61 protein-coding genes and 1 riboswitch (2 of these 62 cut by a window edge) are annotated in these 57,671 nt (G+C 39.7%); of the genes, 41 read left to right on the plus strand and 20 right to left on the minus strand.

All coding sequences use genetic code 11. From position 1 onward, the window contains the following. The 3 genes from ribD to AC1DSK_RS07945 form a co-directional block, all read left to right on the plus strand. Positions 1–379, plus strand: partial view of a bifunctional diaminohydroxyphosphoribosylaminopyrimidine deaminase/5-amino-6-(5-phosphoribosylamino)uracil reductase RibD gene (gene ribD, locus AC1DSK_RS07935; protein ID WP_477548249.1) — the 3' portion only. The gene continues 716 nt to the left of window position 1, outside the view; only the last 379 of its 1,095 coding nucleotides appear in the window; its start codon lies off the left edge, out of view; it ends in the stop codon at positions 377–379. A gap of 24 nt (positions 380–403) precedes the next feature. Beyond that, the gene (locus AC1DSK_RS07940; RefSeq protein ID WP_477548248.1) at positions 404–985 is read left to right on the plus strand and encodes a 5' nucleotidase, NT5C type; all 582 of its coding nucleotides are present in this window, start codon (positions 404–406) and stop codon (positions 983–985) included. Positions 986–1,204: 219 nt separating this feature from the next. Further along, positions 1,205–1,645 (plus strand): HEAT repeat domain-containing protein, encoded by a 441-nt coding sequence (locus AC1DSK_RS07945; protein ID WP_477548247.1) that lies wholly within the window; start codon positions 1,205–1,207, stop codon positions 1,643–1,645. 406 nt (positions 1,646–2,051) lie between these two features. On the opposite strand, the gene AC1DSK_RS07950 is transcribed toward AC1DSK_RS07945, so the two are convergent. Beyond that, positions 2,052–2,975: a S66 peptidase family protein gene (locus AC1DSK_RS07950; RefSeq protein WP_477548246.1), complete on the minus strand. Its 924-nt coding sequence runs from the start codon at positions 2,973–2,975 to the stop codon at positions 2,052–2,054. Positions 2,976–3,140: 165 nt separating this feature from the next. On the opposite strand from AC1DSK_RS07950, the gene AC1DSK_RS07955 reads away from it, so the two are divergent. Both AC1DSK_RS07955 and AC1DSK_RS07960 read left to right on the plus strand, forming a co-directional pair. Continuing rightward, the gene (locus tag AC1DSK_RS07955; protein WP_477548245.1) at positions 3,141–4,334 is read left to right on the plus strand and encodes a class I SAM-dependent rRNA methyltransferase; all 1,194 of its coding nucleotides are present in this window, start codon (positions 3,141–3,143) and stop codon (positions 4,332–4,334) included. A 507-nt stretch (positions 4,335–4,841) separates the two neighbouring features. Continuing rightward, complete coding sequence (locus AC1DSK_RS07960; RefSeq protein WP_477598158.1) at positions 4,842–6,137, plus strand: ATP-binding protein; 1,296 nt, start codon at positions 4,842–4,844, stop codon at positions 6,135–6,137. Positions 6,138–6,325: 188 nt separating this feature from the next. On the opposite strand, the gene AC1DSK_RS07965 is transcribed toward AC1DSK_RS07960, so the two are convergent. Continuing rightward, positions 6,326–7,456 (minus strand): CAP domain-containing protein, encoded by a 1,131-nt coding sequence (locus tag AC1DSK_RS07965; protein WP_477548243.1) that lies wholly within the window; start codon positions 7,454–7,456, stop codon positions 6,326–6,328. 304 nt (positions 7,457–7,760) lie between these two features. Here AC1DSK_RS07965 and AC1DSK_RS07970 point away from each other — a divergent pair, with 304 nt between their 5' ends. The 8 genes from AC1DSK_RS07970 (at position 7,761) to AC1DSK_RS08005 (ending at position 14,490) form a co-directional block, all read left to right on the plus strand. After that, a complete protein-coding gene (locus AC1DSK_RS07970; protein ID WP_477548242.1) occupies positions 7,761–8,333 on the plus strand; it encodes a VanZ family protein in 573 nt (190 codons plus the stop codon). Positions 8,334–8,382: 49 nt separating this feature from the next. Next, positions 8,383–8,535 (plus strand): Fur-regulated basic protein FbpA, encoded by a 153-nt coding sequence (locus tag AC1DSK_RS07975; RefSeq protein WP_477531997.1) that lies wholly within the window; start codon positions 8,383–8,385, stop codon positions 8,533–8,535. A 191-nt stretch (positions 8,536–8,726) separates the two neighbouring features. Next, positions 8,727–8,861 carry a hypothetical protein gene (locus tag AC1DSK_RS07980; RefSeq protein WP_477548241.1) on the plus strand — a complete coding sequence of 45 codons (135 nt, stop codon included), beginning with the start codon at positions 8,727–8,729 and terminating at the stop codon, positions 8,859–8,861. A 281-nt stretch (positions 8,862–9,142) separates the two neighbouring features. Beyond that, entirely contained in the window at positions 9,143–10,363 is a 1,221-nt protein-coding gene (locus AC1DSK_RS07985) for a carboxylate--amine ligase (RefSeq protein WP_477548239.1), read from the plus strand. Positions 10,364–10,366: 3 nt separating this feature from the next. Then, a complete protein-coding gene (gene cuyB, locus AC1DSK_RS07990) occupies positions 10,367–11,068 on the plus strand; it encodes a cysteate racemase (protein WP_477548238.1) in 702 nt (233 codons plus the stop codon). 129 nt (positions 11,069–11,197) lie between these two features. Further along, positions 11,198–12,349 (plus strand): DEAD/DEAH box helicase, encoded by a 1,152-nt coding sequence (locus tag AC1DSK_RS07995; RefSeq protein ID WP_477548237.1) that lies wholly within the window; start codon positions 11,198–11,200, stop codon positions 12,347–12,349. Next, entirely contained in the window at positions 12,346–13,575 is a 1,230-nt protein-coding gene (locus AC1DSK_RS08000) for an aminopeptidase (RefSeq protein ID WP_477548236.1), read from the plus strand. Before AC1DSK_RS07995 ends, AC1DSK_RS08000 begins: the two co-directional genes overlap by 4 nt. 9 nt (positions 13,576–13,584) lie before the next feature. Beyond that, on the plus strand, positions 13,585–14,490 hold the full coding sequence (locus AC1DSK_RS08005) for an SGNH/GDSL hydrolase family protein (RefSeq protein WP_477548235.1): 906 nt from the start codon (positions 13,585–13,587) through the stop codon (positions 14,488–14,490). Between the two features lie 217 nt (positions 14,491–14,707). Here the strand turns inward: AC1DSK_RS08005 and AC1DSK_RS08010 are convergent, their stop codons facing one another. Together AC1DSK_RS08010 and AC1DSK_RS08015 are read right to left on the minus strand one after the other, a co-directional pair. Beyond that, positions 14,708–15,061: a magnetosome magnetite crystal formation protein family gene (locus AC1DSK_RS08010; protein ID WP_016429268.1), complete on the minus strand. Its 354-nt coding sequence runs from the start codon at positions 15,059–15,061 to the stop codon at positions 14,708–14,710. Positions 15,062–15,119: 58 nt separating this feature from the next. After that, positions 15,120–16,190, minus strand: coding sequence for a M20 family metallopeptidase (locus AC1DSK_RS08015; protein WP_477548234.1), 1,071 nt, complete (start codon positions 16,188–16,190; stop codon positions 15,120–15,122). A 135-nt stretch (positions 16,191–16,325) separates the two neighbouring features. Further along, a riboswitch (TPP riboswitch) is annotated at positions 16,326–16,430 on the plus strand. A 96-nt stretch (positions 16,431–16,526) separates the two neighbouring features. On the opposite strand from AC1DSK_RS08015, the gene thiT reads away from it, so the two are divergent. Together thiT and map are read left to right on the plus strand one after the other, a co-directional pair. Next, entirely contained in the window at positions 16,527–17,096 is a 570-nt protein-coding gene (gene thiT / locus AC1DSK_RS08020) for an energy-coupled thiamine transporter ThiT (RefSeq protein WP_477548233.1), read from the plus strand. Positions 17,097–17,353: 257 nt separating this feature from the next. Further along, positions 17,354–18,103, plus strand: coding sequence for a type I methionyl aminopeptidase (gene map, locus AC1DSK_RS08025; protein WP_477548232.1), 750 nt, complete (start codon positions 17,354–17,356; stop codon positions 18,101–18,103). 20 nt (positions 18,104–18,123) lie between these two features. On the opposite strand, the gene AC1DSK_RS08030 is transcribed toward map, so the two are convergent. Continuing rightward, positions 18,124–18,855, minus strand: a complete 732-nt coding sequence (locus AC1DSK_RS08030; RefSeq protein WP_477548231.1) for a TspO/MBR family protein — start codon at positions 18,853–18,855, stop codon at positions 18,124–18,126. 109 nt (positions 18,856–18,964) lie between these two features. Here AC1DSK_RS08030 and AC1DSK_RS08035 point away from each other — a divergent pair, with 109 nt between their 5' ends. The 5 genes from AC1DSK_RS08035 (at position 18,965) to AC1DSK_RS08055 (ending at position 22,302) form a co-directional block, all read left to right on the plus strand. After that, positions 18,965–19,159, plus strand: coding sequence for a hypothetical protein (locus tag AC1DSK_RS08035; RefSeq protein WP_477548230.1), 195 nt, complete (start codon positions 18,965–18,967; stop codon positions 19,157–19,159). Beyond that, the gene (locus tag AC1DSK_RS08040) at positions 19,131–19,292 is read left to right on the plus strand and encodes a hypothetical protein (RefSeq protein WP_477548229.1); all 162 of its coding nucleotides are present in this window, start codon (positions 19,131–19,133) and stop codon (positions 19,290–19,292) included. The genes AC1DSK_RS08035 and AC1DSK_RS08040 overlap by 29 nt, the downstream gene beginning before the upstream one ends. A gap of 51 nt (positions 19,293–19,343) precedes the next feature. Beyond that, complete coding sequence (locus AC1DSK_RS08045) at positions 19,344–21,146, plus strand: M3 family oligoendopeptidase (protein ID WP_477548228.1); 1,803 nt, start codon at positions 19,344–19,346, stop codon at positions 21,144–21,146. A 6-nt stretch (positions 21,147–21,152) separates the two neighbouring features. Next, a complete protein-coding gene (locus AC1DSK_RS08050; RefSeq protein ID WP_477548227.1) occupies positions 21,153–21,698 on the plus strand; it encodes a GNAT family N-acetyltransferase in 546 nt (181 codons plus the stop codon). Positions 21,699–21,879: 181 nt separating this feature from the next. Then, positions 21,880–22,302 carry a DUF4395 domain-containing protein gene (locus AC1DSK_RS08055; protein WP_477548226.1) on the plus strand — a complete coding sequence of 141 codons (423 nt, stop codon included), beginning with the start codon at positions 21,880–21,882 and terminating at the stop codon, positions 22,300–22,302. Between the two features lie 73 nt (positions 22,303–22,375). On the opposite strand, the gene AC1DSK_RS08060 is transcribed toward AC1DSK_RS08055, so the two are convergent. Further along, positions 22,376–22,924 carry a beta-class carbonic anhydrase gene (locus AC1DSK_RS08060; RefSeq protein WP_477548225.1) on the minus strand — a complete coding sequence of 183 codons (549 nt, stop codon included), beginning with the start codon at positions 22,922–22,924 and terminating at the stop codon, positions 22,376–22,378. A 172-nt stretch (positions 22,925–23,096) separates the two neighbouring features. Between AC1DSK_RS08060 and AC1DSK_RS08065 the strand changes: the two genes are divergently transcribed. Further along, positions 23,097–24,245 (plus strand): nitric oxide synthase oxygenase, encoded by a 1,149-nt coding sequence (locus AC1DSK_RS08065; RefSeq protein ID WP_477548224.1) that lies wholly within the window; start codon positions 23,097–23,099, stop codon positions 24,243–24,245. Here the strand turns inward: AC1DSK_RS08065 and mreBH are convergent, their stop codons facing one another. From mreBH to AC1DSK_RS08080, 3 genes are all read right to left on the minus strand, one after another. Further along, a complete protein-coding gene (mreBH, locus tag AC1DSK_RS08070) occupies positions 24,246–25,253 on the minus strand; it encodes a rod-share determining protein MreBH (RefSeq protein ID WP_016429258.1) in 1,008 nt (335 codons plus the stop codon). Between the two features lie 247 nt (positions 25,254–25,500). Continuing rightward, positions 25,501–25,641 (minus strand): hypothetical protein, encoded by a 141-nt coding sequence (locus AC1DSK_RS08075; RefSeq protein WP_016429257.1) that lies wholly within the window; start codon positions 25,639–25,641, stop codon positions 25,501–25,503. 101 nt (positions 25,642–25,742) lie between these two features. Further along, positions 25,743–26,975 (minus strand): aminopeptidase, encoded by a 1,233-nt coding sequence (locus tag AC1DSK_RS08080; protein WP_477548223.1) that lies wholly within the window; start codon positions 26,973–26,975, stop codon positions 25,743–25,745. Positions 26,976–27,147: 172 nt separating this feature from the next. Between AC1DSK_RS08080 and AC1DSK_RS08085 the strand changes: the two genes are divergently transcribed. The 4 genes from AC1DSK_RS08085 (at position 27,148) to AC1DSK_RS08100 (ending at position 30,276) form a co-directional block, all read left to right on the plus strand. Next, positions 27,148–28,242, plus strand: coding sequence for a carbohydrate kinase (locus AC1DSK_RS08085; RefSeq protein ID WP_477548222.1), 1,095 nt, complete (start codon positions 27,148–27,150; stop codon positions 28,240–28,242). Beyond that, the gene (locus AC1DSK_RS08090; RefSeq protein ID WP_477548221.1) at positions 28,243–29,163 is read left to right on the plus strand and encodes a pseudouridine-5'-phosphate glycosidase; all 921 of its coding nucleotides are present in this window, start codon (positions 28,243–28,245) and stop codon (positions 29,161–29,163) included. It abuts the gene before it with no gap. A 246-nt stretch (positions 29,164–29,409) separates the two neighbouring features. Then, a complete protein-coding gene (locus tag AC1DSK_RS08095; RefSeq protein WP_477548220.1) occupies positions 29,410–29,994 on the plus strand; it encodes an acetylglutamate kinase in 585 nt (194 codons plus the stop codon). A gap of 108 nt (positions 29,995–30,102) precedes the next feature. Next, positions 30,103–30,276 carry a hypothetical protein gene (locus AC1DSK_RS08100; RefSeq protein WP_477548219.1) on the plus strand — a complete coding sequence of 58 codons (174 nt, stop codon included), beginning with the start codon at positions 30,103–30,105 and terminating at the stop codon, positions 30,274–30,276. 100 nt (positions 30,277–30,376) lie between these two features. Here AC1DSK_RS08100 and AC1DSK_RS08105 read toward each other — a convergent pair whose 3' ends face one another. Continuing rightward, entirely contained in the window at positions 30,377–30,598 is a 222-nt protein-coding gene (locus AC1DSK_RS08105; protein ID WP_477548218.1) for a DUF1128 domain-containing protein, read from the minus strand. A gap of 143 nt (positions 30,599–30,741) precedes the next feature. Between AC1DSK_RS08105 and AC1DSK_RS08110 the strand changes: the two genes are divergently transcribed. Beyond that, on the plus strand, positions 30,742–31,152 hold the full coding sequence (locus tag AC1DSK_RS08110) for a YtxH domain-containing protein (RefSeq protein ID WP_477548217.1): 411 nt from the start codon (positions 30,742–30,744) through the stop codon (positions 31,150–31,152). A 16-nt stretch (positions 31,153–31,168) separates the two neighbouring features. Next, the gene (locus AC1DSK_RS08115; protein WP_477548216.1) at positions 31,169–32,146 is read left to right on the plus strand and encodes a YihY/virulence factor BrkB family protein; all 978 of its coding nucleotides are present in this window, start codon (positions 31,169–31,171) and stop codon (positions 32,144–32,146) included. A gap of 13 nt (positions 32,147–32,159) precedes the next feature. Here AC1DSK_RS08115 and AC1DSK_RS08120 read toward each other — a convergent pair whose 3' ends face one another. The 4 genes from AC1DSK_RS08120 to AC1DSK_RS08135 form a co-directional block, all read right to left on the minus strand. Next, on the minus strand, positions 32,160–34,067 hold the full coding sequence (locus AC1DSK_RS08120; RefSeq protein WP_477548215.1) for a heavy metal translocating P-type ATPase: 1,908 nt from the start codon (positions 34,065–34,067) through the stop codon (positions 32,160–32,162). Positions 34,068–34,218: 151 nt separating this feature from the next. Next, positions 34,219–35,760, minus strand: coding sequence for a fumarate hydratase (locus AC1DSK_RS08125; RefSeq protein WP_477548214.1), 1,542 nt, complete (start codon positions 35,758–35,760; stop codon positions 34,219–34,221). Positions 35,761–36,641: 881 nt separating this feature from the next. Beyond that, the gene (locus AC1DSK_RS08130; RefSeq protein ID WP_016429246.1) at positions 36,642–36,827 is read right to left on the minus strand and encodes an SE1561 family protein; all 186 of its coding nucleotides are present in this window, start codon (positions 36,825–36,827) and stop codon (positions 36,642–36,644) included. Positions 36,828–37,156: 329 nt separating this feature from the next. Beyond that, complete coding sequence (locus AC1DSK_RS08135; RefSeq protein ID WP_477548213.1) at positions 37,157–37,537, minus strand: OsmC family protein; 381 nt, start codon at positions 37,535–37,537, stop codon at positions 37,157–37,159. An 83-nt stretch (positions 37,538–37,620) separates the two neighbouring features. Here AC1DSK_RS08135 and AC1DSK_RS08140 point away from each other — a divergent pair, with 83 nt between their 5' ends. Continuing rightward, positions 37,621–38,799 (plus strand): MFS transporter, encoded by a 1,179-nt coding sequence (locus tag AC1DSK_RS08140; RefSeq protein WP_477598161.1) that lies wholly within the window; start codon positions 37,621–37,623, stop codon positions 38,797–38,799. 39 nt (positions 38,800–38,838) lie between these two features. On the opposite strand, the gene ypfJ is transcribed toward AC1DSK_RS08140, so the two are convergent. The 4 genes from ypfJ to AC1DSK_RS08160 form a co-directional block, all read right to left on the minus strand. Then, entirely contained in the window at positions 38,839–39,687 is an 849-nt protein-coding gene (ypfJ, locus tag AC1DSK_RS08145) for a KPN_02809 family neutral zinc metallopeptidase (RefSeq protein WP_477548211.1), read from the minus strand. Positions 39,688–40,475: 788 nt separating this feature from the next. Beyond that, a complete protein-coding gene (rlmD, locus tag AC1DSK_RS08150; RefSeq protein ID WP_477548210.1) occupies positions 40,476–41,849 on the minus strand; it encodes a 23S rRNA (uracil(1939)-C(5))-methyltransferase RlmD in 1,374 nt (457 codons plus the stop codon). Between the two features lie 51 nt (positions 41,850–41,900). Next, positions 41,901–42,704: a delta-lactam-biosynthetic de-N-acetylase gene (gene pdaA, locus AC1DSK_RS08155; RefSeq protein ID WP_477548209.1), complete on the minus strand. Its 804-nt coding sequence runs from the start codon at positions 42,702–42,704 to the stop codon at positions 41,901–41,903. A gap of 48 nt (positions 42,705–42,752) precedes the next feature. After that, on the minus strand, positions 42,753–43,652 hold the full coding sequence (locus AC1DSK_RS08160; protein ID WP_477548208.1) for a TIGR01777 family oxidoreductase: 900 nt from the start codon (positions 43,650–43,652) through the stop codon (positions 42,753–42,755). A gap of 115 nt (positions 43,653–43,767) precedes the next feature. Between AC1DSK_RS08160 and recX the strand changes: the two genes are divergently transcribed. The 3 genes from recX to AC1DSK_RS08175 are packed head-to-tail and all read left to right on the plus strand — an operon-like array spanning position 43,768 to position 45,173. Then, positions 43,768–44,580 (plus strand): recombination regulator RecX, encoded by an 813-nt coding sequence (recX, locus tag AC1DSK_RS08165; RefSeq protein WP_477548207.1) that lies wholly within the window; start codon positions 43,768–43,770, stop codon positions 44,578–44,580. Continuing rightward, complete coding sequence (locus tag AC1DSK_RS08170) at positions 44,570–44,902, plus strand: YfhH family protein (RefSeq protein WP_424473306.1); 333 nt, start codon at positions 44,570–44,572, stop codon at positions 44,900–44,902. The genes recX and AC1DSK_RS08170 overlap by 11 nt, the downstream gene beginning before the upstream one ends. A 1-nt stretch (position 44,903) precedes the next feature. Continuing rightward, positions 44,904–45,173: a YfhJ family protein gene (locus AC1DSK_RS08175; protein WP_477548206.1), complete on the plus strand. Its 270-nt coding sequence runs from the start codon at positions 44,904–44,906 to the stop codon at positions 45,171–45,173. A 68-nt stretch (positions 45,174–45,241) separates the two neighbouring features. On the opposite strand, the gene AC1DSK_RS08180 is transcribed toward AC1DSK_RS08175, so the two are convergent. Then, positions 45,242–46,222 (minus strand): metal-dependent hydrolase, encoded by a 981-nt coding sequence (locus AC1DSK_RS08180; protein ID WP_477548205.1) that lies wholly within the window; start codon positions 46,220–46,222, stop codon positions 45,242–45,244. Positions 46,223–46,384: 162 nt separating this feature from the next. Between AC1DSK_RS08180 and mutY the strand changes: the two genes are divergently transcribed. From mutY to AC1DSK_RS08230, 10 genes are all read left to right on the plus strand, one after another. Next, entirely contained in the window at positions 46,385–47,452 is a 1,068-nt protein-coding gene (gene mutY / locus AC1DSK_RS08185; RefSeq protein ID WP_477548204.1) for an A/G-specific adenine glycosylase, read from the plus strand. Next, a complete protein-coding gene (gene fabL, locus AC1DSK_RS08190) occupies positions 47,449–48,195 on the plus strand; it encodes an enoyl-[acyl-carrier-protein] reductase FabL (protein ID WP_342543030.1) in 747 nt (248 codons plus the stop codon). The genes mutY and fabL overlap by 4 nt, the downstream gene beginning before the upstream one ends. A 65-nt stretch (positions 48,196–48,260) precedes the next feature. Beyond that, positions 48,261–48,473: a gamma-type small acid-soluble spore protein gene (locus tag AC1DSK_RS08195; RefSeq protein ID WP_477548203.1), complete on the plus strand. Its 213-nt coding sequence runs from the start codon at positions 48,261–48,263 to the stop codon at positions 48,471–48,473. A 136-nt stretch (positions 48,474–48,609) separates the two neighbouring features. Then, positions 48,610–49,155 (plus strand): nucleoside tri-diphosphate phosphatase, encoded by a 546-nt coding sequence (gene ntdP, locus AC1DSK_RS08200; RefSeq protein WP_477548202.1) that lies wholly within the window; start codon positions 48,610–48,612, stop codon positions 49,153–49,155. A gap of 53 nt (positions 49,156–49,208) precedes the next feature. Next, entirely contained in the window at positions 49,209–50,960 is a 1,752-nt protein-coding gene (locus AC1DSK_RS08205) for an ABC transporter ATP-binding protein (RefSeq protein WP_477548201.1), read from the plus strand. 176 nt (positions 50,961–51,136) lie between these two features. Beyond that, on the plus strand, positions 51,137–52,156 hold the full coding sequence (locus tag AC1DSK_RS08210; protein WP_477548200.1) for an ABC transporter ATP-binding protein: 1,020 nt from the start codon (positions 51,137–51,139) through the stop codon (positions 52,154–52,156). Further along, complete coding sequence (locus AC1DSK_RS08215; RefSeq protein WP_477548199.1) at positions 52,131–53,114, plus strand: ABC transporter ATP-binding protein; 984 nt, start codon at positions 52,131–52,133, stop codon at positions 53,112–53,114. Before AC1DSK_RS08210 ends, AC1DSK_RS08215 begins: the two co-directional genes overlap by 26 nt. A 30-nt stretch (positions 53,115–53,144) precedes the next feature. Then, positions 53,145–54,749 (plus strand): ABC transporter substrate-binding protein, encoded by a 1,605-nt coding sequence (locus tag AC1DSK_RS08220; protein WP_477548198.1) that lies wholly within the window; start codon positions 53,145–53,147, stop codon positions 54,747–54,749. Between the two features lie 109 nt (positions 54,750–54,858). Further along, positions 54,859–55,863 carry an ABC transporter permease gene (locus AC1DSK_RS08225; protein ID WP_477548197.1) on the plus strand — a complete coding sequence of 335 codons (1,005 nt, stop codon included), beginning with the start codon at positions 54,859–54,861 and terminating at the stop codon, positions 55,861–55,863. A gap of 17 nt (positions 55,864–55,880) precedes the next feature. Beyond that, positions 55,881–56,774: an ABC transporter permease gene (locus AC1DSK_RS08230; protein WP_477548196.1), complete on the plus strand. Its 894-nt coding sequence runs from the start codon at positions 55,881–55,883 to the stop codon at positions 56,772–56,774. Between the two features lie 163 nt (positions 56,775–56,937). Here the strand turns inward: AC1DSK_RS08230 and AC1DSK_RS08235 are convergent, their stop codons facing one another. Further along, positions 56,938–57,671, minus strand: partial view of an FUSC family protein gene (locus tag AC1DSK_RS08235; RefSeq protein ID WP_477548195.1) — the 3' portion only. The gene runs 346 nt beyond the window's last position; the window shows 734 of its 1,080 coding nt (coding positions 347–1,080); its start codon lies off the right edge, out of view; its stop codon occupies positions 56,938–56,940.

Raw genomic sequence — 57,671 nt, forward strand, 5'->3', positions numbered from 1 at the left:
TACCTGGATTTTTACCAGTGTTAACTATGATAGGGACAAGAAAAAAGCCTTGGAGAATTTGGGGATATCTGTTTTTTCCACGTCTGGTTCAAAACATGTAAACCCAGTTGAAGTGATGAAAGTGTTAGGTGAAAAAGGAATTTCATCTATATTGATTGAAGGTGGAGGAACCATCAACGCTGCTTTTTTAGAAAACAAATTGATTGATAAAGCCATTATTTATATTGCACCGAAATTAATCGGAGGACATCAAGCCCCTACTTTCATGGAAGGTACCGGAATTGACAAAATGGGCGATGCTGTTGAATTATTTGATACTGAGATTATAAAAATCGGGAAAGATTTTAAATTTACCGGTTATCCAGTATATAAAAAATGAAAGAAAAAATTGAGGGATTCCATTATGAAGTTTGGTTTTGATATAGACGACACTCTCATTAAGCTGAGAGAACATGCTTTTCATATCTACAATAAAAATTTGAAACAAAATGTTCCCATCGACGTTTTTCATGAAATAAAAAGAGTTGAAATACATGAAGCATTCGGACTGGATGCACAACAAGGTGCTGATATGTGGAATCGTTCGCTGGAAGAAATTTATTACACGGCTTGTCCACCTTATCCAGGTGCGGTCGAGGCATTGGTGGAACTAAGTAACCAAGGTCATGAAATATATTATATAACTGCTCGACCTAGTGAACATGGCGAACGGACGAAAAAATGGATGATTGAACAAGGGTTTCCTGTACAAGATGATCGCTTCTTTTGCGGCATGAAGGATCAGGAAAAAGTTGAAATCATTCAATCTTTACAACTCGATTATTATTTTGATGACAAGCCGGATGTGTTAAATACACTTACATCAGCGCATCTCAAACCTTTTGTTATGAATCAATCCTACAACCAGCATCTGACCATTTCAAGAATAGTGGACTGGTCTGAATTGCAAAAAGTTATCGAAAAAATTGATCACCATCAACTGTGAATAAAAGTATAATTCATCTCTATTTGTGAAACAGCGTATGTGAGTCTTCAGAAAATGGTACAATACTTAGTATAGGAAATTCTTTAGAATGCTTGAATGTTTTTTATCCGCTATGGCTTGTATATACTGATAAGCAAATATGAATTTTTCGATAATAAAAAAATGAAAAAACATCAGCTGCGAATAGCTGGGTTTTTTTATTAAAGGAGATAGATTTACATGACTAACAAAGTACAAAACGATCTACCAGAAAATTACGAAGAACTGAAAAAAGAAGCGAACCGTACATCCAGTTGGAGAGCGCGTTTTGATGCTGTTGAGGAATTGGGCCAGTTCAAACACAGTAAAGTGATCGATGTACTTACAAACCGTATGAACAACGATCCTGTATTTAAAGTGCAAGAGGCAGCTTACCGACAACTTAAAAATTTCGGTGAAGATGTAGAGAAGCCTAAACAAACAAAATTCGATATCATTAAAGGAACGTCTAAAATTTTGTTGCGCATTAAAAAGAGTTTGCCTGCCGATCATTCATATGACGAGTTCAAAGAGAAACTGAAAAAAATGAGACTTGATGTATATGATGCATACGAAGGTGAAAAGGGTGGCGAATTCGATAAGTGGCTTGAAAATGAATGGGCTTCCTTATTGAAAAAATAGGCTTTGTTAACTTTCACGGGTGATTTTATAAAAAATGGAATCGGTGCCCTTTCCGCGGACGAACTAGCAAGCCTCCTCGCTCGTACCTCACTGCGGGGTCTTGCCAGCCCGTTTTTCCGCAGGAGTGGCGCAGATTCCTTTACTATTAACAATATGATCAACTGACTATAGAACACCAATATTAAATAATGTTGTTGATATAAAAATACTACGAAGAGTGCATTTGCGCCTAGCAAGCCGCAGGAGCGTGAAGAATGAGACCGCAAGTATGTGGTTTTCATACTTGTTGGCTCATGCGGAACGTGCGGCAAGCGCAAATGTACGATAAACAACCATACCATTTAACAGAGCCAAAAAATAAATAAAACTAACCGATTGCACATAATTGCAATCGGTTTTTTTCATTCTATGGACTTACTACAGGTTCGAGTACAGTTAACGTAAGATTAATTGTATTCATCCTCACACTTGCGCCAAGCGGAATGGCGGCCTTAAAACGGCCATGTGCCGTGGCTACATTACTTAACAAAGGTTTTCCTAAAGGTACAAGAAAATCATCGATTAGTTGATCGTACGAGACCCCATAGGCAGGTTCGCAATTTGTACACTCGCCCATCATAATTCCGATGCAATCCTCAAATTTACCAGCTAGTTTCAAGTGATTTAAATAGCGGTAAATAGTGTTGATAGGTTCATGTGTATCTTCGAGACAGAGAATCTTTCCTTCCGTATTAATTTCAAAGGGAGTGCCCAATGTGTCCACAAATGACGTCAGATTTCCACCTACAATCGGACCTGTTACATCCCCGGAGACTTTGTTCACGAACGGCATGCCTGGCGGGTTTACAATTTCCCATGGTGCAGGTCTGGCTGACGTGGCAGCGAAATATTGATTGAAATTATAAGCCGGGGTTCGAGTGTTGAAATCAAGTAACAGTAAACTTTGAAAAGTAATCAAATCTGAATACTCATAAAGAGCGTTCAGTAAAATGGTTACATCGCTGTATCCAGAAATGATTTTTGGATTTTGCCTGATGACATTAAAGTCCAGGAAGGGAAGAATGCCAGCAACTCCGACTCCTCCTCTGGTTGGTAAAATACAGGTAACGGTTTTATCTTCAAACATCTTCATTAAATCCGATGCCCGTTCTTCAGGAGTTCCTGCTAGGAAACCGTCGGTATCATATACATGATCACCAACAATGACGTTGAAGCCCATATTCTTTAAAGTAGCAATGCCTTCATCAATTCTCTGAGCACTTAATGGACTCCCTAAAGTTACAATCCCTATCGTGTCACCTGCTTGCAGTTGCGGAGGCTTTATGGCCATTTTTATTCAACTCCTTCCAATACACAAATATTCCTCTATTATATGGTTGTGACAAAAAGGAAAGTACTAAAAGTAAAGCAAATTCGTAGGGTTCCACAGACTGACATATGATTTTCGGCTAAAACAGATGTAGAATAAAAGAAAAACAAATGATTGGGTGATTTTATGAAACAAAACATAAAGCTTAAAGTGAAATCTTCTTTTGCAAAAAATATGAAAGCGGGATACCCGCTCATAACGGAAGATGCAATCATCAATATGAAAGATGTAAAAGATGAAGGGACAATCATCGAACTAGTGGATGATCAGCACCGTTTCATTGGAAAAGGTTATTATGGCAAACAGAACAAGGGTCGAGGGTGGATTTTGAGCCATAATCAACATGAAAAATTCGATGCCTCGTTTTTTGAAGAAAAGTTAAAACTGGCCATCGAACATCGGGATTCATTATTCCAGGATACCAAGACGACTGCATTCCGTGTATTTAATGGAGAAGGCGACGGTGTGGGCGGTTTTACAATCGATTATTTCGATGGATACTATGTCATCAGTTGGTACAGTGAAGGAATTTACCAGTTTAAAAATGAAGTGATTCAAGCGTTGTCCAATGTGGTTGACGTGAAAGGTTTGTATGAAAAAAAACGTTTTGCCGTCAAAGGTACTTATATGGAAGATGATGATTTTATTTCGGGAGAAAAGGCTCCTGAACCATTGCTTGTAAAAGAGAATGACATGAATTTTGCAGTATATTTAAACGACGGGGCAATGGTAGGCATCTTTTTGGACCAACGTGACGTAAGAAGAACCATTCGTGATTCCTATTCAAAAGGGAAAAATGTCTTGAATACGTTTTCTTATACAGGTGCCTTTTCAGTTGCAGCGGCACTTGGTGGTGCAATAAAAACGACGAGTGTCGATCTGGCTAATCGCAGTAAAAGCAAAACAATCGAGCAGTTCAGTGTTAATGGTATTGATTTCGAGTCCCAGGACATTATTGTGGAAGATGTTTTTCATTATTTTAAATATGCGGTTCGAAAAGAATTGAAATTTGATTTGGTGATATTAGATCCTCCAAGCTTTGCCCGATCTAAAAAGCATACGTTCAGCGCTGGAAAGGACTATCCAGATTTGCTTATGCAAGCAATTGCCATTACTGAAAAAAACGGTATGATTGTTGCTTCTTCAAACTGCAGTACGTTTGGCATGACCAAGTTTAAAGGATTTATTGATAAAGCGTTTAAACAATCCGGTGAAAAGTATACTATCCGGGAAGAGTTCTCTCTCCCTGAAGACTTTAAAACAATCGAAGAATTTAAAGAAGGAAATTATTTAAAAGTAGTGTTCATTGAAAAACGCTAATCCTCTCAGGATATTTGACTTGAATATTGTTGACTAGATAATGTTTAAATTTTATTGATTAGTGATAAATAAGTCTTGTAAAAAGGAAGTTTATGCTCTCTTCGATTTACGGGATTGATTTGCTTGTAAATCGTAAATGGTAAGGGGGGATAGACATCCCCAGCTATAGATGCAAAAATGTGCTTGAAAAAGCGGATTCCTCTCTTTATGTCGCGAAAGAAAACGGACGTAATCAAGTTGAACTCGCAAAGATGGATGAAATCGGTCCTGCGATGCTCGCAAGGACATAAAGTTTTATAAAATAATAACTGCCCAGGAAGGCTTGTCCTTTCTGGGCAATTTTAATTATGAAAATATCTATTGAGTAGGAAAGGAAAGCCACTAAAACGTTTAAAGAACAAAAAAGTGAATAATCAGATTAAGCCAAATAGTCTAAAAATGTATTGTATATACTTTATACTACAGATAGTATTTAGGTATAAACATCATGAGACGAGGTACACCTTTATGGAATTACTAACAGTGAATTTCCTATTTAATCTATCATTATTAATTGTATTACTTTTTTTCTGTTTGATGTGGGCAGAGAAATCAGATGTAAAGAATAATTTCCGAGAAACAGCTAAGTTATATTTTATCGTTTCTTTGGTGCTCTGTTATGTATTTTCATACCGCTTGACGGAAGATATAGTATTAGACCTGCGAATAGTCCCTTTTATAATAGGGGGACTCTATTTGGGGATAAGTCCGATATTGGGTCTACTGATTATCGTTATTCGTGGATTTTTTGGAATCGATAACGGATTCTATATAGCCGCATTGTTTTACGGAGTAGCCAGTTGGTTTATATGGTATATTTCCCCTTGGTTTTTAAAAAGGTCATCTAAATTCAGAATAATGTTTGCTGTAGGGGTAACTTTTCTGGTCAGTTTGTTTATATTAGTAGGTTTAGAAATTCTGTCCCCGCCAGAACGTTCTTTAGATTTCTGGTTTGCTTATCTTTTTGTACCGCCACTCGGAGTTGCCATGATTTCTTATCTTATAGAAGGTATTAGAAGAAATATTCTTTTGCGACAGCGTTTGGTCAAGGCTGAAAAATTAGAGGCAGTTGAACAGATGGGTGCGGCCATTTCTCATGAGATTCGTAATCCCTTGACGTCTGCCATGGGGTTTGTTCAGCTTTTGGAAGACGATTTACTTGATTTGGATAAACGAAAGCAATATCTCAACATTTTAAAAGAAGAATTGCAATCAGCTGAAAAGGTAATACAGGATTATTTAACATTTTCCAAACCGACCATTGAATCCGTAGAAGTGTTTCAAGTGGAAGAAGAGCTTAATCAAATACTAAAATTGTTGCAGCCTTCTGCTAATTGGTATTCCGTAAGAGTGGAAAGTGATTATAGCTCGTTAAATTACATACAAGGTGATCGTCAAAAATTTCATCAATGTTTTGTCAATGTCATAAAAAATGCGATTGAGTCCATGCCAAACGGTGGTATTTTATCGGTTTCCTCGCGCGCAGATTCTACCCACGTGACGATCAAGATTCAAGATACAGGAATAGGCATGACGAAAGATCAAATAGAGCGTCTAGGTGAACCTTATTATTCAACGAAAGGAGATAAAGGGACTGGCCTCGGTGTGATGGTTGTAAATAGTATTGTCAAAGCTATGAAAGGAACCATACATGTTAAAAGTAAAGTTGGGGAAGGAACTGTATTTACATTTACGTTTCATTTGTATAAGAAAAGTAATCAGAATTCTTCAAGACAAGTCAAGCACCAAAATCTTTATATGTAATGTGTGATAATTTCCATGCCAATCAACGGAAAACTTTTGGTTTACACGATGTAACGAGCCGGGCACCATTCGCGGTCATATTATTCCGAATTCAAGCCCAGTTAACAGCACAATAAAAATCAAGGCCGTTCCCAATTACACGGGAACGGCCTTGATTTTGGATAAGGGCATAACCGGAATATCCAAATTTATGGTTTATAAAAGTTCTCTGTGTAATAGGGTTGATTTTCATCATTAAATGCTACACCCACACCAAGCAATTCAAAGTCGCTTTTTAAAAGATTCTTGCGATGCCCCATCGAATTCATCAATCCTTCATGTGCAAAAATACTGCTGGACTGACCATAAGCTAAATTTTCTCCAGCTACGGAATAATTGATGTTGTCCATCGTCATGCGATCAAAAGGAGATTGTCCTGATAAATTGGTATGACTGAAATAATTATGTTCTGCCATGTCTACACTGTGTTTATAAGCTGTTACTCTGATTTTGGATTCCCATTTTACTGGCGAGACATTGTGGTGAACGCGGGCAGCATTTGTTAAATCGAATAATTGGAATTCAAATCCCTTTTGTAAATCCGCACTTGTGTCACCATATAAAGCACCTTTTTGGTTTTCCATATGCTTTGAAATAATCTGGATTGCTGTGACAGTATTTTTTTCATGGACGTCATAAAAAACAGTCACATAGACATTTTCGATTAAGTAAGTATCCATCTCTCCATCACTATTCAACAAGTATCGGACATTGCCTTTTTGAATGTATTTGATAGGCTTTCCTAATGCATTATGAACAATAGATTTTGGACTGCTCAGTTTGAATCCGTATGAAGTGGAAATCAAGTCATTATTGGTAAATAGCCCATTCACTTGTTGAGACTCATCGAACGAAACCATTAAAAAGTTTTGATAGTCTGTGTGATAGGTATGCCAATCTGAGCCATATTCATTTTTAGTGATGCGCTTCGCCTTGCCCAGCTCGGCATTGACCGATTCCATGCTGTCCCCAATTTGTATGTTATGAACGGCAAATAATCCCTCTGTAGGTGTTGATAATGCAGGCTTTTCGACTTGATTAATGGATGCATACTTCGATTCTCCTGCTTCCAATGTCAGTTTTGCGGGTATGGTAGCCACTTTTTGGGATAAATCAGCAATAATGGGCTGTTCTTTTAAATATTCGTATCCTTTAATTACTTGTGCATCAATCGTATTTAAAAAAGATACATCAACGTATTTGCTGGCTGGTTCTTCCCACAGCGGACTTGTTAAATAAGCTGCAAAAAGTAATGTGAGGATTAATTTTATGTAACCCAAATTTTGTTCCACCCTTATCATCAAATTGTATTCTCGTATTGGAAAATACTTGTTATTTGACAGTATATCCAGCGCGACCTGGATGAATACGTGATAAGTGGGGGTTTCTTTTAAAATAGTCTTTGTTAAACGAGATTGCTCGTTTAATGGAGCAGATTTCCACTTTTATTATCTCTGATGTTGATGGTAATTCCCTCATTTCAATAATAATCAATAATAAACGCTAACTGTCTTAAAATACATTTTGAATAGTAACCTTAAAGGCTTAGAATAAGAGTATTACAGCGAAGAAATTGGGTGTGTGATGGAGTCGATTCTAAAGTATATAGAAGATATGGGCTTTTATATGGTATTAATTTTACCGGTCATTCTAGTGGTTCGTTTCATTCAAAATAAACGCAATAATAAACAATTGAATATCTTACGAGAATGCGGGATTATCTTTTTTTTCATGTTCCTGGCGGGGCTGTTGTCACAGACGATTTTGCCATCAGTGAGCAATCAAGGCGGGAAAGTGCAATTAATTAACGGAGATCATCAAGCAATTAATTTAGAACTTTTTCGCGTCTTGTTTGAAACATATAACGCTATTAAATATTTGAACTTATGGCAACCTTTTTTCATTAATTTCGTTGGTAATATTGCGATGTTTCTTCCGATTGGCTTTTTTCTTCCGTTGTTATGGCAGAAATTCAATCGTGCTTGGAAAGTGATTGGGACTGGACTGCTCCTATCATTGGCCATAGAAATATTACAGTTACCTCAAATGCGCAGCAGTGACGTGGACGATTTGTGGCTGAATACATTGGGAACGGCAATTGGCTATGTCTTGTATAGAAGATTTCCTAAATCGTTCAAAAAATGGTTTAAAAACTAGAGCCATGGGTAAATAACCTATGAATCTAGAAATTAAGGGGTTTGACAGCATGATACCACCAGTAGAAACAAAAATGGATGGAAAGAAAATGACCGTTATCGATGATTTGGTTAAACAAGGTGTATTTAAAGTTGAAGGAAAACAATTATATGAACTATCCCTATATGAATTAATTAAAGAGCATATGGAAAAAGCAGATTAATTAGGTGTCAGAGTAACAGGAGCGGTCCTGTTACTCTGGCTCTTTTTTGTGGGTCTGTTGATATAGGTGCATAAAACAGATAAAAAGTGACATTTAAATTAACTGTGGAAAAATGATATAATTTCACATTGAAGTGAATAATAAATGATTGAATGTGATGTTGGGAAACGAAATGTTTGGGAGGAATTCTCATGAGTCAAACAAAGCGTAAAAAACTTATCAACGATTGGCTGGATGAGGCAACGATTGCTAATATGCAGGAAAAGATGTCTAGCAATGAAATAACTTCTGAGGATTTGGTTTTCATGTATAATTGCGATAAGTAAGTCGATGGATGATTTCCAACTTGATGCCTTGGTCTTTCCTCAAGATCCTGGGTGCTGTAACGGTGTTGCCGCAGATACACCATCCATCACTGTTCCTGCGGATTTTTCGCAGGCAGGAGAACCCTTTGGACTTACCTTATCAGGCAGAGCGTGGAGTGAGGCTTTGCTCATTTCAATGGCATATGCATCCGAACAAAAAGTAATTGCTCGGAGAAAACCGTAATTCACGGTACAATATAAACACAAACTATGTTTTTTGGGAAAAGAGAGTTGATATTACGATGACAACAAATTCATTTTTACCTATATTGCTTGGATCAGATATGAATGCTTATGGAATGGCACGTGCTTTTCACGAAGCCTATGGCTTAAAGCCGCTAGTCCTTGGACGTATGAATTTATCCGCAACACAAGACAGCAAAATCCTGGATTTTCAGGTTATCCCGCGTTTAAATGAACAGGACGTATTCGTTCCGGCACTTATTAAAGTGGCGGGTGAACATACAGACAAAAAGCTTTTGCTCCTTGCATGTGGCGATGATTATGCAAAATTAATCATTAAAAATAAGGAGCAATTGCTACCTTATTTCGCGGTTCCATATATTGATGAAAAATTAATGGATCGCATCGTTCTTAAAGAGAACTTCTATAATATTTGTGAGCAATACGGCTTTGCCTATCCTAAAACGTCATTATGCACATATGACACGAAGGATACGTTTGCAATTGACTTTATGTATCCAATCATCATTAAAGCATCAAACTCTGTAGCGTACTGGAATTGCTCGTTCCCTGGAAAGAAAAAAGTGTTTGTCGCACACGATGAAGCAGAAAAAAACGCCATTATCGAAGCGATCTATAGCTCATCTTACAAAGATAATTTAACGATTCAAGAATTTGTTCCTGGAGACGATTCCTACATGCGCGTGTTAAACGCATACGTTGGGAAAGATGGAAAAGTGAAGCTCATGTCACTTGGAAATCCAATTCTCGAAGAACATTCTCCAGAAGGAATCGGGAGCTATGCGGCAATCATTAATACATTTGATGAGGCATTGCTTGACCGAGTTCGTGTATTCCTGGAAGATATTGGATACACAGGCTTCGCGAATTTTGATATGAAGCTGGATTTGCGTGATGGTGAATATAAACTGTTTGAAATCAACTTGCGAAATGGCCGCAGCAGTTACTATGTAACGGCAAGTGGACATAATTTGATGAAATACGTAGCAGACGATCATATGCTCAATATTCCACAAACATTGACGTATGCGAAGGACAAGCACTTATGGATGATCATCCCTAAAGGTGTATTATTCAAATACGCACAAAACGAGCTGTTGAAAGAAGAAGCCAGGGAGTTAATTGCAGAAGGAAAAGTGACAAATCACTTATTCTACAAAGAAGATTTCAATCCGAAACGTTGGGCGAAATTGACGCTCAATAATTTGAATTACTATCGTAAATACAAAAAATACTTTAATAACAAAGGTTTGTCATAAGTTATGAAGACGAAAATATTAGGCATCATTGGGGGAGTAGGTCCCCTGGCTACGATGTTGCTTGGTGAAATGATTGTCAAACGCACGAAAGCGAAAACCGATCAACAGCATGTCAACATGGTGATTACCAATAATACGGCCATTCCAGACCGTACAACATATATTTTAGATCGATCGAAAGCCAACCCAGTACCTGTGATGATTTCCGATGCTACAAAACTGAAATCTATTGGTGCGGAAGTATTGGCGGTTCCGTGCAATACGGCTCACTCTTTTTATAAAGAGATTCAACAAGGAGCAGAAATTCCTGTATTGCACATGATTAACGAAACGGCAAAACATGCAGCTCAAATTGGTGCCAAAAAAGTAGGAATTCTGGCAACAACAGGTACATTGACGGCTTCTGTTTATCAACTGGCTTGTAAAGAGAGTGGCATTCAACCGGTTGTACCCGATGAGGAAACTCAGAAACTGGTCATGTCAGTTATTTATGATGACGTCAAAGCTGGGCAACCTGTCGATTTTCTAAAATGGCAGCAAATCATCAATCGAATGAACGAATTGGGTTGCGATCATTTGATATTGGGCTGTACAGAATTATCGATTGTCAAAAAAGAACTGAATCTTGATGAAACTTATATTGATTCTCTGATGGTATTAGCTGAAAGTGCCATACTTGCATGCGGCTACGAATTGAATGATTAAACATGCTCTGTCTCCTTCATGGGGACAGGGTTTTTATTATGGGGAAAACGACTGAATATATCAGTAAAAGGTTGAAGATAGTGATTTGTGGTACACTAGGAGCATGTATTTATAAAGGTGGAATAACCCATGACATTTATCGAAAACTTAAAACCAGAACTTCAAAATAAATGGAAATTTGAATATGAAATGCCTGTTCAGTCACAATTAATCCCTAGCATGCTGGAAGGAAAAGATGTGGTGGCACAATCGCCGACAGGATCAGGGAAAACTTTGGCTTATGTATTGCCGATATTGAATCAAGTGAATGGTGCCATTCAAAAAACACAAGCACTTATCGTTGCCCCTTCACAGGAACTATCCATGCAAATCGTTGAAGTATTGCGAGAGTGGACTGCAGATACCGATATTACGGTTGCTCAACTAATCGGAGGAGCCAATATGGCTCGTCAATTGGAGAAATTAAAGAAAAAGCCCACAATTGTTGTAGGAACACCGGGGCGTTTGAATGAATTAATGAAATCAAAGAAACTTAAATTGCACGATATACGACATATTGTTTTAGATGAGGGAGATCAACTATTGGCCCGTGAGCATCGTGGTGTCATTAAAGCGCTTATCGATGGGTCTAATCATGACAGACAGATTGTGGTCGTTTCTGCAACAATCACAGAAGAAATTGAGCTTGTTGCAAGTCGCATGATGAAAGAGCCGATTAGAATTCAAGTTAGTCATGAAGAATTGCCAGCACAAGGAAAAGTGGTCCATTCATTCGTCAAAGTAGAAGAACGAGATAAAACCGATTTATTGCGACGGTTGGCGCACGTAGAAGGCTTACGGGGTCTAGCGTTTGTCAATAATTTAGATCAATTGTTGATGAAAGAAACGAAACTGAAATTCCGTGAAGCAAAAATAGTTGCATTGCACTCAGATATGAAAAAAGAAGAACGTAAGCAGGCATTGGCTTCTTTCCGTAAAGGCGAAGTAAGCATACTGATTGCTACAGATATTGCAGCACGAGGTCTTGACATTGAAGGATTGACTCATGTCATTCACGTCGATGTACCGCACTCAATTGAACCTTATCTGCACCGTTCAGGTCGAACAGGTCGTGCTGGTGCTGACGGGGAAGTATTGTCTTTATTAACCTACAAAGACGAAAAGAATTTTAAAAAATGGACGAAAGAATTGCCTTCAAAACCCGTTCAAAAGGTATGGGATCAAGGTAAATTGATTGAAGGGTCCTCAAAAACGGTGCAACAAAGGGGGAAAAAGAAATGACATTTGAAGAGAAACTAGCCGAATATGCAGATTTGGCAGTTCGCGTTGGAATCAATGTCCAGCCTGGTCAATATGTATTGATTAATACAACGACTGATACCCTAGATTTTACGCGTTTGGTTGTGAAGAAAGCATATGAAGCTGGAGCAAAGCGTGTCCATGTGAATTTCTCAGATGGACCGACAAATCGTGCTTTTTATGAGTTGGCACCAGATTCCGCTATGCACGAATTTCCTGCATGGATGGTTACACAGCGTGAAGAATTGATCGATCAGCAGGGTTCTTTGTTGTGGATTGATGCAGAAGATCCTGATTTATTGGCTGGAATTCCTGCCAAACGCATTTCCGATCAACAAAAAGTGGCGGGCCGTGCATTGGAAAAATATCGCGCTTCCGTCATGTCAGATAAAATTGCTTGGTCGATTGTAGCTATACCTTCAGAGATGTGGGCAGCCAAAGTATTCCCGGATTTGCCAAAAGAAGAGCAGTTATCCATGCTATGGGAAACGATTTTCAAAACCGTACGCATCGGAGATGGAACTGCAGTTGATCAATGGAAAACACATATTCGCGATTTGGAAGCCCGTGCAACAGCTTTAAATGATAAACGTTTCAAAAAAATCATTTATAAAGCACCAGGCACGGATTTGATAATCGAACTGCCGGATAAACATATTTGGATGTCCGGTGCCAGCAGAACACCTAACAGAACAGCGTTTATAGCGAATATGCCGACTGAAGAAGTGTACACTGCTCCATTAAAATTTGGTGTGAATGGCTATGTCCGTAATACTAAACCATTTGTATATCAAGGTAATATCATAGACAAATTTACGTTAACATTTGAACAAGGAAAGATCGTGAAGGCTGAGGCTGAAGTAGGGAATGACTTATTGCAGCAACTCATTCAACATGATGAAGGCTCTGCTTATTTAGGGGAGTTGGCATTGGTACCTCATGAATCACCGATTTCATCTTCTGGAATTTTGTTCTATAACACATTATTTGATGAAAATGCCTCTAACCATTTAGCAATTGGCGAAGCGTATCCAACATGCGTTGAAGGTGCACGGGACTTAGAAGAAGCACAGCTTCGTGCTTTAGGATTAAATACATCAATCACTCATGAAGATTTCATGATAGGCAGTGCTGAAATGGACATTGATGGCGAATACGAAGATGGTACAAGAGAATCGATTTTCCGCAAAGGCAATTGGGCATTTTAAGGTGATGTCATGATTATCAAAAAACTAACTGTCGTGTTGTTCAGTCTGGGCCTGTTTTTAGTGCCATTACAGACAAGCGCTCAAGTAATTGGACCAGTTTCTTATGTGGCTCTCGGTGACTCACTTGCGGCTGGTCAAACCCCGACACGTGGAATTGATACTGGTTACAGTGATTTAATTGCCCAAGAAATTGCGAGAAATCAACCACTGGCCTTCTACTCAAAAGATTTGGCGTTCCCAGGATTTACGAGCACTGATGTGTTGAAGCGAGTCCAATCGAAAGAAGCAAAATCTTTGCTACAAAATGCAAATCTCATCACGATATCTGCTGGAGCAAACGATCTTCTGAGATTAATAAAATCAGATCCAAAATCAGGCTCACTGTCATTTCAGCAAATCCCAGCAGACTATTCTTTGAACAATGTACGAAAGAATATGAAGACCATGCTTACAGAGCTGAAAAAGATTGCACCAAAAGCGGAAGTGTATGTAATGGGGTATTATTTTGCCTATCCGCATGCCCGTGACTCACAAAAAGTCGGTACTGCGAAACAACTGAATCGATTGAATCAAATTTTGGCAAACGTGGCAAAAGAAGCGGGTGTGAAATTTGTATCTGTGGAAACTGCATTTGGAGATCAAGCCACTGGCAAAGTACCGAACCCTGCTGATGTGCATCCGAATGCTGAAGGATATAGAGCCATGGCTAACAGCTTTTTCAATGTCTATGCTAAAGGTGGTATGCAGGTATTGGCAGGGGAGATTCCTCCTGCAAATCCACTGAGCTTCGAACAGATTATGAAAGACCGTCAAGGAGCAAAGGCAACGGTAGCTGGTGATGAATCTGCCGCACTGCCATCATCATTTTTGGATAAAGATTATATTGCCGTATCTGAAATGAAAACGATGATATAAAAAAAGTTGGAACTCAGATTAATGAGTTCCAACTTTTTATTTGCGTGGATATGTTGTTGTTGTGGAGCGGTTTCTTGAATCCAATACTTTTTTTACGATTGGAATAATAATTGGCGCAAACTTTACAGCTGTCTTAACTAAGTTACCGATTCTCATGTGTATCGCTCCTGTCAGTATTGAATATTAATTTAATTCCCGTAAAGAGCCTAAGGTAAACCTATTGCAGTACTTTAATTCCTTGGATGATATTCCAGATCAGTACAATAAGATAAAGAATACCGTACACTGCAATAAACAAGAAAGGAAGTCCTGCAGTCAGGAAGTTAAATGATGTGCTAGGCTCTACAGTGCCATCAACTGTCGTGCTGAATACTGCGATTGAACCAATCACTAATACAATGAACCCGACAATTCCGAGCACCACGGGAATCAAGTGTGACAGAAGAGAGCGTTTCGCATGATACTTAACCTCAGCTGTCGGTGAAACGAAATATACGATTAATGGCAATAAGAATGGAGCGAATAAAATACTGAAATAACACAAAGCGGATAATATACGTTGATTATCCATTAATACTCCTCCTTTAATGCTTACTGCCATTTAATACGTTACAACATTAATAGAGGTTTCAAATCAATGCATATTTCGTTAAAATGTCTGCATATTGCTCAACGGATGATATCAATACATACTCTCCTGGTCCGTGCCAGTCGTCTCCGCTTGGTCCGAACTCAATTGCTCCAGCACCAGTTTTTGCATAGTAACGTGTATCCGCAGCTCCATGCTGCCCGAATAACACAGCCTCTTTTTGTGTTACTTGTGCTATAACACCAGCAAGAGATTGAACAAAAGCATTATCTTCGGTAGTTGTAATGGCGGGTGTTTTACCGCCAGGTTTGACAATGTTTTTGGGGTTAATAGATTGAGCAAGTTCAGTCATTTCTTCAATAATATCTTCCCATTTTTGTCCTGGCACAAAGCGAATATCGTAGTTAACTAGGCATTCATCAGGTACGACATTATATCGATCGCCCGCCTGGATTTTAGCCAAGTTAATGGAAGGATATTCGTAATATGGATTGCTTGCTTTCGTAAATGGTAGTGTCTTTAATTGTTCATTAAATTTAAAGGCTGCTTCAATGGCATTCGTTCCTTCCCATGGACGGGATCCGTGGGCAGCTTTTCCGAATAAAGTGACATCCGCATGCAGAATTCCTTTCGATTGAACACTAAGTTTCAGGTGAGTTGGTTCTCCGCAAATGACAAAGTCACCTGAGCGACCAATTTCTACAAGATGACCGGATGTTTTACTTCCACCCGTTTCTTCATCCGTTACAATATGTAAAACAATGCGTTGCTTAAGTTCTTCCCTTGCAGAATAAGTACGTCGGAACGCTTCCATCATGGCTGCCACTCCAGCTTTCATATCTGCGGATCCACGACCATACAAGCGGTCGCCTTCGATAACGGGATTGAATTGCTCGATTTTTCCAGGTACTACATCCACATGGCCATTCCATACGATGGTTGTGAGACCTTGTCCGATTTCAGCGTGAATCATCAATCGGCCTTCATTTTCAAGAACTTCATGTGTTATTTCATGACTATCGAGCCATTTTGAACAAAATCGAAGTGCTTCGTTGGCACCTTCTTCTGTATCACTTTTAATTGCTACCAAATTTTTCAATAACTCGATCATATAACTTCACATCCTCATTAAATTTTTATATTCAGTATACATACAGCTGTTCCAAAAGTCACAGAACAAACGAAACCCTCTTGCTTCTCTTTCCCTCTTTAGTTACAATTAACCCGTAATATCAAAATTAGATGTATTTACCACAAGGGGAGCCTGTAATGGCTGAGAGTGAGCGAGGAACGTTCTAACCCTTTGAACCTGTAAGTTAATGCTTGCGCAGGGATGTGGATAGAAACCGACTCCAACGACGTCAGGCTCTGTCCCTGAGGTCGTTTTTTTATGGTTTTTTTCACCCTGACATGCGATTTGCAGTACATCGCAAAAGGAGGAAGAAAGATGAATCGAAGTAAGTTGTTATTATTAATTGAAGTGGCTATTTTTGCAGGAATCGGATTGGTATTGGATATGCTTTCTATTAACTTATGGTTCCAGGGCGGATCTATTAGTCTTGTCATGGTACCAATCGTATTGATGGCTATTCGATGGGGGCTTGCGGGAGGTTTGAGCACGGGTCTGATTATTGGGGTCCTTCAAATTTTAGCGGGAAGAGCTTATATTTTATATCCTGCCCAAGGTTTCCTGGATTATTTCGTTGCGTTCACAGTTGTTGGCTTAGCAGCACTTGTCAGACATAAAGTAATACAAGCAAAAAATGAGCAGCGTAAAGGAAAAATGATTACTTATATCGTATTGGGAGCTGTTTTTGGTGGGCTCTTCCGGTTCTTTACACATGTAATCGCAGGAGTTATTTTCTTTTCAGAAGCTGCAGAAGGCAAGAACGTTTGGATTTATTCGCTCGTATATAACGGCGGTTATATGATTCCTTCCATTATTTTGACAGCAATTGTGTGCTCCATCATTTTCGTTGCTGCACCACGTCTTATTGAACATCGCAATAATGTTTGATTTATAGGTGTGTCTTTATTGAGTGGAATCATCTATGTTTGTAGCAAATGGACAGAATTGGTTTTGAATGAACAAAAACCATGTATAAACCCTGTATGGGTTGTTTTTAAAATTCGGCCGATGACGCAATTCCTCTATCGCGCATACTTTACTAGAGGTTTACCAAATGTTCAGAATGATTTTGGTAAATGGGAAAGCATCTTTTCTTGTGGTATAGTATGGGGTAGATAATTTGAGGAAGAAAGGGTTTAACGAATATGATTGCAAAAACTACTGAAGACTTTGAGTCGTTAAAAACTATCGGTCGCATCGTTGCAGAAATTCGCGATGTAATGCGAGATGCAACAAAACCAGGTGTCACGACAAAAGAACTTGATGAGATCGCTGGCCGTATGTTTAAAGAAAAAGGAGCTATTTCTGGTCCTAAAGGGGAATACGATTTCCCTGGATTTACATGCATCAGTGTCAATGAAGAAGTTGCTCATGGCATTCCCGGTTCACGTGTCATCAAAGATGGAGACCTAGTGAACATCGACGTATCCGGATCATTTAATGGCTATTTCGCAGATACGGGAATTTCATTTGTAGTGGGTGAAGGCTACGCGAAGAAAGAAAAGCTATGTACAGTAGCTGAAAGTGCATTTAACCGTGCAATGTTGAAAGTAAAGGCTGGTGCTCGGTTAAATCAAATCGGCAAAGCGGTGGAACGTGAAGCGAAGCAAAATGGATTAACTGTCATTATGAACTTAACTGGACATGGTATCGGAAAATCTCTTCATGAAGCACCCCAGCATATTTTGAATTACTTTGATGCATGGGAACCTACCATCTTAAAAGAAGGTATGGTTTTGGCAGTTGAGCCGTTCATTTCAGAAAAAGCGGAACATATCGTGGAGTCTGGTGACGGTTGGACTTTCTTGACTCCGGATAAATCATTAGTTGCACAGATTGAACATACGGTCATCGTTACTAAAGATGCGCCAATTCTTATTACGAAAATCGATTAAATAATGCGAAAGACCAACTGCTATGAACGCGCAGTTGGTCTTTTTTTAATAAATAGGATGCCCGCTAGCATGACTGCACATAAGAAAAGAGCAGCTGTAGAGACAAGAAGTTCTTCGAAACCATTTCGGACCGCAATTCCGATATAAGCCCAAATAAAGACAAATACATATGCGATATCAAAATGGTGGAAACGAATATGTAGTGCGAGTGCTGTTCCAACAGTCATCATGATGACTGCCCACAGGGGGTCACTCAATCCCCATCCATTCCACTGATATAGAGTTAGGACATAACTAATATTCGTAATCGTTGCAACACTGATCCATCCCAAATAAATTGATATTGGTAAGCGACCAGTAAGAAGGTTATCGGATACTGGATAAGTACGATAAAGTAAAATTAGTGTAATTAGGAATGCAATCATCACGACAACCGTAAATAAGAAATATTCATAATGCCATAAATAAATCCATGCCACATTAAAAATGCAACTGATGATAAACAGATTTGAGCGCTTTATATAGGTAGCGTCTATATCTTTACTCTTCTTCCACATGCCTATCAACCAAATGATCATCAATACATAAATAACGGACCAAATTGAAAATACATAGCCGGCCGGTGTAAATAGTACAGGAAGACGATTGGAAATTTCACCAGTTGTTTGATTGTTAATTGGTAAAATATTTGCCAATGCATTGAAAGTAATCACACCAATCAGTGCGATGACCATTAGTGCGAAACGAACCACAGCATTCACCTCCTATATATTAGTATAACGTCAGTCCAAAGCAACAACAAATTTCTATTTACCAAAAATTCCTTTAAAATGAAGTTTAAGAGAGATTGGAGGTCTCTGGATGCACGTTCGTTTAAATGATTTACAAATGAATCAACAATATGAGAACAAGAAAGATTATAAGAAAGAATTAAAACAGCTCCAATACGAAATGTTAAACGTTCAACAATATTTATACAACCAAAAAGTGGGCTTGATTCTGGTTTTTGAAGGAATGGTTGCGGCATATGGAACAGGCTCCGTGGATTATCGTTGAAGCGAATAATAAGAAATATGCACGCACGGTTGTTTTAAAAAGAATTCTGGAACATATTATGCAAGTGTGCATAGAAAAAGGCATACCCATTGCAAAACTACAGAACGATGTTTCGCAAGGCGAAGAAGCATGATATAATAGCGTAGTATTTTCGGAAAATTTAGAAAGACATGGGGGAAAGAAATTGACTACAAAGACGTATGCTGAAGTTTGGGACTTGGACGTTTTTTTTAAGGGAGGAAGCTCATCTCCTGAACTTCGTGAACATCTGGATGCTTTAGCAAGTAAACTTGATACTTTTGAGCAAACTTTATCATCCTTTGTTGTTCCAACAGGGGAATCAGACGCTACTAAAATTTCTTCTATTATTGAAGAAACTAAACAAGTTGCTGAAAATTTAACACAAGCTGGAGCAGTTGTTGGTTGTTATTTAGCTCAAGATACTACTGATAAACATGCGAACTTATTGCAAGGGGAAATCGGCTCTTTAGGTGCTCGTTTTTCTTCATCCATGCTCGTTGTTCAACAACAGTTATCAAAAACTGAGGAAACTGTTTGGACTGCTTTAATGAAGGCCGATCAATTAAAAGAATTTGCTTTTGTTCTAAACGAATGGCGAGATGAAGCGAAGGAATTACTTTCTGAAAAAGAAGAAGATATGATTACCGCTCTTGGGGTGGACGGCTATCATGGATGGGGTCAACTATACGATTTATTGGTTGGTGACGTGAAAGTTCGTGTCACAGTGGACGGAGAAGAAAAAGAGTTCTCTGTAGGACAAGCGAGTAACTTAAGTTCTCATCCGGATGCAAAAGTTCGAAAAGAATCGTTTGAAGCATTAGAACAAGCATGGACAGATAAAGAAGAGTTCTTTGCTAAAACATTGAACCATATGGCTGGATTCCGCTTGGCCGTTTACAAAAAACGTGGCTGGGATTCAATATTAAAAGAACCATTGCAAATAAATCGAATGAAACAGCAAACATTGGATGCTATGTGGGGCGCAATCAGCGCGCATAAAGCTCCATTTGTAGAATATTTAAAGCGTAAGGCTGAGCTGGTAGGAGCAGATGCCATGCATTGGTACGATTTAGACGCGCCAGTAACTGAATCTACTCAGAAAGTGTCATACCAGGAAGGTGCAGAGTTCATTTTAAAACACTTCGGCAAATTCGGTCCGGAGCTTGAGAAATTCTCACGACAGGCATTTGAAGATGAATGGATTGAGGCAGAAGACCGCCCTAATAAACGACCAGGTGGTTTCTGTACTGGTATGCCTCTATCACAGCAGTCCCGTATTTTTATGACATATAGTGGAACGATGTCCAACGTTGCAACATTGGCACATGAACTTGGTCATGCTTTCCATTCATATGCACTTCGTCCTGTACATTGGATGAATCGTCAATATGCAATGGGAGTTGCAGAAACTGCTTCTACATTTGCTGAAATGATTGTAGCTGATGCAGCGGTAAAAGAAGCATCAACAGCTGATGAAAAATTGGCATTGCTTGAAGATAAGATTCAACGAAGTGTCGCATTCTTCATGAACATTCATGCACGATTTTTATTTGAAACTCGTTTTTATGAGGAGCATAAAAAAGGAATTGTTTCTGCTGCACGCTTAAATACATTGATGGAAGAAGCGCAACGTGAAGCATTTGGAGATGGATTGGGTGAAGTTCATCCGCATTTCTGGGCATCAAAACTGCATTTCTATATCACACATGTACCATTCTATAATTTCCCTTACACATTCGGTTATTTATTCAGCTTAAGCATTTATGCGAAAGCAATTGAAGAAGGCTGCAGTTTCGAAGAAAAGTATATCTCACTACTTCAAGATACGGCAATCATGTCTGTTGAAGATTTAGCAATGAAGCATTTAGGAGAAGATATCACTCAACATGCGTTCTGGGAAAAAGGCATAGCACTATGTATTAAAGATGTGGAAGACTTTCTATCGTTAACTTCATCTAAAGGGTGATTTTCAATGATTTTACTGGACGGCCAAACTTGTTTTTTACGAACATTAGAAGAAAATGATGCTTCAGATCTCACCAATCTAGTATTTAAGAACCGACATTATTGGTCAATTTATGAACCAAGGCATCAGGATTCATACTTTACCGTAGCAGTACAAAGAGAAAAGATTCTAGAATCACTTCACCATATGAAGAACCAACGCGAATTCAGCTTCGGCATTTATGATAGACAGTCGAGGGAACTAATTGGTCATATTTCTATGTACAGTATTAAACGCCTACCTTTTTCAAGTGCTTTCATTGGATATTCTATAGATGAATTGAATGTGGGCAAAGGGGTTGCGACAGAGGCGGTTCAGCTTCTGGTCAAGTATGGAATGGAAGTTATAGGGTTACACCGCATTGAAGCATATGTTTCTCCGCGTAATGTTGGTTCAATGCGTGTCTTAGAAAAAGCAAAAATGCAAAAAGAAGGCTTGTTAAGACAGCTACTATTCATTAATGGTGAATGGGAAGATCATTACATTTATGCAATTTTAGAAAATGATTATTGAAAAGGCAAGGCCGCTTGGCGGAAATGGCGTAAAATGATGAATGGCTGGTTTCTCAATTGAGAAACCAGTTTTTTTATGTCGATTTCCCGGGAAATATTAGATATTATAGGTTGATATGTTTACATATTTTCAACTCAATCATATAATAAAATGAAATCCAATAAGAATAGTAGGTTTTAATGTGAAAACAATTCCGAAGCCTCTTGTGATGGCGAATCAATGGACAATTGTCATATCAGTAGTTATTTCGCTTATTACACAATCCGCGTGGATGTTATTGATTCCTTTAGTTTCATGTCTTTTAAGTTTATTTACAGGATTCAATCCTGTTTTAGCCATAGTTAAGAAATTTTTAACTAAGCCAACAAATGAATATGCCCAAGAAGATTATGACCAGCTACAATTTAACCAATGGTTGGCCGTTGGGTTTTTATTAATTGCGACGATTAGTTTCTTTATGAATTGGAGTATTTTGTTTAACATTGCAACTGTTATGGTGGGATTAGCAGCATTGGTAGCTATTATGGGATTTTGTATCGGATGCTTCATTCGTTTCAAATACCAACAATGGAATTATCGACGCAAAAAATCAGCAGAACAGTAAAAAAGAGCCCAACATGAACTGCACCCCAATTGTTAGACACACTAACAATTGGGGTGCAGTTTTTTTATGTTTCTTATTCCACAAGTGTAAGTCTGCCTGTTGCGGGATCAATGACCAAACCGTGAACTGGAAAATCTTTGACCATTAGGGGATGATTTTTTACCATATCCACACTATGTCTGACACTTTCACTCACATCTTCAAAGCCACGCAGCCATTCGTTCAATTCCACACCCGAATAGCTCAGCATATCGATTGTTTCTTGAGCAATTCCCCGATCAATCATTTTCTGCAGCATGACATCTGGTTTGATGGCACTCATCCCACAGTCGTAATGACCGATTATGTAAATTTCTTCTGCATTCAATTCATATACAGCTACAAGTAAACTGCGCATGATGCCACCGAATGGATGGTTAATTACAGCACCGGCGCTTTTTACAATTTTCACATCACCGTTTTTAAAGTTCATTGCCTTCGGTAATAATTCAAATAACCGGGCATCCATACATGTTAAGATAACTATTTTTTTGTCCGGAAATTTTGTTGTAATGAATTCTTCGTATTGTCTTTCAGCTACGAACTTTTGGTTAAAAGAAAGAATTTCGTTTAATAAAGACATTTATCAGTTCCTCCTAAGTAATTTCCTTTCTTATTGTAGATGATTTTTATAGGGATTCGCCACTTTTAAGTCACATTCCTTAAAAACAAGGTAATGTGTACCGATAATCCTTTGTGTAGAATAGAAATATTAACTACACTATAAGGATAAAGAAACATAAAGGATGAAAAACATGAACCATTCATTGCTTGAAGAGGCAGCTAAATTTATTTTTCAATATGGAGAAGAGAATGGACTTTCAATGGAAGTGGTAAATGACCGTCAGCGTTGTGTAGAAAGTGAAATAAGAGCGACTGGAACCTATACACATACACTGGAGGAAATAACGTATGGTGCAAAGCTTGCTTGGCGAAATAGTACGAAATGCATTGGACGGTTGTTTTGGGAAAGTCTCGATGTTTTAGATGCAAGAGATGTGGAGTCGTCTGATGGAGTAGCCGGATATCTTCATCAACATATTCAACACGCAACAAATACAGGTAAAATTAGATCTACGATTACTATTTTTCCGCCACTTAAACAAAATGAACCGCAAAAAGTGCAATTGTGGAGTCATCAGTTGATCCGCTATGCAGGGTACAAATTGGAATCAGGTGATGTTGTAGGTGATCCAGCTTCGATTGAGATAACAAAAATTGCCCAAAATCTTGGTTGGGAAGGTGAGGGCGGTCCGTACGATTTATTGCCCGTGATTTTTCAATGGGATGAAGGGAATCCAATAATGGTTCCATTAAATAAAGAAGAGATACTTGAAGTGGAAATCAATCATCCCGTTCATCAAAACTGGATACCACTTAATCTGAAATGGTATGCGGTGCCAATCATTTCGGATCGATACTTGGAAATTGGCGGATTACGCTATCCCGCTCCTTTTAACGGATGGTATATGGAGACTGAAATCGCAGCAAGAAATTTAGTGGATTCTTATCGTTACAATCGATTGAGAGATGTCGCAGAACAGTTGGAGCTTGATACATCAAGTACGACAACGTTCTGGAGGGACAGAGCCCTAGTGGAACTTCAACATGCAGTGTATGCATCGTATAAAAAGGCTGGAGTCCAGATTGTCGACCATTATACAGCCGCACAGCAATTTCAAACGTTTCGTGATAAAGAAGAAAAGCAACATAGAGAAGTAAAGGGGGATTGGACGTGGCTCATTCCACCGGTGTCGCCGGCATTGACTCCAATCTTTCATCAAGGAATTATGAACGAGGAATTGTCGCCGAACTTTATCAAACAAAAACGACCACCATTATATAAAAAAATGAGCGAGATGACAGAATCATCCCGCTCACAAGGTTGCCCCTATCATTTTTGATTAGCGGGCAACTTTTTGTATTTTATCCATCATCACTAATGAACGACCTGTACCGATTGCTACAGACTCAAGTGGTTGAGGGGCAATATGAACTGGTACGGAAATCTCGTTAGATAACCATTCTTGCATGCCTTTTAATAGGGCACCGCCACCAGTCAATACAACACCTTGGTCAACAATGTCACCAGATAGTTCTGGAGGACAGCTTTCAAGAGTTGCACGAATTGCTTCCAAAATAGAAAGTAACGATTCTTTCAAAGTCTCTTGAACTTCTACAGAACTGATTGTAATAGTTTTTGGAAGGCCTGTCATGACGTCACGGCCACGCACTTCCATTGTTTCCACTGTATGTGGAATCAAGGCGTACCCGACTTCCATTTTAATTCTTTCAGCTGTGCGTTCACCGATTAACACATTGAATTGTTTACGGACAAAATGAATAATGTCTTCATCCATACGGTCTCCCGCAACTTTTACTGTATTTGATGATACAACGCCACCGAATGAAATAATCCCAACTTCAGTGGTTCCCCCACCGATATCAACAATGACACTTGCAATTGGTTCGCTGACAGGCAGGTCTGCGCCAATCGCAGCTGCTACAGGTTCTTCAATCAAATGTACTTCTTTAGCGCCACTATTTTTCACAGCATCATGAATAGCTCGACGTTCCACTGAAGTAGCGCCAGATGGTGTACATACCATAACGTTCGGTTTACGGACAGAGCTGCCCATTTTTTTGCCTACTTTTTTCATGACCATACGCAACATATCTGTCGTTACATCAAAATCAGCAATGACGCCATCTTTCAATGGTCGAATAACTGTAATCGAGCCTGGTGTTTTACCGATCATACTCTTCGCTTCTTCACCAAATGCGACAACTTGTCTAGTTTTTGTATCCACCGCTACTACCGATGGTTCATTTAAAATAATGCCTTTATTTTTTGTATATACAAGGATATTAGCTGTTCCTAAATCAATCCCCAAATCAATACCTGAAAACATGCAGATTCCTCCCTTAAAACGGTTTGCTTCATAAGTATAGAGGATTTTAGTGCATAAACCATATGGTACTTAATGGGAGTTGTCAAATGTTGCAGAATTTCCTGTGACATAAGGTATAGAGAGGAGGGGGGAATTAAGTATCTTGTAGGATTTTGTCACATTATCGTTATACTCGTGTAGTGTAAATGTAAACGAAAAGTTAAATCATAACAAAAAGCAATCGTCTGTGGACGATTGCTTTATATGATTAATACTTTGTATTAGGTTTTGGATCGATTATTTCTGCGTCATGAGAAACTAAAGCTCTACCCAAGAAATGCATAACGAATTGACCAGTTATCCCAATAATAATCATAAAGCCAATAACAATTATAATCCCGAAAGTCATGAGAACTCTCCTTTCTACTAACCTATTTGTTCAATAGTTATCAGTATACAGGAGGAAAGTGCATTCTTGAAGGTATTTTACCAATTGTCGAAAATTGTTCATTAAAACGCCCAGTTACCTGCACGGAATATCGCTTCACGAGAACCGTCTTCCAAAATTCCATCAATGTCCATTTGCTCAGAACCAATCATGAAGTCCACGTGTGTAATGCTTTGGTTTAAGCCGTTCTCAGCGAGTTCTTCTTGAGACATCTTTTTGCCGCCGTCTAAACAGAATGCATAAGCGCTTCCGATTGCAAGGTGGTTTGACGCATTTTCATCATACAGAGTGTTGTAGAAAAGTAATCCAGATTCAGAGATAGGGGAGTGGTGAGGTACCAATGCAACTTCTCCTAAATACTTCGCTCCTTCATCCGTATCCACCAATTGTTGTAATACTTCTTGTCCTTCTGCAGCTTCCACTTTCACAATGCGTCCTTTTTCAAACGTGATTTTGAAATCGTCAATAATGTTTCCACCGTAGCTTAAAGGTTTAGAGCTAACAACAACTCCATCCACACCAGTTTTCAAAGGAACTGTAAATACTTCTTCAGTTGGCATGTTTGCCATGAAAGAATCGCCTTTTTCGTTTACGCTTCCAGCCCCACACCATAAATGGCCTTTAGGAAGTTCAATTGTAAGATCAGTACCCGGTGCAGTGTAGTGTAACTTGTGATATTTTTTTTCGTTTAAATAATCCACTTTTGCATGAAGAGTTTCATCGTGTTTTTTCCATGCTTCGATAGGAGAGTCAACATCTGCACGCACAGCTTTAAAAATTGCTTCCCATAATGCAGAAATTTGCTCATCTTCAGCAACGTCAGGGAACAATTTCGCTGCCCAAGCTTTAGAAGGAGCTGCAATTACTGTCCAACTGATTTTGTCCGATTGAACGTATTGACGATATTTCGATAAAGCGGTTCCAGCAGCTTTTTGGAATGCAGCAATACGGGAAGACTCAATTCCTTTAAGTAAATCAGGGCTTGAAGATATCACATTCATGAACGCTGCACCTTGATCCGCAAGCTGTTCACGTTCTTGAATTTTCCATGCTGGGAATTCCTCGAAAGAAGCACTTGGAGCCATTTCGAATTTTGTGCGGGTAATGACGTCGTCCGTCCAGTCCACATAAACTTGTTTTGCGCCCACTTCATAGGCTGTTTTAGTTAATAAACGTACAAATTCCGGATTATCAATTGATGCTGTAATGTATAAACTTTGTCCAGGCTGAATGTTAACGCCGACTTTGACAGCTAACTCAGCGTACTTCGTTAATTTCTCATTAAATGATGTCATTTCTAAATTCTCCTTTTTCGTCCAGTCTGCTTCTATAGTAGCAATATTCAAAGCAGTAAATCAATTGCAACATTCGTAATAGGAAAGAATAGTTTGGTATTTCGAAAATTTAGTATTGTAATCGCTCTCACAAAAGTTTATATTATAAACAAATGTTTAAAGAGGTGATGTGATGAATGAAAAAGAACAGGCGATTATTGATATGATTCGCCAAAATCCATTTTTGACCCAAAAAGAAATGGCGGAAACATTGAACATTTCAAGACCCGCGTTAGCTAATTTAATTTCAGGATTAATGAAACAAGGAAAGATTGCGGGAAGAGCGTATGTCTTGCATGAAGAACGGGAAATTCATTGTATTGGTGGCGCAAACGTTGACCGTAAATTCCATCTGCAACAAAATGTTCAACTGGGAACATCGAATCCAGCGAATGCGATTGAAAGTGTAGGTGGTGTTTCACGGAATATCGCTGAAAATTTAGGACGCTTAGGACATAAAGTGCGTCTTTTTACAACTGCAGGTAAAGACGCAGATTGGCATACAATCGAAACAGCTTCGCAAAGCTTTATGAACTTGCAATCCATCGAGCAGCTTCCAAATCACACTACGGGTTCTTACTCAGCAATCCTGGATCCGTCAGGGGAGTTGGTTCTGGCTATTGCCAATATGGACGTGTATGAAGAATTGACACCTGCCTATCTACAAACCTATGAAATGCTGTTAAGTGGTTCAACACTTATTGTTATTGACTTAAACTGTCCGAAAGAAACGGTACAGTATATCCAACGATTTGCTTTTGACAATCAAATTCCATTGGCAATAGTGCCTGTTTCCTCACCTAAAATGAATCGCATGCCCGATGAACTACATGGTGTCACTTGGGTCTTATGTAACCTAGATGAAGCCGAAATGTATTTGAAAAAGACGATTAAAACGAATGAGGAATATCATGAAGCGGTAGTGGAACTTTTAGCTAAAGGTGCAAAGTATGCAGTCATTACTACTGGAAGCAATGGAGTTTATTTTGGTTCCGCTGAAGACGGTGTACGTCACATGCCGGCCGTAAAAGCTTCTTCATTAGAAGATGTCACTGGAGCTGGTGATGCCTTTGTTGGGGCAACGCTACATAGTTGGTTGGAAGGTTTATCACTACCTCAATCGATTCAAGCGGGTCTGATGAATGCTTCCAAAACATTAGCATCTCCTTACACGGTAAGAACTGAACTATCAGCAACACGTTTAATACAAGAAATGGAGGAATTATAAATGAAACAATACATATCTTATTCAACCGAGGTAAAAGAAGCACTGGAGACAGGTAAAGCAGTCGTCGCTCTGGAATCGACTATCATTTCTCACGGGATGCCGTACCCACAAAACGTAATTACGGCAAAAGAAGTAGAACAACTGATTCGTGACAATGGAGCAGTACCAGCAACGATTGCCATATTGGACGGTCAAATCAAAATCGGCTTAACTGATGAAGAATTAGAAGTGCTTGGAAACAGTCCAGACGTAGCCAAGGCATCACGTCGTGACTTGCCATACTTATTGGCAACTAAACAAAAAGGTGCAACAACAGTAGCGGCGACCATGATTTGTGCTGATTTAGCAGGTATTCATGTATTCGTTACAGGAGGAATCGGCGGCGTACATCGTGGTGCTGAAACAACGATGGACATTTCAGCAGATTTGGAAGAATTGGCACAAACGAATGTGGCGGTCATTTGTGCAGGTGCAAAATCGATTTTGGATATAGGCCTCACGCTGGAATATTTGGAGACGAAAGGTGTACCAGTTGTTGGGTATCAAACGGATTCTTTACCGGCATTCTATACGCGAACGAGTCCATTTGCAGTGAATTTCCGTGCGGATGATGCACAAACAGTAGCTGAAATGCTGAGAGCAAAATGGACATTGAATCTGAAGGGTGGAGCAGTCATCGCCAATCCAATTCGTGAAGAAGATGCAATGGAAGAGTCCTTTATTACTGAGATTATTGAAAAAGCATTGGCAGAAGCAGACGAAAACGGCATTGCTGGAAAAAACGTCACGCCATTTTTACTTGGAAAAGTGAAAGAATTAACGGAAGGCAAGAGTTTGGAAGCAAATATTGCCTTGGTTAAACATAATGCAGTTGTTGGTACCGGCATTGCCGTAGCGTATCAAAATTTAATGAATGTGTAATTTCCTAGAGAAGCCTTCCTTGCGAAGGCTTTTTTATGTTTAGTGGAAGAAAATGTGTGAAAGGGAATGGAGAGAGTTTGAGAGGGAATACACGGGTGACGACCGACTTTCTACAGGAAGAAACCCATTTGAACCGAAATAAACGACAAATTTTAAATTCCTTCTATTAATTATTTTTTGCAGAAACGCGAACGTCGATTGCTTATACGGAATACGATACATAGATAAACAATAGGAGGTAATGAAATGTATTCGAATCAATACGTCGCCCCTCTTAATCCATGTCTCAGTCGTGCAGAACTGGAACTGCGTAATACGATGCGTTTACTTTGGTCACAGCATGTATACTGGACAAGAGCAGCGGTGATTGCATTGATAAACGATTCACCCAACCTGGATATGGTGCTGGCGCGATTATTACGAAACGCCCCTGAGATGGGAGATGCACTCGTGCCTTATTACGGAAAGGAAGCGGGAGACCGTTACAGTGAGTTGATTAAGGAACATTTGGTACTTGCAGCCGATCTGGTGAAAGCGGCAAAAGCGGGAGATACGAAAAGTTTTGAAACCATTAATAAAAAGTGGTACGCCAATGCAGATGACATTGCTGAATTTTGGAGTATGATCAATCCTTTTATCACAAAACATGAAATGCAGGAAATGATGTATAAACATTTGGAGTTACTAAAAGCAGTAACGACTTATGAGCTTCAAAAAAATTATACAGCTTCAATCAACACATTTGATCTGTACGAATTACAGGCACTCCATATGGCAGACGAAATTTCTGAAGCCATCGTCGCCCAGTTTTCCTGCCCTCCTTGTTATTGATAATGATAAGTCTATGAACACTATTCAAATTTGAATGGTGTTTTTTTATATACTTAAAAGTTTTGTCGATCAGTAATTGAGGAACTTAATAGTACGGAGGGGATGAGCGTGAAGACGGATGTTTTTATCACTGGTGGCGGCATTGGTGGCTTAACGCTTGCTTTGAAGCTAGTGCGTGTAGCGGCTTTCAATAGTTTCTTCCATTCATTCGAAAATATACATCCATTGCCTCAAAAAGAGCAATTGGAGCAATGGCGAACGGACGTTAATTTAACATCATGAGAAGGCAGTTGGTTTGCTGTGCAATTTAAAAAAGACCTCTAGTCAACATGACTAGAGGTTCTTTTACCGGCTAAAAAAGTTCGCTAATTTTTTAAAATAATTATTTACGTAATGAACCTAACTCTGATGCGATGGCTTGCATTTCGCTTGGACTGAATGAATCACGCTTCATGACCATGGCATACAAATAGTGTAAATCTTCATACTGAGAGTCATCAAAATGCTCAGATTTCATGGCATCTACATTGACCATACGAAGTTTTTCTTTTATTTGTTCAATCATGTATTCCACATTTTCTTGTGAAGGTTGAGTCAAGTTCATTTGGGATTCCTGCCTTTCGGACGATATGGTTAATCATTTCATGGGACCGAAAGATTGTCAAATCCAATTCACATATTGTTTTAATAAAGAAAGAGTTGGGTATATTAAAGCACAATGATTATTACTACTTAGGAGGTTTTTATATGAAGGAAAGCAAATTATTTAAAGGCATGGTTGTTGGAGCATTGGCAGGAGCGGGAATCAGTTTATTTGATCGTGCGACACGTGAAGAGGTTAAATATAAATTGAAAACGGTATCTTCTGACGTGAAATATTACTCAAAAAACCGTGATGACCTGATAATGAAATTACAGGAAAAAGCAGAAGTTCTACAGACGGTTTATACTCAGGTATCCCAAGATGCTCAATATTTATCAGGGAAAGTGAAAGAACTGAAAACCTTGACACCACAAGTGAAAACGTTGGTAACAGATACAAAAGAAGCATTCGAACACTCTAAAGAAGAGTACAAAATCATTGTAAAAGACGATGAAGATGAATTCACTATGCCAGTTTTACCTGAGCATGTATACGAAGAGAAATATTTCTCTTAAGGAAGGGAACGATGGCATGGCTAACGAAGATAATCCAATTCAACCTAGAGGCAGTCAAAAACCCAAGTCGTCTGAGAATTTTTTAAGTAAGCTGAAATTAATGCATTTTAAGAAAAAAAATAAAGAACCTAAGCATCCTTTTGATGTCACATCATCAAAAGGATTCTTTCAAGAATTAATTGCTCGCATTCAACATGTGGACGTAACAGGCTTAGGGGCACAACTTGCGTTCTTCTTTTTATTATCGCTATTCCCTTTGCTGATTTTTTTGGTGACCTTGTTGCCGTATTTGAGTTTGCAGGAGGATCAACTCTTTAATATTTTGCGTACATATGCACCTGATGAAGTATACACGCTGATTGATGGCACTTTGAATGAAGTGCTCAATAACCGCAACGGTAGTTTATTATCAATCGGGATTCTTGCTACCATTTGGTCTGCATCGAATGGGATGAACGCATTGATAAAATCATTTAACCGTTCATATGATTTGGTAGAAACAAGACCTTTCTTCATCGCAAGAGGTATATCCGTTATTTTCACTTTATTGCTCATTATGCTATTTGTAATTGCACTTGTATTGCCGGTATTTGGCGAACAAATTGGTACTTTCATATTCTCTTATCTCGGATATGAACAAGGATTTTTGGAAGTATGGAATAATATAAGATGGACCATTCCACCTGTCATGATTTTTATCGTCTTTATGTTGTTATACTGGATTGCCCCAAATCGCAAGTTGTATTTGAAAAGTGTAATTCCTGGCGCAATCTTTGCAACACTAGGATGGATCGTTGTTTCCCTTGGATTCTCATTATATGTTAATAGCCTTGCCAATTACTCAGCTACATATGGAAGTATTGGTGGAATCATAGTGTTGATGATGTGGCTTTATTTTTCCGGAACCATCTTGATAGTTGGGGGACAAATCAATGCCGTGATGCAGGAACGAAAAGAAAAGCTGGCCATGAAAAAAGCAGGAGCTGTCGTATAGACGCTCCTGCTTTTTATATGTTCCGATTCAGTAGACGTAAACTGTTCAAGATTACTAGAATCGTACTGCCCTCATGGCCAATGACCCCCAAAGGTAAATTTATCACTTGAAAGAAATTGCTGATGATTAAAATGACAATAACGGTAATGGAGAAAAATACATTTTGCTTAACAATCCGATTCATTTTACGAGACAAGCGGACAGCATAATTGATTCTAGACAATTCATTTTTCATGAGGACGACATCTGCAGTTTCCAATGCCACATCCGTCCCTTCACCCATAGCAATTCCAATCGTTGCAGTTGCCAAAGCAGGGGCATCATTTATGCCGTCGCCAACCATCCCAACATTTTCGTATTTCAAAAGTAGTTCTTTCATATGGCTCAATTTTGTCTCTGGCAAGCATTCGGCAATGTATTGATCCACGCCAGCTTCTTCAGCAATTACTTTTGCAGTTTGTTCATTGTCGCCTGTCAGCATAATCGTATAGACACCTGATTCACGAAGTAAAGCAATAGCTTCTTTTGCTTCAGGTCGAATTTGGTCTCTTAGTGCAGCAATGGCAATGATCCCATCGTTATCTGCTGCGAATACGACTGTCTTTCCTTGTTCAGTCAATTTAGAAGCTATGCCATCATGAAACGCCATGGCTGCATCTGTTCCTACGTAACTCGGTTTTCCAACTTTCCATTGTGTCGTTCCAATCGTTGCATGTATCCCCCAACCGGGAACATCTTTCATATTCGAAATAGGTGAAGTGACAATCCCTTGATTAACCGCAAATTTAGTAATTGCCTGTGCAAGTGGATGCGTTGATTGCGATTCAATACTTGCCCAGTTTGTCAGAACTGAGGTTTCATCTATGCCTTCACGAACGATGAAATCAGTCACTTCGGGCTTTCCTTGAGAGAGCGTGCCCGTTTTATCAAGTGCAATTGCTTTCATGGAACCCACATTTTCTAAATGAACGCCGCCTTTGAACAATAATCCATTTTTGGCACCATTTGAAATGGCTGAAAGAGTTGCTGGCATAATCGATGCAACGAGTGCACAAGGAGATGCTACTACGAGTAGTACCATCGCCCGGTAAAATGTCGTCGTCCAGTCCCAGCCAATTAGGAAGTGGGGGAGAAACATCATGATGCCTACCGAGATTAGAACAATCTTGACGTACCTGCTCTCAAACTTCTCTATAAATTGTTGCGCCGGTGATTTTTCACTTTGCGCCGATTGCACAAGTTCGATAATTTTTTGTACGAGCGATTCACTGCTTAACTTGTTCATTTCAATTGTCATGACACCATTTAAATTAACAGTACCGGCAAATAAATGGTCGCCTGGTTGTTTTGATACAGGAATGGATTCCCCACTGATTGCAGCTTCATCTACCAAAGTATTACCGCTCACGATAGTGCTATCTACGGGAATGCGTTCACCCGGTTTTACAAGCAGGCGGTTTCCTATTTGCAACTCCTCTACAGCGACACGCTTTGATTGCCCGGTTTCATCCAGCAGCCATGCTTCCTCTGGTTGTAACTTCATTAACGCTGATAATTCGCGTTGGCTTTTATTCATCGTGTAAGTTTCCAAAGCCCCACTTAGTGCAAAAATGAAAATTAGGACAGCACCTTCCGTCCAATAGCCAATAATGGATGAGCCAATTGCGGCAAAAATCATCAGTAATTCAACGTTTAATTCTTTGTTGTGCACTGTGTGTAAAATGCCTTCCTTCGCCTTGGCGTAACCGCCAATTAGAAAAGCGATTAAATAGATAGAAATGGATAAGGAGCTTTCCTCGCCTTTTCCGATCAGCCAAGCGATTACAATTAATACACCTGATAATAGTGCTGAAATCAATTCGGCATGTGGTTTGATGCGACTGAACATTGTCGGTGAAATATTTTTCTCTTTTGCTCTCATTTACATTCCTCCTGATAATGAAAATCAAAATCACAGTCCCTAAAATGTACGAAAAGCTGGCACTCCCAAAGGGAATACCAGCATTTATTAGAATTTTTATTAATTTATAATCATTATAACATAGAAGTTTTTAAACAGGCAATCTATTGAATTACTTATAGACAGGCACACTGTATTGGGCTAATTTTTCAAGAGATGATCTATCTACATCTGCATGTAAGCTATTGCCGTGAGAATCCATTGTAACGACCGCCGTGAAGTCTTCAACGCGCAAATGCCACATCGCTTCAGGGATACCAAATTGCATTAAATCCACGCCCTCAACATCTTTTATACAATCCGCATAGTATTGAGCAGCTCCACCAATTGCATTTAAATATACTCCGCCGTGTTCATTAAGTGCTTCCAGTGTTTTTGGTCCCATGCCGCCTTTACCCATAACCGCACGAATGCCGAATTTTTTCATGATGTCGCCTTGGTAAGGCTCTTCACGAATGGATGTAGTCGGACCAGCCGCTTTAATATGCCATTTGCCTTCGTCATCTTTCAAAACAACCGGACCACAGTGATAAATGATTTGACCATTCAAGTCTATTGGTGCATCATTTTCGGATAAATATTTATGAATCGCGTCACGTCCTGTATACATCATCCCGCTGATTTTTACGACATCTCCGACTTTTAATTGGCGAATCTCTTCTTCGCTGATTGGTGCACGCAGTTCGACAATGCGAGATGTTGCTTCTTCAGCAGATTGATCTGTACCTGAGTCTTTAAACTCAACTTTTTCGCCTTCTTGATATTGCCATTCATTGATTTCACCAGTCGCAGGGTTAATGTTGATCGCCAATCGACGGTAAGCCCAACAGTTGTAAGCTACGGAAACAAAGAAACTTGCCGGAATACGGTGCATGACACCAATCTTACAACCTAGTAAAGTAGCTTCCCCACCAAAGCCCATCGTGCCAATGCCAAGTGTATTCGCTTTTTCTACAATGTATTCTTCAAGTTCAGCGAGTTGCGCGTTTGGGTTCACGTCATCCACAGAGCGGAATAGTTGTTCTTTGGCTAAGTCATATCCGGAAGCACGGTCGCCACCAATTCCTACACCAATGAATCCTGCTGAACAACCTTGACCTTGTGCTTGATAGACCGAGTGAAGAATACATTTGCGAATGCCATCCAGGTCACGTCCTGCTTTACCGATTCCTTCAAGTTGTGCAGGGAGGCTGTACTGAATGTTTTTATTTTCACATCCGCCACCTTTAAGGATAAGCTTCATTTCTATGTAATCTTTTTCCCATTGCTCAAACTTCACAACTGGTACACCTTCGCCCAAGTTATCACCACTGTTTTCACCAGTCAATGAATCTACTGCATTAGGACGCAGTTTACCAGTTTTCGTAGCAGTCACCATCGCACGTTTGATTGCAGCTTTTATTTCAAGTTGGTTAACCCCAATTGGTGTTTTGATTTTAAAAGTAGGCAACCCAGTATCCTGACAGATAGGGGAGACATTTTCGTCAGCCATTTGAATATTGTTGGTGATTGTATCCAAACTCATCGCAGCACGAGTGCCCGCATTTTCTGCCGCCTTAGCTTTTCGGACTGCACGACGCACATCTTTCGGTAAGTTTGTCGACGTTTCTGTAATTAAGTCATATATGCTTTTTTCCAATGTTTCTAAGTACATGTGTGTTGACCCCTCTCATACATTGCTTAGTCATAATTCCACTCTCCATTATACTCTTTTCAGTTGGCTAAAAAAAGGAATGGATGTCGAAAGGAGGAGGAGGGTAAGGAGAAGTTGGATGCGAATGGACAGAAAGAGATTTGGATGGACGTAAAACCATTGCAGAGGGTTATAAACCGCCTCTGACTGGACATAAATCACTTGCGAACCGACAGAAATGGTCTGCAATTAGTCAAAAAACATTTCAGAGCTTAAAATTTCATTCGAACTAACCGCTTTGAACTTTCACGGTTGATTTTACAAAAAAGGAATCTGCGCCCTTTCCGCGGACGAACTGGCAAGCCTCCTCGCTCGTATGAAAAACTTCTGCTCCTGCATCGCTTCGCTAGCTTCGTCGCAAACGAGTTGTGCAAAATCAAATGCACAACTCGTTCACTGCGGGGTCTTTCCAGCCCGTTTTTCCGCAGGAAAGAATAGGTCCAAAATTAATTTGGCCCTATTCTTTGCGACGAGTAACCGCAGGAGCAGATGTTTTTAGCGCAGATTCCTTTACTTTAACAATATGATTAACAGACTCTAGAATACCCTATTAAATAATGTTGTTGATATTATGAAGAGTGCATTTGCGCCTAGCTGGCCGGAAAGAAAGAATATGGTCAAAGGTAGTTTGACTATATTCTTTGCGACGAGTAACCGCAGGAGCAGCACTTTCGAAGAATGAGACCGCAAGTATGTGGTTTTCATACTTGTTGGGCTCATGCGGAACGTGCGGCAAACGCAAATGTACGATAAACAACCACACCATTTAACAGAGCTAAAATAAAATAGAATTTGGAACATAAAAAAGAGAGCACCCATATAAATAGGCACTCTCCATGTGTTCATTCAGGACGGTTTTTAAATTGTTCCATCTTTTCTTCTAAGTCATCCATCATCGCAATCAAGCGATCAATGTCTTCAAGTTCAGTCGTTTCTGGTTCAATTGAATCTAATACTTCTAAGAAAATGTGAAGACGTTCTTTTAAGTATGTGACTTGTTGGTCTTTGTTTGAAATTGACTTGCCCATGTGAGCCACCTCGCTTTACACATACATCGTAGCCCATATGCAATGATTTTTCAACTGTCAGTAGGACTTACGAAATATTTTAATATTAAATGTATTTTGAATATTTACAAAAGTTAATTAACATGTTAAAGTTAATTTACTTCAACAAGAGAGGGGAGGCCGTAGTGAATAGTCGAAACCAATCAATCAGTTAGAAGGAGGGGGTTCGAACATTTCACCGGCACAATAGCCGTGAATCGATATATGGATACTCAATTGGATATTAGTGATATTTAGAAGGCTCAGCCAATCATCTGTTCGCAGATCATCGACTGAGCCTTCATCAATGTCTAAATAAGTTCGAACGTTTCTACGACTTCAATTGATTGGTCTACAGAACGGACCATAGAACAATTTTTCTTCGTCAGAATCATTGCTTTTTCAACTTTCGCTTCCTCGAGTTGACCTCTTAATTTGAAATGGATGTGCACTTTTTCGAGTCGATTTGCTTCTTCAGGGTTGCGCGAAACTTCCAATACTTCAATTTCCATATCCTCAATCGGCATACGCATCTTCTCACATACTTTTCGAAGAACGCCGCCACTACATCCTACAAGGGACGAAACAATTAATTGGTAAGGTCTGAATCCTTTTGTTTCATCTCCTGAAATCGTTAATTTACCAAACTCCAACTCTGTTTCTAATCCATGTTCTGTCATCACATATTTCAACGCGAATCCCTCCTTTATGATAGAATTGTACCGAAACTTGGTTGAAATGAATATAATTTCAACCCGTACGCAGGAGGTCCTTCATGAATCAGTTTACATCCTTAGAAAAAAGAAGATTTTGGATTTTAGTGGTCATTGTTTCGATATCTGGATTCTCGCAAGGAATGCTGTTGCCACTCATATCTGTAATTTTCGAACAAGATGGACTTTCTTCTTCATTGAACGGTTTGAACGCAACAGGGTTATATATCGGAACGCTTTTAATTTCTCCATTTATGGAACAGCCACTTCGAAGATTTGGTTATAAGCCAATAATCCTCATCGGAGGGATGTTGGTTTTTGTATCATTGCTGTTATTTCCACTATGGAAAAGTGTTGTTTTTTGGTTTATTTTGCGATTGTTCATTGGAATAGGAGACCATGCACTTCATTTTTCGACTCAGACATGGATTACAAGCTTTTCGCCACAAGAACGCTTAGGGCGCAATATCGCATTGTACGGACTGTCATTCGGAATTGGTTTCGCAGCAGGTCCTTTATTTTTGCCACTTGTTTATATTTACGAAGGCTTGCCGTTTATCATATCGGGGATTTTATGTATGTCCGCTTGGTCACTCATATTTTTTGTAGATAATGATTTTCCTGGGCATATGCATGAAACATCCACAATGCGAGGGACATGGGCACGTTTTGGGGCAACCATTGGATTTGCTTGGGTAGCTTTTATCCCTCCGTTTAGTTACGGATTTTTGGAGTCCAGCTTACATGCCATTTTCCCAGTCTACGCGTTGCGAAATGATGTCAATGTGTCTATGGTTTCCATTATATTAGCTGCATTTTCAACAGGCGGAATCCTTTCGCAGTTACCATTAGGTGCTCTAAGTGATCGAATCGGCAGAAAGAAAGTCGTATTATTTTCGTTGTTTGGAGGCGCGTTCTCTTTTAGTTTGGCAGCCATGTTAGAGAATAATGTTTGGACACTTATCGGTGCATTTCTACTCGCTGGTTTGTTCGTAGGGTCAACATTTTCTCTTGGGATTTCTTACATGGCGGATTTGACGCCTAAAGCTTTATTGCCATCAGGAAATTTACTATGCGGCATTTTCTTTAGTATCGGCAGCTTGACCGGACCATTTTTGGGCGGTGTGTTTCTGGAATACTTTGAAGACTTCAGTTTTTTATGGCTTATTTCGTTGTTTTTATTGACCTTAAGTTTGTTAAGCTTGTTGAAGCCCAAAAAACAGCATGTCCAATCGAGTTAAGATTCGATGGGACATGCTGTTTTCAGTTATGAGAGGTCGTTATAGATTTTTTTCTTTAAAAGTATCACCGTCTTCAATTGTTCCCGCTTCATATCCTTTTTTGAACCAACGCATGCGTTGCTCAGAAGTACCATGCGTAAAACTTTCCGGTACGACGTATCCTTGCGTTTTCTTTTGAATATTATCATCACCTACTGCACTTGCAGCAGTAATCGCTTCTTCAATATCGCCTACTTCTAAGTAGCCTTGGCCTTCTGCATAATGGGCGAAAACGCCAGCATAATAGTCAGCTTGCAACTCCAGACGTATTAAATATTGATTGAACTCTTCTTCACTCATTTTATTACGAAGTGCCATTACTTCCTTATTTGTACCTAAGAGTGTTTGCACGTGGTGACCAACTTCATGGGCAATAACATAGGCCATTGCAAAGTCACCAGGAGCTTGGAATTTTTTATTCAATTCTTCATAAAAGCTTAAATCAATATAGAGTTTATAATCGCCTGGACAATAAAATGGTCCTACGGCTGAGCCTGCTGCTCCACAAGCGGATTGGACTTGACCGTTATACAAGACCATGACCGGTTCCTGATATTCCGATCCTTTTTCTTTGAAAAGCTCGCTCCATACAGTTTCGGTGTCTGCCAGGACAACTGAAACGAAATCCGCCAGTTCTTTTTCTTGTTCGGTTTCTTCGTATTGACCTGCTTGGTTCGTATCAGTGCCTTGTATATTATTCAAAATATCACCGGGACCACCGCCACCGATTAGCGTCACAATAATGACAATGACAAGACCAATTCCACCGCCGGCAATTCCTATTCCACCAGCACCCATCCCTCTGCGATCTTCTACGTTTGCACTTTGTCCCCGACCTCTCCACTTCATAGCAATTCCTCCGTCTATCCAATTTAGCTTTATATTCGTAGTAACTTATTGTCTTTATTCCCTAGAATTAAAAATAATAATCCTTGATATTAAACAAAAAGAAAAAGCATGCCCAAATTGAGCATGCCAGAAATTTTTATTTATTATGAGGCTATATTAAATGATTCTAGTGTTTATCGTACATTTACTTGAGCCGTTCCGCATGAGCCAACAAGAATGAAAACCACATACTTGTGGGTCTCATTCTTCGAAAGTGTTGCTCCTGCGGTTACTCGTCGCAAAGAATAAGGTCAAACTACCTTTGACCTTACAGACTGTAGACAAACAAAAAAATGAGTGAATATAACTGTATAATATTGAAAAAGAGCCTATGCAAGAAAATGTTGATTTCCATTGCGGCGGACGCGTTTCGCGGGCACGGCTTCAGTCTCCTCGTCACTACGTTCCTGCGGGGTCTTCAGCTCGTGCTATTCCCGCTGAAGTCGCCGCCTCCACTCCAATCAAAAGAAATTGCTTCTGTAAGCGTGTCTCTGCAAAATACTTAAGTTGGGAGGTGGTTGGCTATTTCTGAAGACTCCTGCGGAAAAACGAAACAAGCTAGCCTCCTCGGCTCAGCTGTCTATGACAGCTGAGCCGAGGAGGCTAGCGTTTCGTCCGCGGAAAGCGAAAGAAATAGCCGACCACAATCTTTTTCGATAGAGTGCAAAAAATATGTTCAAACTACCTTTGACCATATTCTTTCTTGCGGAATGGGAGGTGCAAATGCACTCTTTCGTAATATTTAATGATTATTTACGTTCCAACAATGTGACGCTTTCGATTTGAGCTGTTTGTGGGAACATATCGATAGGTTGGATATAGACGATATTGTAAACCTTACGTAACTCGCTTAAATCTTTTGCTAAAGTGGATGGATTACATGACGTATAGACAAATCTTTTCGGTCGCACATTTAAAATAGTGTGCAATAAACTGTCAGCTAAACCGGTCCGAGGTGGATCTACAGTTAGGACATCAGGGGAGAACCCTTCACGGCTCCATTTAGCAAGCCACTCTTCAGCAGTGCCAGTCTCGTAAGTAGCGTGAGTGAATCCATGTTTCTCTGCGTTTTTCTTAGCATCGTAAATACTATCCGCAATGATATCCATTCCTCGTACTTCTTTTGCTTGATCGGCTAACCATAAGCCAATTGTTCCAACGCCACAGTAAGCATCGACAACGGTTTCTTTACCTGTTAATGCTGCAGCCGATTTAATTTCGTTATATAAACGAACGGTTTGAGCGGGATTCAATTGGAAAAATGCTCGTGCAGATAAATCAAATGAAAGTTCACCTAATTCTTCGTGGAGTGTTTTCTTGCCATGAAGAACTATTGTTCGCTCGCCAAAAATTAAGGAAGTTTGCTTCGGATTGACATTTTGGACAATCGAGACAATGGCAGGATCTATGGTCGCCAATTTATCAATGAGTAGTTGACGTTTCGGCATTTCTGCAAGTGTAGTGACAAGTACTAACTGAATTTCACCTGTTTGAATGCCGGTACGGACCACAATTGTTCGTACTAGACCATTGCCGGTTTCACTATCATAAATCGGTATTTTAAGTTTCTCTAGAATTCTTTTTACTGCATTCGTCACAAGTGTTGTATGTGGATGTTGCACGATACACTCATCGATATCCAATAACTGATGTGTACCTTCCGCAAATAGACCAGCTTTTACTTTCTTGCCGTCTTTACGTACTTGGAATTGACTTTTGTTGCGATAATGCCATGGATTTTCCATGCCTATTGTCTGGCGCACTTCGATATCATTGGCAATGTCTTTTACGTATCGTTCAAGTGATTGCACAATCAAATCACGTTTTTCTTTAAGCTGTTGTTCATAAGTCATATGCTGCAATTGACACCCACCGCAGGCTTCATAAACAGGGCAGGGTGCTTCTTGACGGTGAGGTGAGGCCTTACGGATCTTTAGAATGCTTGCTTCAGCAAAATTGCGCCTGACGACTTGTACTTGAGCGGTCACTTCTTCCCCTGGGAGAGCACCTGTAACGAAGACGACATTGCGCTTATAATAGCCAATGCCTTCTCCATTAATGCCAAGGCGTTTGATTGTCAGCGGGAATTTTTGACCGACTTCGATTATGTTTTCTTGTGACAAATGTTTTCACGTCCTTTACTACTGGTTTCTACAGTATATAGGACAGACCAGTTAATGAAAAGACAACGGGAATTCGATGGCTTCATTTACCAATGCGTTTAACGATGAAAATGTATAGCCTTTCGCTTTGGCATCACGAATAAAATCGGGTAAAGCGGCTGCATTATCCGGAGAAACCGTATGCATCAAAATTATGGCACCTGGATGAAGTTGGTTCATTAAATGGTTGTATGCATAAGCCTTTCCTTGTGGACGATCAGCATACCAATCAACGAAAGCGACAGACCAGAACATATGGCGATAGCCGAGCTCGTTCCCATAGGCAAGTAATTTTTCACTGAAAACACCTTCAGGAGGCCGTGCAAAATATGTTCTCTTCACGCCCGTTTTTTCGGCAAGAATCTGATCGAATTTTTCCCATTCTTCTTTCATTCGTGCTTCCGATAAATTAGCCATATTTGGATGGCCATACGAATGATTTCCGATTGTATGGCCTTCCTTCACCATACGTTGGACCAGGTCCGTCGCACTTTCTACATAATGACCTGTCAGAAAAAAAGTGGCAGGTGCTTTTTCTTTTTTCAATGTATCTAAAATAGATGCAGTGTAGCCATTTTCATAACCATTGTCGAACGTAAGGTATAGGATTTTTTCGTCGGGAGACCCTTTGTAGTAAGCTCCATATTTTTTCAAGAGTTCATCAAATGCACTCCCGGCTTGAGCTTGTTCTTCCTGTTTTGATTTTTTGAATCCCCAATTAAGAGATTCGGCATCTACTTGAAATGGATTCAATAAAATGCCCAGAGTTAATATTGCACATGAGGCAATAACGCCTACGGTATGTTTCCACCACATAAAAACGCAACCTTTCTTTTTAAGATAGGTTGCGTTTTCTCTGAAATGTTATGCATAAATATTTTTAAGCGCCTGTTGCAAATCTGGATAAGTGAATTTAAAACCATGGGTTAACAATTTATCGGGAATAACTCTTTGTCCTTCCAAAACAAGTTGACTCTTGTCACCCAGTACAAGTTTCAATGCAAAGGAAGGTACGGGCATCCAATGAGGTCGCTGTAAAACTTTGCCCAAAATTTCCCCAAAATCATTCATTTGTTTCGGATCTGGTGCTGTTACGTTAAAAGGACCTGAAAAATCTTCATTTTCAATTGCATAAAGAATGGCTTTGGCGACGTCAGCTACATGGACCCATGATACCCATTGATGACCAGTTCCGACTTTTCCTCCGACACCCATTTTATAAGGTAATGCCATAAGGGGAAGAGCACCCTGATCTTTACCAAGGATTATGCCAAAACGTCCGCAAGCCACCCGTGTCCCAAATTGCTCCGCTTCCGTTGCTTTACTCTCCCAGTCCTCAACTGTTTTTGCCAGGAAATCCGATCCACGATCAGAAGAATGTTCGGTATATGTTGCATGTTCAGAAGGGGGAAAAATCCCGATTGCGCTTGCATTAATCAAAACGGAAGGCTTTTTCGTCACTTCTTTAAAAATGCGTAGAACTTCTTCTGTTGCTTTCATTCTGCTATCATAAATTTTTTGTTTTTGTTCCGAAGTCCAGCAACCTTCATTAATTGATGCACCGGCTAGATTAATCCAAGCATCCATACCTTCAGCATGTTCTTCAGGTTTAGCGCCATTTGTAAGCCATTTGACCATATGTACCGAGCCGTTGGATTGTTTATCCGAACGCGTTAAAATATACACTTCATGTCCTTTGTCGGTTAGTTGCTTCGTTATCTCCTGTCCGACAAATCCACTTCCTCCAGTAATCGCTATTTTCATTTATCATACTCCTCCTTTATAAAGCTGTTAGATGTATAATACCCTTTGTTCTATAAGTGTACGCAAATGAATGTGCCTCTAATAATGTGTATACTTGTTACATGAGGTGATAGTTGTGACAGTCATTACGAAAATCATGCGTCAAAAAAATAATCCTGAACGTTATAATATTTATATAGAGGAAAAATACGCATTTGCGGTAGATGAATCGCTTCTTATAAAGTACCAATTATCGAAAGGCAAAGTGCTGGAGGATTGGGAAAGAGATGAAATCGTCTATGACGACGAAGTGCGAAAAGCATTTAACAAAGCACTTCAATTCTTGAGTTTCCGTATGCGGAGTGAACACGAAGTTAAGAAGAAACTGCTTGATGCTGAATACGGAGAAGCCGTTGTTCTGGAAGCCATTCAAAAATTGTATCAACTGGATTTTTTGAACGACGAATCCTTTTCTAAAGCTTTGCTGGAAACGCAAAAGAAAACAGGCAAAAAAGGACCACGTGCCATCCAACAGGAACTCAAGAAAAAAGGAATCGATAAATCGTTGCAAGAAGAAGTGCTTGAAACGTATACGGAAGAAGACCAGACTGAAATTGCAAAAGGTCTGGCTGCAAAAATAGCCAACCAGCATTCTTCCAAAACGCCAAGGCAAGTGAAGCAAAAAATTCAAGACACCTTGTTGCGCAAGGGCTATTCATATGCCATTATAAGCAAAGCAATTGAAGATATAGAATTTGAAACAGAACCCGAAGAATGGGAAGAAATGATTGCCGATCAGGGGGATAAAATCTGGCGGAAATTTTCTTCAAAATATACCGGATTTGATCGCAAGCGCAGAGTAAAGCAAGCCTTATATGTAAAAGGTTTTCCTGCAGAACAAATCGAAATGTTTATTGAAAAAAAGGAGCTCGAAGAAGATGGTAACTGAAAAAAAATATAGTCAAATGACTGAGCAGGAATTACGCCAGGCCATTGCCAATTTATTGGAACAGGCACGAAAGGCAAGTCAGCTAGGGCATGTAAATGAATATGCTGTTCTGGAGCGAAAAGCCATTATGGCTCAGGCATATTTAGTCGATCCATCGTCGATCGTACCTGGAGAGATGTACCGTATTGAAGGAGATCCAGGCGTATTTTTCCAAGTTGATTATTTAAAAGGTCGTTTTGCTTGGGGTTACAGACTTGGTGGGGAAAAATTTACTGAAGCATTGCCGATATCCATGCTAAAACCATTGAAGGAGGGAAAATAATATGCATCAGCAAATCGAACAATTAGTTCAGGAACTTGCAGTAAAGAATGAGTCATTATCTGTCGCCAAAGCACGTGTGTGGATTGAATTACTATGGTCAGATTTTGAATCATCTTACGCAAAAGCAGGCTATGACTACAAAGGTACCGAAGTAACTGAGAAAGTAATTCGTCAATGGATTGAAAGCTATGGAGAACGGATTCATGAATTTGCAGGTAACAATCCGAAATATGCTCATTTGCTACAAGTGGACAACGTTTCACAACAATAAGAAAAGATTTGTTAACCGTTATGGTTATCGAATAAGAAAAGTACACGACATCGAGTGTCGTGTACTTTTTAGTTTGAAAGGAAATCCAATTTTTTATGAAGTTTTTCTTCACTGAAAATCCAGCCTGTATAAGAATTAACGATTTCCAGGTCTTCATTTAAATGAGCAACAGCTACGAATGGGTAATAATCATTGCTGCGATAACGCAAATCAATGAGACGCACTTCATGAATGTGATCAAGATCTGTAATTTCCCAACGGTAAATAGGAGAGAATGAGATGAAAGCTTGCAAGTTCTTGTCTTTCAATGCTGCTTTCACAAGGGGAGAATCTGGTATCGTTTTACGGTCAAAGCGATCGTAAATATTGATTGAACGTCCATAAGCTCTACCTACATAGTGATGCGTTTTAGAGATTGCTGCAATACGCCATTGGAAAAAACGAATCGTTGGTGCGATGATGATTTCTTCCGCCGTAGGAATCGTATTTTTGACTGCATGTCTGACTGCATGCTGGACTGCAAACCTAAGAAGGTAATAGACAAAAACAATTGCGTATAGCAACAGCATTGTATATACCGGATTTGCACCGAATGCCCAGAACAACAAGGCGACCACATGCAAACCAAAAATGATGGGATCAAATGTATTGATTACTCCAAGAGCCACCCATTTATTTGAAAATGGACGTAGCGCTTGCGTTCCGTATGAATTGAATATGTCCACAAAAACATGGAGAAATACGGCCAGAAATGTCCATAACCATAAATGTAAAAAGTCTGCACTCGGCATAATTAAATGAAGGACGCCGGAAATCGCCAAAGGCCATAGCAAGACAGCCGGAATGGAATGGGTAATGCCGCGATGATGGCGAATATATACCGCATTATTTCTTAATTTCAGGACCGTATCAAGGTCAGGAGCCTGAGAACCAATAATGGTTCCTGCAATGACGGCTGTGGCGGTCATGGAATGGTTAGCAACCACTGGATCAATCATGGCTAGTCCACCTAAAGCGATTCCCATGACAACATGAGTACCTGTATCCAACTGTATCAACTCCTTTGTATGGAGACTGCCCGAATAATTTTGTTCATCATAAGATATTTTTGTTAAAATAACAAACGGTTAGACTTCCAAGATTGATTTCATTCTACAAATTGGTATACCCGTAATGTAGAACATGTAATCAACAGAATGTAGGTGTAAAGTATGAATGAATTCAACAAAATTGAATTTCGTAGATCGTTAATTGAATGGTATTTAGAAGAAAAAAGAAATCTACCTTGGAGAGAGACATCAGACCCTTACAAAATATGGGTTTCGGAAATCATGCTCCAACAAACAAGGGTGGATACAGTCATACCTTATTACAATCGTTTTATAGAAGCTTTTCCTACAATGGAAGAATTGGCGAATGCTGAAGAAGAAAAAATTCTGAAACAATGGGAAGGTTTAGGCTACTACTCCCGTGTACGGAACTTACAAGCAGGAGTAAAGGAAGTAGTTGAAACTTATAATAGTGTAGTGCCTTCAACAAGAAATGAAATTTCAACACTGAAAGGTGTAGGTCCTTACACGGCTGGTGCCATATTGAGCATTGCTTATGGACGACCTGAACATGCAGTCGACGGGAACGTCATGCGAGTATTATCACGGGTTCTTCTAATAAAAGAAGATATCGCAAAGCCGAAAACGAGAAAAATTTTTGAACAAGCCGTTTCAGAAATCATCGACCCGCAAGATCCATCATCCTTCAATCAGGGATTGATGGAACTGGGCGCAGTGATTTGTACGCCAACATCGCCAAAATGCTTATTGTGTCCAGTTAGAGAAAATTGTGCTGCTTTTTATGCAGGTGAACAAAATGACTTGCCAATAAAAACGAAAAACAAAAAAACGAAAGCACAACATTATGATGTTTATATTGCCCAAAATGAACAAAAACAATTTCTCATGGAAAAAAGACTTGAAACAGGTCTGTTGGCGAACATGTGGCAGTTCCCCATGATTGACCGTGCAAACAAAGATATAGGAACGATTCCACTGTTCCAAGATCGTTATGGCATACATTTTACAAAAGAAATGGATTTAGGTTCTTTTAAACATGTCTTTTCTCATTTAACATGGGAGATGGATAGTTTCGTTGGACATGGAGTCGAAATAAGTCTGACTGAGAGTTGTAAATGGTTATCATTAGAAGAAATTAAAGAAGTACCGATGCCTGTCCCAATGTTGAAAATTTGGCAGGCTTATATGGAGAGGGGAAAACTAAAATGACAACAAACAAAGTGGCGTTAGTTACCGGAAGCAGCAGAGGACTCGGAAAAGCAATTGCGATTGAACTTGCAAAAAATGGATATGATATCGTTGTAAACTATGCACGTAGCAAAACAGCTGCTCTCGAAACAGTGAAAGAAATTGAAGCACTTGGTCAAAAAGCTCTTCTTGTACGCGCAAACGTAGGAGATGTAGAAAAATTAAAAGCAATGTTTGAAACAATTCGTGAAGAGTTTGGCCGTCTGGATGTATTCGTAAGCAATGCAGCTTCTGGAGTTCTGCGACCAGTAATGGAATTGGAAGAATCCCACTGGGACTGGACCATGAATATTAATGCGAAAGCCATGCTATTTGGGGCACAGGAAGCGGCAAAATTAATGGACCGAGGCGGAAAAATCGTTGGAATCAGCTCACTAGGCTCGATTCGTTATTTAGAAAATTACACAACTGTAGGCGTATCAAAAGCCGCGATTGAATCCATTACGCGTTACTTAGCTGTAGAACTTGCGGCAAAAGGGATTGCAGTAAATACTGTTTCCGGTGGAGCGCTTGATACAGATGCATTAAAGCATTTCCCGAATCGCGAAGAACTATTGGATGACGCAAGAAAAAATACACCTGCTGGTCGTATGGTTGAAATCGAAGATATGGTCAAAACAGCCATGTTCTTGATTTCAGATGGCTCGGATATGATTCGCGGTCAAACCATCATTGTGGATGGCGGACGCTCCATCGTAATGTAAAAAAAAAATTGTAAGCATAAGTTTTCTCAACCTGCACACATTAATGAGTATGGAGGTGAAAATTCATGCCAAACAAAAACAACAACCAACCAACCAACGCTGCAGAAGTACGTAGACAAAATCAACAATCTACGACGGGTACTCCAGCTAGCTTCACTACAGAATTCGGTTCTGAAACTGATGTTAACGAAGTAATCCAACGTAATCAACAATCTGCTCAGAAGAAAAACAATGCTTCTGGTCCACAAGCAAACCGCAACAATAATTCAACTAAATAATGGTTATTCACCACTAATCAGCGAGGGCTTAGCCTTCGCTGATTTTTTTTGCTACAGTTTTTGTAAATTGGTTGGTATAATGAGTACACTGCAAGATTTATATATATTGTGCTTTGACGAAAAGGTGGGCTTATCCATGTCAATACCAGCAGAAGGAGAAACGATTCAGATCCACAGCTACAAGCATAACGGCAAAATCCACCGCGTCTGGCAGGAAACAATGGTTCTGAAAGGGACAAGAAATATTGTCATTGGCGCAAACGAACGCACGCTCGTTACCGAGTCAGACGGTCGCACTTGGTTAACACGGGAACCATCGATTTGTTATTTCCATGCTGAACACTGGTTTAATATCATTTGTATGTTGCGCGAAGATGGTGTGTACTATTACTGCAATATTAGTTCACCATTTATCTACGATAACCAATCTTTAAAATACATTGATTACGACTTAGATGTTAAAGTCTTCCCAGATATGACATATACAATTTTGGACGAAGATGAATTTGAAGATCATAAAAAGCAAATGAATTATCCTGAGGTTATTGATACGATCTTACATCGAAATGTGGAAAAACTAATTAGTTGGATTAAACAACGAAAAGGACCATTTGCACCAGATTTTATCGAGGTGTGGACAAACCGTTACCTATTTCACAAGCAACTTCGAATACGTGAGTAAATGATGCCTGTTGAATCCCAACAGGTTTTTCATTTGGAAAGGAAAGTGAACGGATGAGCAGTACAAAAAGATACATGAAGTTTGTTAAACCATATACTTGGCAAATTGTCCTCACGGTTGCCATTGGGATTGTCAAATTTGCCATCCCGTTATTTATTCCATTATTAATTAAAATTGTAATTGACGATATCATCAGTGTAGATACATTGACAGATGCGGAAAAGACGCGGCAGTTATTTTATTGGCTGGGCGGAACTGCACTCGTATTTTTCATTGTAAGACCTCCGATTGAGTATTACCGACAATACTATGCACAACTTGTCAGTAACAAAATTTTGTATGATATAAGACAAGAATTATACGGACACTTGCAACGCCTGAGTTTGCGGTTTTATTCAAACACACGGGTTGGAGAAGTCATCTCCCGTGTAATCAACGACGTTGAACAAACCAAAAACTTTGTCATGATTGGCTTAATGAATTTATGGCTGGATTTAGCCACGATTTTGATTGCTGTTGCGATCATGCTGACAATGGATGTTCCATTAACTCTTGTTACATTACTGGCTTTCCCATTCTATGCGTTCAGTGTGAAATACTTCTTCGGACGATTACGTGACCTGACTAGAAAACGGTCTCAAGCGCTGGCGGGTGTCCAAAGTTATTTGCATGAACGTGTCCAAGGAATGAGCATCATTAAAAGTTTTACTTTGGAAAAACATGAACAGCAAATTTTTGATAAAGCAAATGGCGAGTTTCTCGACAAGGCTGTTGATCATACGAAATGGAATGCGAAAGCTTTTGCTGTAGTCAACACCATTACGGATGTTGCGCCACTTTTGGTTATTGCCTACGCTGGATATCAAGTTATCAATGGAAATTTATCTGTCGGGACAATGGTTGCGTTTATCGCGTATATCGAACGCCTTTATAATCCTTTAAGACGATTGGTCAATTCATCAACCACACTGACGCAAGCGTTTGCTTCAATGGACCGGGTATTCGAACTAATGGATGAAAAATACGATATTGAAGATGGTCCAAATGCGCAGGTTATGCCGACTATAAAAGGGAAACTACAGTTTGATCACGTTTCTTTCAAATACGAGGAAGAAAATAATCTCGTGTTAAATAATATGAATTTCACGGTAGAGCCAGGTCAAACAGCTGCTTTTGTAGGAATGAGCGGAGGTGGGAAGTCGACCATCATCAGTATGATTCCCCGATTTTATGATGCAACAAGCGGTTCGGTCAAAATAGATGACCAGGATATTAAAGATGTAAAAATTCATTCATTACGCGAACAGATTGGAATAGTATTGCAAGATAACATACTGTTCAGCGACTCTGTGAAAGCAAATATACTTATGGGACGTCCAGATGCTACGGAAAACGAAGTAATTGAGGCGGCAAAAGCTGCGAATGCTCATGACTTTATTGTTTCGCTACCCGAAGGTTACGAGACGAAAGTCGGGGAACGTGGAGTCAAGCTGTCGGGAGGACAAAAACAACGTGTTGCCATTGCGCGCGTATTCCTGAAAAATCCTCCGATTTTAGTTTTGGACGAAGCAACTTCTGCGTTGGACTTGGAAAGCGAGTCCTTGATACAGGACTCTTTGGAGCGCTTGGCACATGATCGGACCACGATTATTGTCGCCCATCGCCTTTCGACGATTACTCATGCGGATCAAATCTTTGTTATTGATCATGGCGAACTAAAGGAACAAGGAACGCATGATGAATTAATGAATTCGAAGGGAATATATTACAACTTATTTCAAGTTCAACAACTGGATATAGACTAAAAAGGTTCTCCTGAAAAGGGGAACCTTTTTTTGTTATACAATAGAAGTATGACTTATATAATAAATATTGCAATTATAATTATTATTTGTATAATAAAGAACATATCGAATTTTCTGAAATAATGATACTAATAAAACTATTTATCTCGTATGCTAGGAAAAGGAGGGCCATCATCATGAGTGAACGTAAAGCGATTCTTCAAGTAAGAAGTCTTCAAACATCCTTTTTCACAGATGACGGAGTAATTCCCGCAGTAGACAATATTGATTTTTCCGTACATGAAGGAGAAGTACTCGGTATCGTAGGGGAATCTGGTTGTGGGAAAAGTGTTACTTCTTTATCCATAATGGGGTTAGTTCCAAGTCCGCCAGGTAAAATTACTGGTGGTGAAATTCTTTTCGGCGATAAGGATTTAACTAAATTAAGCGATAAAGAAATGCGTAAAGTCCGCGGCAACGACGTGGCAATGATTTTCCAAGAGCCTATGACATCTTTGAATCCATTGTTCACAATAGGGAATCAATTGAAGGAAGCCATTCTTATCCATAAAAAAGGCTGGTCAAAAAAACAAGCAAATACTCGTGCAATTGAAATGCTTACCCTTGTAGGTCTTCCGCGTGCTGATGAATTGATGAAAGAATATCCGCATCAACTATCAGGTGGGATGAGACAGCGGGTCATGATAGCAATGGCTCTTGTATGCGATCCGAAAGTGTTAATTGCAGATGAACCGACAACTGCACTTGATGTAACTATTCAAGCGCAGATCCTTGCATTGATGAAAGACTTGAATGAACGATTGAATACTGCTGTTTTGTTAATCACACATGATCTTGGGGTTGTTGCAGAGACGTGTGAAAGAGTTGTGGTCATGTATGCCGGCCAAATTGTTGAAGAAGGTCCGGTTCAAACGATTTTTAAAGACCCTCAACATCCATATACAAAAGGATTGTTGCAATCCGTTCCGGATATGCGTTATAAAAAACAACGTTTATATTCGATTCCCGGTAATGTACCAAAACCGGGTACCATAAATACTGGATGTCGCTTTGCTGCACGATGCGAGTTTGCATTTGAAAAGTGCCTGACACACAATCCAGAATTGTATCAAACTGCATCAGTACATAAGACAAGATGCTTCTTGTACGAAGATCAGGAGGTATCCACTCATGACAGAACCCTTGTTGAAAGTTGAAGGACTTAAAAAGTATTTTCCCATACGTAAAGGATTACTCAGTCGTGTGTCTGGGCATGTAAAAGCGGTTGATGATGTTTCGTTTTATGTAAATAAAGGCGAAACTCTTGGAATTGTGGGCGAGTCTGGCTGTGGGAAATCTACTACCGGTCGCATGCTTATGAGATTACTAGAACCGTCAGAGGGAAAAGTAATTTTTGATGGTAAAGAACTGACGAATATATCCGATGATGATATGCGAAAGGCACGCCGGGAAATTCAAATGGTTTTCCAGGATCCATATGCTTCCTTAAATCCTAGGCATACCATTGAGAAGATTTTGGAGGAGCCTCTGATTGTGCACGGAATCGGTGACGCCAAAACCCGCAAAAAGAAAGTCCATGATTTTCTGGAGATTGTTGGGTTAAGCAGTTACCATGCAAAACGCTATCCTCATCAATTCAGTGGTGGACAACGTCAGCGTATCGGCATTGCCCGTGCGCTCATGACGAACCCTAAACTGATCATTGCAGATGAGCCCGTTTCAGCTCTTGACGTGTCCATTCAAGCACAGGTGTTGAACTTGATGCAGGATTTACAAAAAGAATTAAACCTAACTTATATATTTATCGCGCATGATCTAGGGGTTGTTCGTCATATAAGTGATCGAGTAGGGGTTATGTATCTAGGCAAAATGGTCGAGCTTGCTAAAAGTGAGTTGCTTTATGACAAGCCACTTCACCCTTATACACAGGCTTTGTTGTCTGCTGTACCGGTTCCGGATCCGAATTTTGTGCGGGATCAAATGCTTATAAAAGGAGATATTCCTAGTCCGTCAAATCCTCCGTCGGGATGTACTTTCCACACGCGCTGTCCTTTTAAAATGGATGTGTGTACAAAAATCGTACCGAAGTTAGAAGAAGTTGAACCAGGTCATTCTGTTGCCTGCCACCTATACGGTGAACATGCGCAACAATGATAAATAAACAAACAATATGGAGGGGTCAATTTGGGTAAGAAGAAACTGTGGTCACTTGCTTTATTAACAATGCTAGTCCTCTCAACGATTTTAGCGGGCTGTCAAACTGATTCATCAGATGGAAACAGCGGAGACGACGAAAAAGAACCGAAAATTTTAGTATTTGGTCGTGGTGGAGATTCTGTATCTCTAGATCCGGCAACTGTAACTGATGGAGAATCATTTAAAGTAACGCAAAACGTTTTTGAAACACTTGTGAACTTCGGTAAACAAGATACAGAAATCAACCCAGGCCTTGCAAAAGAATGGAAGCCTTCAGAGGATGGCTTAACTTATACATTCCAACTGGAAGAAGGCATTAAGTTCCATGATGGTACTGACTTCAATGCAGAAGCTGTTGTAGCTAACTTTGAGCGTTGGGCAAATGGTTCTGGTGAAGACTTCTATTACTATTCATCAATGTTCGGTGGCTACAAAGGTGATGAAGGACATGTTATCGATTCTGTTACTGCAGATGGAGATTACACAGTCGTGTTCAAATTAAAACGTCCACAAGCACCATTCCTTAAAAACTTAGCAATGAGCCCGTTCGGTATTGCGAGCCCGAAAGCTTTTAAAGAACAAGGAGCAAAATTCGGCGATAATCCAGTAGGTACTGGACCATTCAAATTTGCCGAGTGGAAACGTAATGATTCAATCACAATTGAAAAGAACGAAGATTATTGGGTTAAGGGTCTTCCTAAACTTGATAAAGTAGTTTTCAAAGCAATTCCAGATAACTCAGCTCGTTTGAACGCTTTAAACACAGGTGAAATTGATTTGGCTGATGGTGTAAACCCTGCTGATGGCAAATCTGTTGAAAGCAATTCAGAATTACAATTATTCGAACGTCCATCAATGAACGTTGGTTACTTAGGTTTAACTAGTACACGTCCTCCATTTGATAAAGTGGAAGTACGTCAAGCAATTAACCACGCAATTGACAAACAAGCGATCGTAGATGCATTCTTTGAAGGTCGCGCTGAAGTAGCGAAAAACCCAATGCCTCCAGTAATCAGCGGCTATAATGACGATATTGCTGGATATGATTTCGATCCAGAAAAAGCAAAAGCATTACTAGCTGAAGCTGGTCTTGCAGAAGGCTTTGAAATGGAACTATGGGCAATGCCTGTACCACGTCCATATATGCCAGATGGCCAAAAAGTGGCAGAAGTTATTCAATCAAACTTAGCTGATGTTGGCATCAAAGCGAAAATCGTTACATTCGAGTGGGCAACTTACTTGGAAAAAGCTCGTAACGGAGAAGCAGATGCATTCATGTTAGGTTGGACTGGTGATAATGGTGATGCGGATAACTTCCTATACGTATTACTTGATAAAGACAATATCGGAAGCAACAACTATTCATACTATAGCAACGACGAATTACACGACATCCTAATTGAAGCACAATCAGAAGTTGATGAAGACAAGCGAAATGAACTTTACGGTCAAGCTCAAGAAATCATTTTCGAAGACGCTCCTTGGGTACCGCTTGCTCACTCTACTCCACTTCTTGCAGGTAAAGCGAATCTGGTAGACTTCTTACCACATCCGACTGGTTCTGATAAGTTAGCAGAAGTAGACTTCAAGTAACAAACTGACTGATGGGGAGAAGTCTACGTGATTTCTCCCCATTTTATTTACGAAAACAAATGAAATGAAATTTTGATTACATATCGCATCAGATGGAGAGGTGAAGACAATGCTTCACTATATCGGGAGAAGACTATTGCAATTAATCCCAGTTTTGCTGGGCATGACGTTTGTCGTTTTTATGATTATTCGTGCAATTCCTGGGGACCCAGCACAAGTTATTTTGGGTCAACAAGCGACGAAAGAAGCGATTGAGGCATTACGAGCAAAGCTCGGATTAGACAATCCGTGGTATGTCCAATATTTTGATTATCTAGGTGGATTGTTAAAAGGTGATCTTGGAGAATCTTTACGGACAACTACACCAGTTTCTGAAGAAATTTGGCCGTATCTAGCTGCCACATTCGAATTATCTCTATTTGCGGTTCTTATAGCAGTCATTGTCGGTGTCAATGCAGGTATCATTTCTGCCTGGTTCCAAAACTCGTGGTTTGACTATACAGCTATGATATTAGCGCTAGTTGGCGTGTCCATGCCGATTTTCTGGCTAGGTTTGATGATGCAATATATTTTTGGAATCGAGCTTGGCATTCTTCCAACTACAGGACGTGAAGAAGTCAGAAATCCCATAGAATCAATAACCAATCTTTATGTGTTGGATACTATTCTTCAAGGACGCTTTGATCAATTAGGCATTGTATTGAAACATCTGGTCTTACCAGGGCTAGCCCTGGCGACAATTCCGATGGCAATCATTGCCCGCATGACTCGTTCCAGCATGCTTGATGTAATGAGATCGGATTATGTACGTACTGCACGTGCGAAAGGTCAAAAAATGTTCTGGGTTGTGTACAAGCATGCATTGAAAAATGCAATCATCCCAGTTCTGACAATTATCGGTCTGCAAATGGGATTACTGCTTGGCGGTGCCATATTAACCGAATCCATTTTCGCGTGGCCGGGAGTTGGCCGTTACATTTACGAAGCGATCAATTTCCGTGACTACCCAGTAATCCAATCAGGTATTCTTGTCGTGGCATTTATCTTCGTTATGATTAATTTGTTAATTGATATTCTTTACAGTTTGATTGATCCACGAATTAAATACGATTAAGAAGGAGGAATCTCATAATGGTCGGATTCGCGCCTAAACCATCAGATATAGTAGCACAACAAGATAAAGTAGCGGGCCCTTGGCATGAAGCTTGGCGAAGCTTTAAGAAAAGTAAAGTCGCCGTAGTCGGAGCTGGGATTGTTCTCTTCTTTATCATCGTGGCATTCATAGGACCTTGGATAGCACCACAAGGCATAAACGAGCAAGATTTACCCAATCGATTGCAGGCACCATCTGTTGCTCATTGGTTCGGAACAGATGACATGGGCCGAGATATATTGTCTCGCATTATCCATGGTGCACGCATTTCATTATGGGTTGGATTCTTCTCAGTAATCGGTTCGGTGGTTGCGGGAAGTATTTTAGGAATTGTAGCAGGTTATTACGGTAAATGGGTGGATGCGGTTATTTCCCGCATTTTCGATATCATGCTCGCATTTCCAAGTATCTTACTAGCAATCGCTGTCGTATCGGTATTGGGACCTTCCTTGCAAAATGCATTAATTGCCATTGCCATCATTAACATTCCGAACTTCGGTCGATTGATTCGATCAAAAGTTTTGAGTATTAAGGAAGAAGAGTATATCACTTCTGCAAAAGCAATCGGTATGCAGGATATCCGAATATTATTCTCGCATATTTTACCGAACTCAATGGCTCCAGTTATCGTGCAAGGTACACTTGCCATAGCGACGGCCATTATTGAAGCGGCAGCACTTGGTTTCCTTGGTCTTGGTGCAGAAGCTCCGGCTCCGGAGTGGGGCAAAATGCTGGCAGATTCCAAAATGTATTTAATTAATGCTCCTTGGACCATGATTTTCCCGGGTATCGCCATTATGCTGACGGTATTGGGATTCAATTTAATGGGAGATGGATTGCGTGATGCACTAGATCCACGCATGAAGAACTAGTTAGTTACTGAAGAAGTCATTCCTTTTTAGGGAATGGCTTCTTTTTATGGGATGTAGGGCGGCTGTTGGCTAAGTGGGTTCCGGTTAGTTGGAATAGGGAAAAAATGAAAATTGTCGGCACGAAAAAACAGCCATCTCACTGAAGAGATGACTGCCCTATCAATTAAAATTCATCTTCAAGCTCGACTTTTATTTCTTCACCATGATAATTTTGGTGGGAAATGATAAGCGTGTCTAAGTGTTCCAGTTGTTCTTCATAATCCAAAATTGCAGAAAGTACATGCAGTAAATGATATGAAGAAAAAGACTCTTCTTCTTTGGATAGTGCGATTTCTCTCGCGAATATTTCCATCACTTCATGACGTTGAAGCGTAGCTTCACTGCCGTTCCAAAACGAATGTTCCGGTTTTAACTTGCCTGTATATTTCAGATGAAGCTGTTCATGATACGTCAACAAAAAGTCCAGTCTTTCTTGAATCATCAAACGAAATTGATCGGGGAGATTGGTCAATTCATTTTCATGTAAATGAAGACGTTTCAGAACATCCCAGCTTTTATTAGCGGTTGAAATCATTTGACGATAGACCACAAGTTTTCGGGCTTTCGCACGTTTTTCATTTCGGAAGTAGCTACGTTCTTCTTTATAGAATAAATAAAACTGATCGACTTTTATTAATCGTTCTCGCAACTTTTCAAGTGTTTGTTTTGTGGCATTATGTTCAGAAGCTTGACGTTCTGCTAATCGCGTCCAGCGAATCAACTCATCGGTAGTCGAATGAATCGATTGAAATAACTTGGTTTCATACTTCGGTGGCATGAATACTAAGTTAACCACAAATGCGGCAAGCACACCGACGACAATAGTTGTAAAACGAATTAGGGCAAATGTTATAAAGT

The organism is Paenisporosarcina sp. P4_B8, assembly GCF_056402175.1.

Bases quoted from the DNA above. Each gene is read 5' to 3' on its own strand.
- AC1DSK_RS07940 (WP_477548248.1), top strand. From the start codon at position 404: ATGAAGTTTGGTTTTGATATAGACGACACTCTCATTAAGCTGAGAGAA.
- AC1DSK_RS07945 (WP_477548247.1), top strand. From the start codon at position 1,205: ATGACTAACAAAGTACAAAACGATCTACCAGAAAATTACGAAGAACTG.
- AC1DSK_RS07950 (WP_477548246.1), bottom strand. From the start codon at position 2,975: ATGGCCATAAAGCCTCCGCAACTGCAAGCAGGTGACACGATAGGGATT.
- AC1DSK_RS07955 (WP_477548245.1), top strand. From the start codon at position 3,141: ATGAAACAAAACATAAAGCTTAAAGTGAAATCTTCTTTTGCAAAAAAT.
- AC1DSK_RS07960 (WP_477598158.1), top strand. From the start codon at position 4,842: ATGGAATTACTAACAGTGAATTTCCTATTTAATCTATCATTATTAATT.
- AC1DSK_RS07970 (WP_477548242.1), top strand. From the start codon at position 7,761: ATGGAGTCGATTCTAAAGTATATAGAAGATATGGGCTTTTATATGGTA.
- AC1DSK_RS07975 (WP_477531997.1), top strand. From the start codon at position 8,383: ATGATACCACCAGTAGAAACAAAAATGGATGGAAAGAAAATGACCGTT.
- AC1DSK_RS07980 (WP_477548241.1), top strand. From the start codon at position 8,727: ATGAGTCAAACAAAGCGTAAAAAACTTATCAACGATTGGCTGGATGAG.
- AC1DSK_RS07985 (WP_477548239.1), top strand. From the start codon at position 9,143: ATGACAACAAATTCATTTTTACCTATATTGCTTGGATCAGATATGAAT.
- cuyB (WP_477548238.1), top strand. From the start codon at position 10,367: ATGAAGACGAAAATATTAGGCATCATTGGGGGAGTAGGTCCCCTGGCT.
- AC1DSK_RS07995 (WP_477548237.1), top strand. From the start codon at position 11,198: ATGACATTTATCGAAAACTTAAAACCAGAACTTCAAAATAAATGGAAA.
- AC1DSK_RS08000 (WP_477548236.1), top strand. From the start codon at position 12,346: ATGACATTTGAAGAGAAACTAGCCGAATATGCAGATTTGGCAGTTCGC.
- AC1DSK_RS08005 (WP_477548235.1), top strand. From the start codon at position 13,585: ATGATTATCAAAAAACTAACTGTCGTGTTGTTCAGTCTGGGCCTGTTT.
- AC1DSK_RS08010 (WP_016429268.1), bottom strand. From the start codon at position 15,061: ATGGATAATCAACGTATATTATCCGCTTTGTGTTATTTCAGTATTTTA.
- AC1DSK_RS08015 (WP_477548234.1), bottom strand. From the start codon at position 16,190: ATGATCGAGTTATTGAAAAATTTGGTAGCAATTAAAAGTGATACAGAA.
- thiT (WP_477548233.1), top strand. From the start codon at position 16,527: ATGAATCGAAGTAAGTTGTTATTATTAATTGAAGTGGCTATTTTTGCA.
- map (WP_477548232.1), top strand. From the start codon at position 17,354: ATGATTGCAAAAACTACTGAAGACTTTGAGTCGTTAAAAACTATCGGT.
- AC1DSK_RS08035 (WP_477548230.1), top strand. From the start codon at position 18,965: ATGCACGTTCGTTTAAATGATTTACAAATGAATCAACAATATGAGAAC.
- AC1DSK_RS08040 (WP_477548229.1), top strand. From the start codon at position 19,131: ATGGAACAGGCTCCGTGGATTATCGTTGAAGCGAATAATAAGAAATAT.
- AC1DSK_RS08050 (WP_477548227.1), top strand. From the start codon at position 21,153: ATGATTTTACTGGACGGCCAAACTTGTTTTTTACGAACATTAGAAGAA.
- AC1DSK_RS08060 (WP_477548225.1), bottom strand. From the start codon at position 22,924: ATGTCTTTATTAAACGAAATTCTTTCTTTTAACCAAAAGTTCGTAGCT.
- AC1DSK_RS08065 (WP_477548224.1), top strand. From the start codon at position 23,097: ATGAACCATTCATTGCTTGAAGAGGCAGCTAAATTTATTTTTCAATAT.
- mreBH (WP_016429258.1), bottom strand. From the start codon at position 25,253: ATGTTTTCAGGTATTGATTTGGGGATTGATTTAGGAACAGCTAATATC.
- AC1DSK_RS08075 (WP_016429257.1), bottom strand. From the start codon at position 25,641: ATGACTTTCGGGATTATAATTGTTATTGGCTTTATGATTATTATTGGG.
- AC1DSK_RS08080 (WP_477548223.1), bottom strand. From the start codon at position 26,975: ATGACATCATTTAATGAGAAATTAACGAAGTACGCTGAGTTAGCTGTC.
- AC1DSK_RS08085 (WP_477548222.1), top strand. From the start codon at position 27,148: ATGAATGAAAAAGAACAGGCGATTATTGATATGATTCGCCAAAATCCA.
- AC1DSK_RS08090 (WP_477548221.1), top strand. From the start codon at position 28,243: ATGAAACAATACATATCTTATTCAACCGAGGTAAAAGAAGCACTGGAG.
- AC1DSK_RS08095 (WP_477548220.1), top strand. From the start codon at position 29,410: ATGTATTCGAATCAATACGTCGCCCCTCTTAATCCATGTCTCAGTCGT.
- AC1DSK_RS08105 (WP_477548218.1), bottom strand. From the start codon at position 30,598: ATGAACTTGACTCAACCTTCACAAGAAAATGTGGAATACATGATTGAA.
- AC1DSK_RS08110 (WP_477548217.1), top strand. From the start codon at position 30,742: ATGAAGGAAAGCAAATTATTTAAAGGCATGGTTGTTGGAGCATTGGCA.
- AC1DSK_RS08115 (WP_477548216.1), top strand. From the start codon at position 31,169: ATGGCTAACGAAGATAATCCAATTCAACCTAGAGGCAGTCAAAAACCC.
- AC1DSK_RS08120 (WP_477548215.1), bottom strand. From the start codon at position 34,067: ATGAGAGCAAAAGAGAAAAATATTTCACCGACAATGTTCAGTCGCATC.
- AC1DSK_RS08125 (WP_477548214.1), bottom strand. From the start codon at position 35,760: ATGTACTTAGAAACATTGGAAAAAAGCATATATGACTTAATTACAGAA.
- AC1DSK_RS08130 (WP_016429246.1), bottom strand. From the start codon at position 36,827: ATGGGCAAGTCAATTTCAAACAAAGACCAACAAGTCACATACTTAAAA.
- AC1DSK_RS08140 (WP_477598161.1), top strand. From the start codon at position 37,621: ATGAATCAGTTTACATCCTTAGAAAAAAGAAGATTTTGGATTTTAGTG.
- ypfJ (WP_477548211.1), bottom strand. From the start codon at position 39,687: ATGAAGTGGAGAGGTCGGGGACAAAGTGCAAACGTAGAAGATCGCAGA.
- pdaA (WP_477548209.1), bottom strand. From the start codon at position 42,704: ATGTGGTGGAAACATACCGTAGGCGTTATTGCCTCATGTGCAATATTA.
- AC1DSK_RS08160 (WP_477548208.1), bottom strand. From the start codon at position 43,652: ATGAAAATAGCGATTACTGGAGGAAGTGGATTTGTCGGACAGGAGATA.
- AC1DSK_RS08170 (WP_424473306.1), top strand. From the start codon at position 44,570: ATGGTAACTGAAAAAAAATATAGTCAAATGACTGAGCAGGAATTACGC.
- AC1DSK_RS08175 (WP_477548206.1), top strand. From the start codon at position 44,904: ATGCATCAGCAAATCGAACAATTAGTTCAGGAACTTGCAGTAAAGAAT.
- mutY (WP_477548204.1), top strand. From the start codon at position 46,385: ATGAATGAATTCAACAAAATTGAATTTCGTAGATCGTTAATTGAATGG.
- fabL (WP_342543030.1), top strand. From the start codon at position 47,449: ATGACAACAAACAAAGTGGCGTTAGTTACCGGAAGCAGCAGAGGACTC.
- AC1DSK_RS08195 (WP_477548203.1), top strand. From the start codon at position 48,261: ATGCCAAACAAAAACAACAACCAACCAACCAACGCTGCAGAAGTACGT.
- ntdP (WP_477548202.1), top strand. From the start codon at position 48,610: ATGTCAATACCAGCAGAAGGAGAAACGATTCAGATCCACAGCTACAAG.
- AC1DSK_RS08205 (WP_477548201.1), top strand. From the start codon at position 49,209: ATGAGCAGTACAAAAAGATACATGAAGTTTGTTAAACCATATACTTGG.
- AC1DSK_RS08210 (WP_477548200.1), top strand. From the start codon at position 51,137: ATGAGTGAACGTAAAGCGATTCTTCAAGTAAGAAGTCTTCAAACATCC.
- AC1DSK_RS08215 (WP_477548199.1), top strand. From the start codon at position 52,131: ATGACAGAACCCTTGTTGAAAGTTGAAGGACTTAAAAAGTATTTTCCC.
- AC1DSK_RS08225 (WP_477548197.1), top strand. From the start codon at position 54,859: ATGCTTCACTATATCGGGAGAAGACTATTGCAATTAATCCCAGTTTTG.
- AC1DSK_RS08230 (WP_477548196.1), top strand. From the start codon at position 55,881: ATGGTCGGATTCGCGCCTAAACCATCAGATATAGTAGCACAACAAGAT.